This is a genomic window from Streptomyces sp. NPDC037288, assembly GCF_055603265.1.
Genome location: NZ_JBVJVY010000014.1, coordinates 55,963 through 110,384, shown reverse-complemented (window position 1 = coordinate 110,384; position 54,422 = coordinate 55,963). Strand labels below are relative to the sequence as shown.

Annotated in this window: 52 protein-coding genes, 5 pseudogenes and 1 riboswitch (2 of these 58 only partly in view); of the genes and pseudogenes, 24 read left to right on the top strand and 33 right to left on the bottom strand. The window is 72.8% G+C overall.

Translation table 11 applies throughout. The annotated features are described in order from the left end of the window. Both ACZ7GZ_RS18615 and ACZ7GZ_RS18610 read left to right on the top strand, forming a co-directional pair. Window positions 1-805, top strand: the 3' portion of a protein-coding gene (locus tag ACZ7GZ_RS18615; RefSeq protein WP_471025260.1) for an exonuclease SbcCD subunit D. The gene continues 359 nt to the left of window position 1, outside the view; only the last 805 of its 1,164 coding nucleotides appear in the window; its start codon lies beyond the left edge, outside the window; the stop codon is at window positions 803-805. Further along, window positions 802-3,801: an AAA family ATPase gene (locus tag ACZ7GZ_RS18610; protein ID WP_471025258.1), complete on the top strand. Its 3,000-nt coding sequence runs from the start codon at window positions 802-804 to the stop codon at window positions 3,799-3,801. Before ACZ7GZ_RS18615 ends, ACZ7GZ_RS18610 begins: the two co-directional genes overlap by 4 nt. A gap of 21 nt (window positions 3,802-3,822) precedes the next feature. On the opposite strand, the gene ACZ7GZ_RS18605 is transcribed toward ACZ7GZ_RS18610, so the two are convergent. From ACZ7GZ_RS18605 to ACZ7GZ_RS18595, 3 genes are all read right to left on the bottom strand, one after another. Further along, window positions 3,823-5,397 (bottom strand): S53 family peptidase, encoded by a 1,575-nt coding sequence (locus ACZ7GZ_RS18605; protein WP_471025257.1) that lies wholly within the window; start codon window positions 5,395-5,397, stop codon window positions 3,823-3,825. A 45-nt stretch (window positions 5,398-5,442) separates the two neighbouring features. Continuing rightward, window positions 5,443-6,771 (bottom strand): alkaline phosphatase family protein, encoded by a 1,329-nt coding sequence (locus tag ACZ7GZ_RS18600; RefSeq protein ID WP_471025256.1) that lies wholly within the window; start codon window positions 6,769-6,771, stop codon window positions 5,443-5,445. 225 nt (window positions 6,772-6,996) lie between these two features. Then, window positions 6,997-7,443: an Lrp/AsnC family transcriptional regulator gene (locus ACZ7GZ_RS18595; protein WP_471025254.1), complete on the bottom strand. Its 447-nt coding sequence runs from the start codon at window positions 7,441-7,443 to the stop codon at window positions 6,997-6,999. A 93-nt stretch (window positions 7,444-7,536) separates the two neighbouring features. Here ACZ7GZ_RS18595 and ACZ7GZ_RS18590 point away from each other — a divergent pair, with 93 nt between their 5' ends. Further along, a complete protein-coding gene (locus ACZ7GZ_RS18590) occupies window positions 7,537-8,031 on the top strand; it encodes a rhodanese-like domain-containing protein (protein WP_471025252.1) in 495 nt (164 codons plus the stop codon). A gap of 26 nt (window positions 8,032-8,057) precedes the next feature. Continuing rightward, window positions 8,058-8,573 carry an immunity 21 family protein gene (locus ACZ7GZ_RS18585; protein ID WP_471025250.1) on the top strand — a complete coding sequence of 172 codons (516 nt, stop codon included), beginning with the start codon at window positions 8,058-8,060 and terminating at the stop codon, window positions 8,571-8,573. Window positions 8,574-8,590: 17 nt separating this feature from the next. Here ACZ7GZ_RS18585 and ACZ7GZ_RS18580 read toward each other — a convergent pair whose 3' ends face one another. The 6 genes from ACZ7GZ_RS18580 to ACZ7GZ_RS18555 form a co-directional block, all read right to left on the bottom strand. Beyond that, complete coding sequence (locus ACZ7GZ_RS18580; RefSeq protein ID WP_471025248.1) at window positions 8,591-9,829, bottom strand: cytochrome P450; 1,239 nt, start codon at window positions 9,827-9,829, stop codon at window positions 8,591-8,593. Window positions 9,830-9,863: 34 nt separating this feature from the next. Next, window positions 9,864-11,255, bottom strand: a complete 1,392-nt coding sequence (locus ACZ7GZ_RS18575; protein ID WP_471025247.1) for an NAD(P)/FAD-dependent oxidoreductase — start codon at window positions 11,253-11,255, stop codon at window positions 9,864-9,866. Beyond that, window positions 11,245-11,493 carry a ferredoxin gene (locus tag ACZ7GZ_RS18570; protein WP_471025245.1) on the bottom strand — a complete coding sequence of 83 codons (249 nt, stop codon included), beginning with the start codon at window positions 11,491-11,493 and terminating at the stop codon, window positions 11,245-11,247. Before ACZ7GZ_RS18570 ends, ACZ7GZ_RS18575 begins: the two co-directional genes overlap by 11 nt. A gap of 178 nt (window positions 11,494-11,671) precedes the next feature. Continuing rightward, window positions 11,672-12,343, bottom strand: a complete 672-nt coding sequence (locus tag ACZ7GZ_RS18565; protein WP_471025243.1) for a hypothetical protein — start codon at window positions 12,341-12,343, stop codon at window positions 11,672-11,674. A gap of 295 nt (window positions 12,344-12,638) precedes the next feature. Next, on the bottom strand, window positions 12,639-14,330 hold the full coding sequence (locus ACZ7GZ_RS18560; RefSeq protein ID WP_471025241.1) for a DUF885 domain-containing protein: 1,692 nt from the start codon (window positions 14,328-14,330) through the stop codon (window positions 12,639-12,641). A gap of 52 nt (window positions 14,331-14,382) precedes the next feature. Further along, on the bottom strand, window positions 14,383-14,868 hold the full coding sequence (locus ACZ7GZ_RS18555; protein WP_471025239.1) for an Lrp/AsnC family transcriptional regulator: 486 nt from the start codon (window positions 14,866-14,868) through the stop codon (window positions 14,383-14,385). Window positions 14,869-14,928: 60 nt separating this feature from the next. Here ACZ7GZ_RS18555 and ACZ7GZ_RS18550 point away from each other — a divergent pair, with 60 nt between their 5' ends. Then, window positions 14,929-16,128: a trans-sulfuration enzyme family protein gene (locus tag ACZ7GZ_RS18550; protein WP_471025237.1), complete on the top strand. Its 1,200-nt coding sequence runs from the start codon at window positions 14,929-14,931 to the stop codon at window positions 16,126-16,128. A 161-nt stretch (window positions 16,129-16,289) separates the two neighbouring features. Then, a pseudogene (locus ACZ7GZ_RS18545) lies at window positions 16,290-16,604 on the top strand (dehydrogenase); the annotation flags it as partial. A 45-nt stretch (window positions 16,605-16,649) separates the two neighbouring features. Here ACZ7GZ_RS18545 and ACZ7GZ_RS18540 read toward each other — a convergent pair. From ACZ7GZ_RS18540 to ACZ7GZ_RS18525, 4 genes are all read right to left on the bottom strand, one after another. Further along, window positions 16,650-18,098, bottom strand: coding sequence for a GNAT family N-acetyltransferase (locus ACZ7GZ_RS18540; protein ID WP_471025235.1), 1,449 nt, complete (start codon window positions 18,096-18,098; stop codon window positions 16,650-16,652). Window positions 18,099-18,219: 121 nt separating this feature from the next. Further along, the gene (locus ACZ7GZ_RS18535) at window positions 18,220-19,803 is read right to left on the bottom strand and encodes an alkaline phosphatase D family protein (RefSeq protein ID WP_471025233.1); all 1,584 of its coding nucleotides are present in this window, start codon (window positions 19,801-19,803) and stop codon (window positions 18,220-18,222) included. 590 nt (window positions 19,804-20,393) lie between these two features. Then, window positions 20,394-21,224 (bottom strand): alpha/beta fold hydrolase, encoded by an 831-nt coding sequence (locus ACZ7GZ_RS18530; protein ID WP_471025231.1) that lies wholly within the window; start codon window positions 21,222-21,224, stop codon window positions 20,394-20,396. 103 nt (window positions 21,225-21,327) lie between these two features. Beyond that, the gene (locus ACZ7GZ_RS18525; protein ID WP_471025229.1) at window positions 21,328-21,981 is read right to left on the bottom strand and encodes an NADPH-dependent F420 reductase; all 654 of its coding nucleotides are present in this window, start codon (window positions 21,979-21,981) and stop codon (window positions 21,328-21,330) included. A gap of 122 nt (window positions 21,982-22,103) precedes the next feature. On the opposite strand from ACZ7GZ_RS18525, the gene ACZ7GZ_RS18520 reads away from it, so the two are divergent. Both ACZ7GZ_RS18520 and ACZ7GZ_RS18515 read left to right on the top strand, forming a co-directional pair. After that, on the top strand, window positions 22,104-22,991 hold the full coding sequence (locus ACZ7GZ_RS18520) for an RNA polymerase sigma-70 factor (protein ID WP_471025228.1): 888 nt from the start codon (window positions 22,104-22,106) through the stop codon (window positions 22,989-22,991). Window positions 22,992-23,230: 239 nt separating this feature from the next. Continuing rightward, a complete protein-coding gene (locus tag ACZ7GZ_RS18515) occupies window positions 23,231-23,992 on the top strand; it encodes a GntR family transcriptional regulator (RefSeq protein ID WP_471025226.1) in 762 nt (253 codons plus the stop codon). Between the two features lie 114 nt (window positions 23,993-24,106). On the opposite strand, the gene ACZ7GZ_RS18510 is transcribed toward ACZ7GZ_RS18515, so the two are convergent. Both ACZ7GZ_RS18510 and ACZ7GZ_RS18505 read right to left on the bottom strand, forming a co-directional pair. Next, complete coding sequence (locus ACZ7GZ_RS18510) at window positions 24,107-25,264, bottom strand: ROK family transcriptional regulator (protein ID WP_471025224.1); 1,158 nt, start codon at window positions 25,262-25,264, stop codon at window positions 24,107-24,109. A 90-nt stretch (window positions 25,265-25,354) separates the two neighbouring features. Then, a pseudogene (locus tag ACZ7GZ_RS18505) lies at window positions 25,355-25,564 on the bottom strand (response regulator transcription factor); the annotation flags it as partial. Window positions 25,565-25,699: 135 nt separating this feature from the next. Between ACZ7GZ_RS18505 and ACZ7GZ_RS18500 the strand changes: the two are divergent. The 3 genes and pseudogenes from ACZ7GZ_RS18500 to ACZ7GZ_RS18490 all read left to right on the top strand — a co-directional run bounded on the left by ACZ7GZ_RS18500 (window position 25,700) and on the right by ACZ7GZ_RS18490 (window position 27,815). After that, window positions 25,700-26,620, top strand: a pseudogene (locus ACZ7GZ_RS18500) (ATP-binding cassette domain-containing protein). Window positions 26,621-26,622: 2 nt separating this feature from the next. Next, window positions 26,623-27,333 carry an ABC transporter permease gene (locus tag ACZ7GZ_RS18495; RefSeq protein WP_471025222.1) on the top strand — a complete coding sequence of 237 codons (711 nt, stop codon included), beginning with the start codon at window positions 26,623-26,625 and terminating at the stop codon, window positions 27,331-27,333. 41 nt (window positions 27,334-27,374) lie between these two features. Then, the gene (locus ACZ7GZ_RS18490) at window positions 27,375-27,815 is read left to right on the top strand and encodes a hypothetical protein (RefSeq protein ID WP_471025220.1); all 441 of its coding nucleotides are present in this window, start codon (window positions 27,375-27,377) and stop codon (window positions 27,813-27,815) included. A gap of 4 nt (window positions 27,816-27,819) precedes the next feature. On the opposite strand, the gene mug is transcribed toward ACZ7GZ_RS18490, so the two are convergent. From mug to ACZ7GZ_RS18445, 9 genes are all read right to left on the bottom strand, one after another. Next, window positions 27,820-28,317 carry a G/U mismatch-specific DNA glycosylase gene (gene mug / locus ACZ7GZ_RS18485; protein ID WP_471025218.1) on the bottom strand — a complete coding sequence of 166 codons (498 nt, stop codon included), beginning with the start codon at window positions 28,315-28,317 and terminating at the stop codon, window positions 27,820-27,822. A gap of 62 nt (window positions 28,318-28,379) precedes the next feature. Then, window positions 28,380-29,822 carry an adenylosuccinate lyase gene (purB, locus tag ACZ7GZ_RS18480; protein ID WP_471025216.1) on the bottom strand — a complete coding sequence of 481 codons (1,443 nt, stop codon included), beginning with the start codon at window positions 29,820-29,822 and terminating at the stop codon, window positions 28,380-28,382. Between the two features lie 117 nt (window positions 29,823-29,939). Continuing rightward, window positions 29,940-30,728: an SGNH/GDSL hydrolase family protein gene (locus ACZ7GZ_RS18475; protein ID WP_471025214.1), complete on the bottom strand. Its 789-nt coding sequence runs from the start codon at window positions 30,726-30,728 to the stop codon at window positions 29,940-29,942. A gap of 73 nt (window positions 30,729-30,801) precedes the next feature. Then, a complete protein-coding gene (locus tag ACZ7GZ_RS18470; protein ID WP_471025213.1) occupies window positions 30,802-31,821 on the bottom strand; it encodes a hemolysin family protein in 1,020 nt (339 codons plus the stop codon). Beyond that, window positions 31,818-33,161, bottom strand: a complete 1,344-nt coding sequence (locus tag ACZ7GZ_RS18465) for a hemolysin family protein (protein WP_471025211.1) — start codon at window positions 33,159-33,161, stop codon at window positions 31,818-31,820. Before ACZ7GZ_RS18465 ends, ACZ7GZ_RS18470 begins: the two co-directional genes overlap by 4 nt. Window positions 33,162-33,312: 151 nt before the next feature. Further along, the gene (locus tag ACZ7GZ_RS18460; protein WP_471025209.1) at window positions 33,313-33,738 is read right to left on the bottom strand and encodes a GNAT family N-acetyltransferase; all 426 of its coding nucleotides are present in this window, start codon (window positions 33,736-33,738) and stop codon (window positions 33,313-33,315) included. A 45-nt stretch (window positions 33,739-33,783) separates the two neighbouring features. Continuing rightward, window positions 33,784-34,671, bottom strand: a complete 888-nt coding sequence (locus ACZ7GZ_RS18455) for an LLM class F420-dependent oxidoreductase (RefSeq protein ID WP_471025208.1) — start codon at window positions 34,669-34,671, stop codon at window positions 33,784-33,786. A 78-nt stretch (window positions 34,672-34,749) separates the two neighbouring features. Continuing rightward, the gene (locus ACZ7GZ_RS18450) at window positions 34,750-37,317 is read right to left on the bottom strand and encodes an ABC transporter permease (RefSeq protein ID WP_471025206.1); all 2,568 of its coding nucleotides are present in this window, start codon (window positions 37,315-37,317) and stop codon (window positions 34,750-34,752) included. A 3-nt stretch (window positions 37,318-37,320) separates the two neighbouring features. Continuing rightward, window positions 37,321-38,130 (bottom strand): ABC transporter ATP-binding protein, encoded by an 810-nt coding sequence (locus ACZ7GZ_RS18445; RefSeq protein WP_471025204.1) that lies wholly within the window; start codon window positions 38,128-38,130, stop codon window positions 37,321-37,323. Window positions 38,131-38,247: 117 nt separating this feature from the next. On the opposite strand from ACZ7GZ_RS18445, the gene ACZ7GZ_RS18440 reads away from it, so the two are divergent. Both ACZ7GZ_RS18440 and ACZ7GZ_RS18435 read left to right on the top strand, forming a co-directional pair. Next, entirely contained in the window at window positions 38,248-38,490 is a 243-nt protein-coding gene (locus ACZ7GZ_RS18440) for a toxin-antitoxin system HicB family antitoxin (RefSeq protein WP_363218373.1), read from the top strand. Between the two features lie 4 nt (window positions 38,491-38,494). Beyond that, window positions 38,495-38,869 (top strand): fic family toxin-antitoxin system, toxin component, encoded by a 375-nt coding sequence (locus ACZ7GZ_RS18435; protein ID WP_450796416.1) that lies wholly within the window; start codon window positions 38,495-38,497, stop codon window positions 38,867-38,869. Here the strand turns inward: ACZ7GZ_RS18435 and ACZ7GZ_RS18430 are convergent, their stop codons facing one another. The 4 genes from ACZ7GZ_RS18430 to bioB all read right to left on the bottom strand — a co-directional run bounded on the left by ACZ7GZ_RS18430 (window position 38,870) and on the right by bioB (window position 43,003). Further along, the gene (locus tag ACZ7GZ_RS18430) at window positions 38,870-39,559 is read right to left on the bottom strand and encodes a class I SAM-dependent methyltransferase (RefSeq protein ID WP_471025203.1); all 690 of its coding nucleotides are present in this window, start codon (window positions 39,557-39,559) and stop codon (window positions 38,870-38,872) included. Window positions 39,560-39,773: 214 nt separating this feature from the next. Next, on the bottom strand, window positions 39,774-40,490 hold the full coding sequence (gene bioD / locus ACZ7GZ_RS18425) for a dethiobiotin synthase (protein ID WP_471025201.1): 717 nt from the start codon (window positions 40,488-40,490) through the stop codon (window positions 39,774-39,776). 1 nt (window position 40,491) lies between these two features. Further along, entirely contained in the window at window positions 40,492-41,781 is a 1,290-nt protein-coding gene (locus ACZ7GZ_RS18420; protein WP_471025199.1) for an adenosylmethionine--8-amino-7-oxononanoate transaminase, read from the bottom strand. After that, entirely contained in the window at window positions 41,774-43,003 is a 1,230-nt protein-coding gene (bioB, locus tag ACZ7GZ_RS18415) for a biotin synthase BioB (protein WP_471025197.1), read from the bottom strand. Before bioB ends, ACZ7GZ_RS18420 begins: the two co-directional genes overlap by 8 nt. A gap of 147 nt (window positions 43,004-43,150) precedes the next feature. Between bioB and ACZ7GZ_RS18410 the strand changes: the two genes are divergently transcribed. After that, a complete protein-coding gene (locus ACZ7GZ_RS18410) occupies window positions 43,151-44,278 on the top strand; it encodes an 8-amino-7-oxononanoate synthase (protein ID WP_471025195.1) in 1,128 nt (375 codons plus the stop codon). A gap of 60 nt (window positions 44,279-44,338) precedes the next feature. On the opposite strand, the gene ACZ7GZ_RS18405 is transcribed toward ACZ7GZ_RS18410, so the two are convergent. Together ACZ7GZ_RS18405 and ACZ7GZ_RS18400 are read right to left on the bottom strand one after the other, a co-directional pair. Next, window positions 44,339-44,560 carry a DUF397 domain-containing protein gene (locus tag ACZ7GZ_RS18405; RefSeq protein WP_471025194.1) on the bottom strand — a complete coding sequence of 74 codons (222 nt, stop codon included), beginning with the start codon at window positions 44,558-44,560 and terminating at the stop codon, window positions 44,339-44,341. Window positions 44,561-44,569: 9 nt separating this feature from the next. After that, window positions 44,570-45,430 (bottom strand): helix-turn-helix domain-containing protein, encoded by an 861-nt coding sequence (locus ACZ7GZ_RS18400; RefSeq protein WP_471025192.1) that lies wholly within the window; start codon window positions 45,428-45,430, stop codon window positions 44,570-44,572. Window positions 45,431-45,643: 213 nt separating this feature from the next. Here ACZ7GZ_RS18400 and ACZ7GZ_RS18395 point away from each other — a divergent pair, with 213 nt between their 5' ends. Both ACZ7GZ_RS18395 and ACZ7GZ_RS18390 read left to right on the top strand, forming a co-directional pair. Continuing rightward, the gene (locus ACZ7GZ_RS18395; protein WP_471025190.1) at window positions 45,644-46,102 is read left to right on the top strand and encodes an ATP-binding protein; all 459 of its coding nucleotides are present in this window, start codon (window positions 45,644-45,646) and stop codon (window positions 46,100-46,102) included. 774 nt (window positions 46,103-46,876) lie between these two features. Then, window positions 46,877-46,990: pseudogene (locus tag ACZ7GZ_RS18390) on the top strand (LysE family translocator); the annotation flags it as partial. A gap of 7 nt (window positions 46,991-46,997) precedes the next feature. Here the strand turns inward: ACZ7GZ_RS18390 and ACZ7GZ_RS18385 are convergent. The 3 genes and pseudogenes from ACZ7GZ_RS18385 to ACZ7GZ_RS18375 form a co-directional block, all read right to left on the bottom strand. Next, the gene (locus ACZ7GZ_RS18385; protein ID WP_471025188.1) at window positions 46,998-47,471 is read right to left on the bottom strand and encodes a C40 family peptidase; all 474 of its coding nucleotides are present in this window, start codon (window positions 47,469-47,471) and stop codon (window positions 46,998-47,000) included. Between the two features lie 3 nt (window positions 47,472-47,474). Further along, window positions 47,475-47,624: riboswitch (cyclic di-AMP (ydaO/yuaA leader) on the bottom strand. A gap of 418 nt (window positions 47,625-48,042) precedes the next feature. Beyond that, window positions 48,043-48,348, bottom strand: a complete 306-nt coding sequence (locus tag ACZ7GZ_RS18380; RefSeq protein ID WP_471025186.1) for a hypothetical protein — start codon at window positions 48,346-48,348, stop codon at window positions 48,043-48,045. 7 nt (window positions 48,349-48,355) lie between these two features. After that, window positions 48,356-48,792, bottom strand: a pseudogene (locus tag ACZ7GZ_RS18375) (ATP-dependent Clp protease proteolytic subunit); the annotation flags it as partial. Window positions 48,793-48,843: 51 nt separating this feature from the next. Here ACZ7GZ_RS18375 and ACZ7GZ_RS18370 point away from each other — a divergent pair. The 8 genes from ACZ7GZ_RS18370 to ACZ7GZ_RS18335 all read left to right on the top strand — a co-directional run. Next, window positions 48,844-49,146, top strand: coding sequence for a type II toxin-antitoxin system Phd/YefM family antitoxin (locus tag ACZ7GZ_RS18370; protein WP_471025185.1), 303 nt, complete (start codon window positions 48,844-48,846; stop codon window positions 49,144-49,146). A gap of 225 nt (window positions 49,147-49,371) precedes the next feature. Further along, window positions 49,372-49,674 (top strand): urease subunit gamma, encoded by a 303-nt coding sequence (locus ACZ7GZ_RS18365; RefSeq protein WP_031160134.1) that lies wholly within the window; start codon window positions 49,372-49,374, stop codon window positions 49,672-49,674. A gap of 11 nt (window positions 49,675-49,685) precedes the next feature. Then, window positions 49,686-49,997 (top strand): urease subunit beta, encoded by a 312-nt coding sequence (locus tag ACZ7GZ_RS18360; RefSeq protein ID WP_471025182.1) that lies wholly within the window; start codon window positions 49,686-49,688, stop codon window positions 49,995-49,997. Then, window positions 49,990-51,711, top strand: coding sequence for an urease subunit alpha (locus ACZ7GZ_RS18355; RefSeq protein ID WP_471025180.1), 1,722 nt, complete (start codon window positions 49,990-49,992; stop codon window positions 51,709-51,711). The genes ACZ7GZ_RS18360 and ACZ7GZ_RS18355 overlap by 8 nt, the downstream gene beginning before the upstream one ends. Before the next feature lie 10 nt (window positions 51,712-51,721). After that, window positions 51,722-52,396, top strand: a complete 675-nt coding sequence (locus tag ACZ7GZ_RS18350; RefSeq protein WP_471025178.1) for an urease accessory protein UreF — start codon at window positions 51,722-51,724, stop codon at window positions 52,394-52,396. 180 nt (window positions 52,397-52,576) lie between these two features. Beyond that, on the top strand, window positions 52,577-53,254 hold the full coding sequence (gene ureG, locus ACZ7GZ_RS18345; protein WP_471025177.1) for an urease accessory protein UreG: 678 nt from the start codon (window positions 52,577-52,579) through the stop codon (window positions 53,252-53,254). Next, window positions 53,251-54,009 (top strand): urease accessory protein UreD, encoded by a 759-nt coding sequence (locus ACZ7GZ_RS18340; RefSeq protein ID WP_471025175.1) that lies wholly within the window; start codon window positions 53,251-53,253, stop codon window positions 54,007-54,009. The genes ureG and ACZ7GZ_RS18340 overlap by 4 nt, the downstream gene beginning before the upstream one ends. Before the next feature lie 149 nt (window positions 54,010-54,158). Beyond that, on the top strand, window positions 54,159-54,422 hold the beginning of the coding sequence (locus ACZ7GZ_RS18335; RefSeq protein ID WP_471025173.1) for an alpha/beta hydrolase. Its footprint extends 1,332 nt past the window's final position; 264 of the gene's 1,596 nt are visible here — the first part of the coding sequence; its start codon is at window positions 54,159-54,161; its stop codon lies beyond the right edge, outside the window.

Genomic DNA, 54,422 nt, shown 5'->3' with positions numbered 1-54,422 from the left:
CCATGGCGACGTCGCCTTCTACGGCCTGCCGTACCTCGAACCGGCCCTGGTGAAGGACGAGTTCGGGGTGGAGAAGGCCGGCCATGAGGCCGTACTGACCGCCGCCATGGACCGTGTCCGCGCCGACCTCGCCACCCGTGCCCCGGGCACCCGCTCGGTCGTCCTCGCACACGCCTTCGTCACCGGCGGCCAGGCCAGCGACAGCGAGCGGGACATCACCGTCGGCGGCATCGCCGCCGTACCGGCCGGGGTCTTCGACGGTGTCGGCTATGTGGCACTCGGGCATCTGCACGGCTGCCAGACCATCACCGAGCGCGTGCGCTACTCCGGCTCGCCGCTCGCCTACTCCTTCTCCGAGGCCGGCCACCGCAAGAGCATGTGGCTCGTCGACCTGGCAGCCGACGGCGCCGTGACCGCAGAGCGCCTCGACTGCCCGGTGCCCCGCCCGCTGGCCCGCCTCCGCGGCACCCTGGAGGACCTGCTCGCCGACCCGGAGCTGGCCCGCCACGAGGACGCCTGGGTCGAGGCCACCCTCACCGACGCGGTCCGGCCCGCCGACCCCATGGCCCGGCTCACCGAGCGTTTCCCGCACACCCTCAGCCTGGTCTTCGCCCCAGAGCGCGCCCCGGACGATCCCCAGGCGTCGTACGCCCGGCGCCTCGCCGGCCGCAGCGACCAGCAGATCGCCCAGGACTTCGTCGCCCATGTACGCGGCGCCGGGCCCGACGAGCGGGAGGCCGCCGTCCTCCGGGAGGCGTTCGACGCCGTGCGCGCCGACGCCGCCGTACGGGAGGTGGCCCGGTGAGGCTGCACCGGCTCGACATCACCGCCTTCGGGCCCTTCGGCGGCTCCCAGAGTGTCGACTTCGACTCCCTGTCCGCCGCCGGACTGTTCCTGCTGCACGGCCCCACCGGCGCCGGCAAGACCTCCGTCCTGGACGCCGTCTGCTACGCCCTGTACGGCTCCGTCCCCGGCGCCCGGCAGAGCGGCCAGGGCATGCACCTGCGCAGCGACCACGCCGAGCCGCGCACCCGCACCGAGGTCCGCCTCGACCTCACCGTCGCCGGCCGCCGCCTGGAGATCACCCGGCAGCCGCCGTGGGAGCGGCGCAAGCTGCGCGGCAAGGGCACCACCGTCGACAAGGCCCAGACCTGGCTGCGCGAGTACGACGCCACGGCCGGTGCCTGGAAGGACCGCAGCCGCTCCCACCAGGAGATCGGCGAGGAGATCACCCAGCTGCTCGGGATGAGCCGCGAGCAGTTCTGCCAGGTGGTGCTGCTGCCCCAGGGCGACTTCGCCCGGTTCCTGCGCGCCGACGCCGAGGCCCGCGGCCGGCTGCTGGGCCGCCTCTTCGACACCCAGCGGTTCGCCGACGTGGAGAAGCGCCTCGCCGAACGCCGCCGCGCCACCGAGGCACGCGTGCGTGAGGGCGACGCGGCACTCCTCGCCGACGCCCACCGCATGCAGCAGGAGGCCGGCGACGCCATGGAGCTGCCGGAGCTGGCCCCCGGCGATCCGGGCCTGGCCGAGGCCGTGCTCGGCGCCGCCGCCGTCGCCCGCGCCACCGCCCAAGAACGCCTGACCGTCGCCCACTGCCGCCTCGCCGCCGCCGAGTCCGCCCACGCCGAGACCCGGCACGCCCTGGAGGAGGTGCGCGAACTCGCCCGGCTGCAACGCCGGTTCGCCGAGGCCCGGCAGCGCGCCGAGCGGCTCCAGGAGCGGTCCGGCGCCCACCGCGAGGACCGGCAGCGCATGGAACGGGCCCGCAAGGCGGAGGCGGTCGCGCCCGCGCTGGAACTGCGCGAGGCAGCCGAGGAGGAGCACCGCAGGGCGGACCGGACCGAGGCACGCGCGCGTGGCCTGCTCCCCGACTCCTACACCGACGCGGACCCGGGCGGACTCGCCTCCGCCGCCCGCCGGGCCGCCGAGGAGCTGGGCGGTCTGGACGCGGCCCGGCGCGCCGAGCGGCGGCTCACCGAGGTGGCCGAGGAGCGGTCCGGGCTCGACCGGCAGGAGCGCGCCGACGAGGACGTGCTCCGCGAGGCCGAGGCCTGGCTCGCCGAGTGGGACACCACCCGCACGGTGCTGCAGTCGCGCGTCGACTCCGCCCAGGAGGCCGCCACCCGCGCCGAACAGCTCGCCGTCCAGCGGGAACCGATGCGCAGGCGCCTGGACGCGGCCCGCACCCGGGACCGGCTGGCCGCGGACCTGGAGCAGGCCCGGCAGCGCGCGCGAGCCTCCGGACAGCGCACCCTCGACACCCGCGCCCACTGGCTCGACCTCAAGGAACAGCGCCTGAACGGCATCGCCGCCGAGCTGGCCGCCCACCTCACCGACGGCGAGCCCTGCGCCGTCTGCGGAGCCACCGCACACCCCGCACCGGCCCGCAAGGTCGAAGGCCACGTCGACCGCGAGACCGAGGACCGGGCCCACCAGGCCTGGCAGCAGGCCGACGCCCGGCACACCGAGGACGAACGGCGCCTCGGCGTCGTCCGTGAGGCCCTGGCCGCCGCCACCGCCGAGGCCGGCGACCAGCCCACCGCGCAACTCGAGGCGTCGGCCGCCGCGTTGGAGCAGGAGTACGCCCGCGCCCGGCGCGACGCCTCCGCGCTGCACGCCGCCCACGAGGAGCTGCGGCGCGCCGAGCGCGAGCGCGAGCAGCGCCTCGCCGACCGCCAGCAGGCCGCCGTACGGGCCGCCTCCCGGCTCACCAGGCGCGAGACCCTGGAGCGTGAACAGGCCCAACTGGAGGCTGAGCTGGCCACGGCGCGTGGCGGCTCGGGCAGCGTGGCCGCGCGTGCCGCACAGCTGGAGCGGCAGGTGGCGCTGCTGACCGAGGCCGCCGACGCCGCGCGCACCGCCGAGAACACCGCCCAGCGTCTGAAGGACGCCGATGCCCGCCTCGCCGACGCCGCCTACCGCGCCGGTTTCGACACCCCGCAGGCCGCGGCCGACGCCCTCCTGGACCCCGCCGCCCACCGCGAGCTGCAGCACCGCCTGGACGCCTGGCAGACGGAGGAGGCCGCCGTACGCGCGGCGCTGGCGGAGGCCGACACCGTGGCCGCCGCCCAGCGTCCGCCCGCCGACCCGGCCACGGCCGAGCGTACGGCGGCCACGGCCGAACACCGGCTGCGCGAGGCGGCCTCCGCGCGCGACGCGGCGGCCCGCTGCAGCGCCGAGCTCGACCGCCTCTCCGCGCGCGCCACCGAGGCCGTACGGGGGCTCGCCCCGCTTCGCGAGGAGTACGACCGGGTGGCCCGGCTCGCCTCCCTCACCGCGGGCACCTCCGCCGACAACGAACGCAAGATGCGCCTGGAGTCGTATGTGCTGGCGGCCCGCCTGGAGCAGGTCGCCGCCGCCGCGACCGCACGCCTGCAGCGCATGTCGTCGGGCCGCTACACCCTCGTCCACTCCGACGACCGCACCGGCCGCGGCCGCAGCGGACTCGGGCTGCACGTGGTCGACGCCTGGACCGGACGCGAACGCGACACCGCCACCCTGTCCGGCGGCGAGACCTTCTTCGCCTCGCTCGCCCTGGCCCTCGGCCTCGCGGACGTCGTCACCGACGAGGCCGGCGGCGTCTGCCTGGACACGTTGTTCATCGACGAGGGCTTCGGCAGCCTCGACGACCAGACCCTGGACGAGGTCCTCGACGTCCTCGACTCACTCCGGGAGCGGGACCGCAGCGTCGGCATCGTCAGCCATGTCGCCGACCTGCGCCGCCGGATCCACGCCCGGCTGGAGGTCGTGAAGGCGAGAGCGGGCTCCACGCTGCTCCAGCGGGACATGGGCGGGTCGTGAACCTGGAATCCGTCGTGCCGGTCAAGGGTGCGACGTTCCCACAACGGACCTCAGCCGCCGCAGGAGCTCTTCTCCGTCGGGTGTGCCCAGGCCGGTGCAGGCGTCCCAGCCGACCTCGGCCTGGTAGGAGCCGTTGTTCCCCTTGGTGACGTCGTGGAAGCCGGGGGCAGGCGTATGGGTTGCCACACCCTGGTAGAGGAGGGGTTGCAGCAGCCCGAGAGGCCGGCCGAGGGCCTGGGCGAGGCGGCACACCAGCGCGGCCCACAGGGGTGCCACGGCGCTTGTGCCACCGATGACCTCAGGGTGGCCGTCGACACGGACCAGGTATCCGCTGGCGGGATCGGCGTTGCCGGAGACGTCGGGTATTCCGCGTCCCTGGCCGCTGCCGCCCGTGATGGCGTTGATCTGCCATGCGGGCTGTTGGAAAACGTCGCTGAAGCCGCCCCCGGTGCCCGCGCCGTTGGTGTGCCAGACCACTTCGGACGTGATCTCGCCGGTGTGGGGGTCGGCGTCCAGACGGGTGCCACCGCAGGCGAGCGTGAACGGGCTGGAGGCGGGGAAGTCGGCGTGCGGCCGACCGTCGTGTACGCCGTCGCCGCTGCCCTCGTCGCCGCTGGCGGCGCATACGGTGACACCGAGAGCGGCCGCGTCGGCGAGAGCCTGCTCGAACACATCGCGGCTCTGCGCGGTCCAGGCGTCCTCGCTCTTGCCCCAGCTGATGCTCACGGCCGTGGGAGTGGGGGTGGCATGGACGGCGGTGATCAGGGCGTCGGCGAAGGCCCGGTCGTTGTTGGGCGCGAAGTAGACGGTCTGCTGGGCGCGGGGCGCCAGGGCGCCGGCGACGTCGATGTCCAGCAGGACCTCTCCGTCGGGGCCGTTCGGGTCTCCCTCCGGTGCGTTGTGGGCACCGTGGATGCCACGGGCGGCGATCGTCGGTGTGGGGATGACGCCCAGGCCGGTGAAGTACGCGTCGAGGTCGTCCTGGGTGTACCCGCCGCCCAGCTCGAGGGTCGCCAGTCTCTGGCCGGTACCGTCGGTGTTCTGCGGGAAGTGGTACGCATCGGCGAGTTGGGGCGGGGTGTACGAGTGGCCCGCGTGGGCCCGGTCGTGCAGGCGGAGGTGGGGGCGGGCCTGTGGGCGGTCGTCGAACCCGAGGACGCCGGTGACGATGCCCTCCCACTCGGAGGGGATGTGCAGGACGCCGGCCCGGTGCCGGTGACGCACGGGCCGCCCGGTGCGGGGGTCGGCGCTGCTGGCGTACTCCAGCATGCCCGGATCGATCACCTCGCGCAGCTGGCCCAGGGTCCCCGACAGGAAGATCCGGCGGCCGGCCAGGTCGGTCTCCGTCCGCAGGCCGTGCCGTTCGGCGATGCGCTGCACCTGGGCTACATCATCCGGGTCCGCTCCGTACTGGTCGCACAGGCCTTCCGCCGTGAGGGTGCGCAGCGTGTCGACGTACTCCGCCGGCAGCCCGCTGCGCCGGCGCACGTACAGGGTGAGGTCGATGCGCTGGGTGTCGGGTACGTCTTCGATCCGTTCGGCACCAGGGGAGGGAGCGCGTTCGCTGCCGTGCAGGGGTACTTTCCGTAGCGTCATGACGATCTTGTCCTTCTACGGTCACGGTACGGGGGGTGACGTGGCTCAGGTCGGCGGGATGAGCCGGCGCGCGACGAGGTCCTCGTGAACCTGCTCGAGGTGGGAGGTCTCGCCCCGGGCCGGGTTGACTCCGATGGAGGTGGGGACGATGACGCCGTCGAGCGGGTCGTCGTCGCGCGGCCGGCCGAGCGTGAGAACGGCGCCGATGCCGGGGGCGTTCCGGTCCCGAGCGGTCAACGGGTCCAGCCCCCAGCGTTCCTCCACGGTCCTGAGCAGCGACGTGTGATCCAGGGGCGTTGATCCGTTGGCGATCCGGAAGACGGTGCCGGACTCGATCAGCGGGGACACCAGCACGGTGGGCACGCGCACGCCGAAGCGCGTGAAGTCGAAGCCGAACTCGCCCACCGCCCGGTCGGGCGGCTGGGCGCCGGAGGGCGGCGGCACGTGGTCGTAACAGCCGCCGTGCTCGTCATAGGTGACGACGAGCAGCGTTCCGGCCCACCCGGGACCGTTGCGCAACGCGTAGTACACGTCGTGGATCAGCTGCTCGCCGAGAGCCACGTCGTAGTTGGGGTGCTGGCTGTTGCCCGTGGGCGACCAGGCGGGCTCGAGGAACACGAAGGCGGGCAGGGTGCCTTGGGCGGCGGCCTGCTTGAAGTCGATGAACTGGCCGAAGTGCGTGGCGGCGGCACCGGCGATGTCGGGGAAGTCACCGCGGGTGAGCGGCTGGGCGTGGTAGCCGTAGACGGTCCACTCGACGTGGTTGCGGGAGAGCTCGCCGAAGATGCTGGGTGTGGTGAAGGTGTGCGTGTGGTCGTCCATGTGGCCCTGACTCGTTCCGGCCAGCGTGAACGCCCGGTTGGGCAGCGTCTCGGTGGGCACCGAGCTGTACCAGTGGTCGCACACCGCGTAACCGCGGGCCAGACCGGACAGCACCGGCAGCCCTTGCGGGGTGAAACACCCCATGATGTCAGCGGTGGTTGTGCCGGGATACACCGAATCGTGCCGCTCCTGGTGGCGTTTGAGGGCGAAGGCGAAGTCGGTGACGAAGCCGTTGTTGGTCGGTTTCTGCCCCGCGGCGGGTGTGGCGGTGCCGAACACCTGGTGGTTGGTGGCCCGATAGCCCTCTCCGGGGTTGGCGCCCGGCATGAAGTACGCACCCGGAACGGTCTGGTCGATCCGGAAGACGGTGACGTCTGTGCCGTTGTCATCGGGATTGGACTCGCCGCCGGTCAATCCCTCGTACGGGGCGCCGGACTGTGACCGGTTTCCGTCGTCGGTGTACAGGAATCCCAGCATGTGGTCGAACGAGCGGTTCTCCAACATCAGGACCACAAGGTGGTCGATCTGGTCCAGGTGTGTGGATTCAGGCATGGGAAGCCTCCGGACAGAACCGATGGCAGGGAGGGGGCGTCGCTGCCGCAGGCCGCGGCGGGCCTCAGTGGGCAGCTGTGAAGACGCGGCGGCTGGGGGTGTCGGGCGGGATCCCACTGCCGGTCACCGCGAATCCGCTTCTCACCCACAGCATTTCACCATCTGGTCGCACGCGCATCCCGGTGGAATTGCACATCGCGCGGTGCTGTGCATCGGTGCTGACGGTCACTGTCCGAGCGGTCGCCGGGGCAGCGGGGAGGAGTACACGACACTGGTGGTCACCGAGCCCAGCGCGCCGATCTTCCCGGAGATCTCCTCCAGATGCGCCATGGACCGCGCGGCGACCTTGATGACGAAGCAGTCGTCGCCCGTCACATGGTGCGCCTCCAGGATCTCGGGCGTCGCGGCCACCAGGTCGTGGAACGGCTTGTAGTTGCCGTTCGGGTACCGCAGCCGTACGAACGCCAGGATCGGCAGTCCGAGCCGCTCGGCGTCGACGACCGCCGCGTACCCCTGGATCACGCCTGCCTCCTCCAGCCGCCGGACCCGTTCGGTGACGGCGCTCGGCGACATCGAGACGGCACGCGCCAGCTCGGCGTAGCTGGCCCGTCCGTCCCGCTGGAGGACCTCGAGGATGCGCCAGTCGGTGGCGTCCGGGGAATACACGGTCATCCCGGAGGGATAGCAGGGAAACCCCGGCGTGCACAACGGGATGCCGTGGATCCCCACTTCAGGGGGCCTGGCGCGGGCCGTAGATTTCCCGTCATGATCACCAAGTCCGCTGAGAACGCCGTGACCTCCCAGAACCCCGTCCTGCGCGTCGCCCCCGCCGCGCCCGCCGAGGCCGCCGCCCACTTCCGGGCGAGCCTGGCCTTCCACGCAGACGTCTCCGACGTGGCCGCCGCGCTCGCGGCCGGCGGCGACCCCGGGTTCGTCGTCGTGGACACCCGCTCCTCCGCGTCGTGGGACCAGGGCCACCTCCCCGGCGCGATCCACCTGCCCACCGCGCTCGTCCCCGAGCAGGCCGAGCGGCTCCTCGACCCGTCCGTGCCGGTGGTGACGTACTGCTGGGGCCCCGGCTGCAACGGCGCCACCCGTGCCGCCCTCGCCCTCGCCGAACTCGGTTACCGGGTCAAGGAGATGCTGGGCGGCTTCGAGTACTGGGCGCGCGAGGGCTTCGCCTACGAGACCCGGCAGGGCCCGGAGCGCCGCTCCGCCGATCCGCTGACGGCCCCCGTCGAAGGCGAGTGCGGCTGCTGACCCCCGCCCGTGTAGGTTCTCTGCCCATGGCTCGATACGCGGATCCAGGCGCGCTGGAGTGGGTGGAATCGGGCGGCGGCCCGCTGATAGCCGTTCCGGAGACGGTGCTGCCGTTCTGGGCGGGCGCCGACAGCGAGGAACTCGACACCGACTACGACCGGGCGTGCGAGGTCGACGGATACGTCGGCCTGCTCCCGGTCGGCGACAGCGCGGCCCTGGTGTTCGGCGACGAACCCGCCTCGACCTCCTACCTTCCGCACTACGCCACCTTCGTACGGTGGTCCGCCGCGAACTCCGAGGCCGAACTGCTCGCCACCGTCCCCGCCGCCCTCGATGCGGCGGCGTGGGGGAGCGAGGTGCACTGGCGGGTGCCCGGCCCGGTGCTGCTGTTCGACTCGGCCTGGCCGGGCGGTCACGCGGCGAGCCGGGAGCATGTGCGGATCGAGCTGGAGCCGGGCTCCTACGCGGTGCGCGCCGCGTACGTCCAGCCAGGACCCGAGACCTGGGTCGGCCTGGTGCAGCTCAGACGGCTCGGCCGGTGACCGGACCGCCGGCGCGGTCAACGCAGGCCGTCGAAGGCGATGTTCAGATGCCGGGGGCCGCGCAGCACCGCGTTGCGCCGGTACGGCGGCGGATCCTCGACCAGACGGGGATTCTCCATCCGCCGGGCCAGTTCGGACAGGGCGATCTGGGTCTCCAGCCGGGCCAGCGGGGCGCCGAAGCAGCTGTGGATGCCGCTGCCGAACCCCAGGTGCTGGATGTCCTCACGGTCCGGGTCGAAGCGCTCGGGATCCTTGAACCGATCCGGGTCGCGGTTGCCCGCGGCCAGCATCAGCCAGATGCGTGAGCCCTTCGGGATGACGACCCCGCGCAGCTCGATGTCGGCGATACAGGTGCGCTGCGGCACGATCTGCACGGGCGGCTCGTAGCGCAGCAGCTCCTCCACGATCCGCACCGACAGGTGTGGATCCTCCCGCAGCCGCTGCAGGACCTCGGGGTGCCGCAGCAGGGTCAGCATGCCGTTGGTGATGAGGTTGACCGTCGTCTCGTGACCGGCGATCAGCAGCAGCACCGCGGTGCTGAGCACCTCCATCATCGTCATGGCGCCGTCCGGCCCCCCGCTGCCGACCAGGTCGGACAGCAGATCGTCCTGCGGCTCCCTGGTGCGCTGCTCGACCAGTCCGGCCAGGTACATCCCGAGTTGCATCCGCGCTTCCTGCGCCGTCTTCACGAACTCGGCGTCGGCGTTCAGGCGCGTCTCCGGGTCAAGGCTCGCGACCAGCGGGTCCACCCAGGTGCGAAAGCGCGGCTCGTCCTCCCGGGGCACGCCGAGCAGCCGGCAGATCACCGTCACCGGGAACGGGTAGGCGAAGTCGTCGACCAGGTCGATCTGCCGCTTGTCCTTCAGGTCGTCGAGCAGCCCGTCCACGATGGCGCCCAGCTCACCCCGCATGTTCTCCACCCGGCGCGGCCGGTGCGGCGGCCCGAAGCCCCGGTTGGCGATGCGCCTGAGCCGGTCGTGCTCCGGCGGGTCGAGCCGGATGAACGACGGCGGCAGCCCTCCCGTCTCCTCCGCCTGGCTCAGTTCGTCGGCCCCGGCGGCGGCCAGATTGGCGGCGTCGGAACTGATCCGCGGATCGTGGAGCAGCGCCTCGATGTCCCAGTAGGAGCTGATGACGTAGGGATCGTCGTCCTCTTCGTGCAGCACCGGTGTCTTGCGGAGTTCCGCGTACAGCGGATACGGGTCGGCGCGGTTGGCGAAGTCGGTGATCTGGCGGAACAGCGAGGCCTGCGTCATGACAAGTCCTTGGAGCGTCGGGGCCGGGCGGCGGTCAGTGGCGGGCGGGGTGGAAGACCAGCTGCTGGTCGGCCGGTGAGTAGCCACTGAGGGTCACGGTCGGGCCGTGGGTCGGCAGAGACGGGTCGGGGAAGTCGGCCGGCACCGGCTGCCGGCCCTCGGGACGCCGGTCCATCGTCGGGAACTCCACCGGGAAGGGCGCGCCCCGCTCGATCTGCCGCGCGTAGAACTCCAGCCACCGGGTGTTGTCGAAGGTCACGGCGGCGATCATGCGGCCCTCGTAGCCGTACACGCCGACGAACCGGCGCTCGGCGAGCGAACCCTGAGTGATCATGATCTGGTCGCCCATGGGCGGCACGCCGACCGACTTGATGTTCACGCCGAACATCGACGACCAGAAGGCGGGCATCCACAGGTGCGGGCGCCGGTCGGCGCCGTGGCAGATCATGTTGTGCGCGGCGGTCTCCGCCTGGGCGACGGCGTTGCCCCAGTGCTCGAGCGAGAGGAACTGGTAGCCGAACAGCGCGTGCGGCGAGCGCGCGACGTCACCGGCCACGAAGACGTCGTCCGTGACGATGCCCCGGAAGTCGAAGGCCCGGCAGCCCGCGTCACAGGCGATGCCCCGGGGCCCGGCGCCCAGCCCCGATCCGGTCAGCCAGTCGGTGTTGCGCACCGAGCCCAGCGAGACCACGACCACGTCCGCCTGGACGACGCTCTCGTCGGACAGGTGGACGGCCCGCACCCTGCCCGTCGAGTCGCCCTCCAGCGAGGTCACCGTGACATGGGTGCGCAGATCCACGCCGTTCTCCAGCTGCAGGTCGGCGGCGACCGCGCCGATCACTCCGCCGAGCGCGCCCACCAGCGGCGCGCCCGCGCGCTCCGCCACGGTGACCGGCAGACCCATCTCCCGGCAGGCCGACGCGACCTCCGAACCGGCGAAGCCCGCGCCGATGATGAACACCCGGCGCGGCCCGGCCTTGAGCCGCTGGTACAGATCGGCGGCGTCGTCCCGTGTGCGCAGCAGGCAGACACCGTCCAGCCGGGCCTCCTCCTCCTTCGGCCAGGGCCGGGCGCGGACGCCGGTCGCGATGAGCAGCCGGTCGTACTCCACCTCGTCCCCGTCGGCCAGCCGGACCCGCTTGGCCGTCAGGTCCAGACCGGTCGCGGGGACACCGAGCCGCCACTTGGCGTCGATCTCCCGGCGGTGCGGCAGCTCGGTGTGGCGCGGGGACGCCATGCCCAGCAGGACGGACTTGGACAGCGGCGGCCGGTCGTACGGCTCGTACGGCTCGTCACCGATCAGGGTCAGCTCACCGGTGAAGCCCTCGGCGCGCAACGTCTCGGCGGCCCGCAGACCCGCCAGCGAGGCGCCCACGATGACGATACGGCCCTCGCGCCTGAGCCGGTCCACAGGGTCAGCGGCCATCGGAGGCCCCCTGGGCGGCCCCGGCCCCCGGCTCGGTCCCGGCGTCGTCCAGACCGTCCGCCGTGATCGCCTGTACCGGGCAGGCGGCGACGGCGCGGGCCAGCCGCTCCCGCTGCTCCTCGGGTGCGTGCGGGTTGTAGACCAGTGACTCGTCGCCGTGCATGGCGAAGACATCGGGAGCGAGGAACGCGCACTGGGCGTACCCCTGGCATTTGTTGAGATCGACGACGAGCCTCATCGACGCTCCGCCCTTCCGGTGGCCAGGTCCGGTGGCGCCGGCCGTGTCGCGCGGCAGTCCCGGACGGCGGTCATGTCCCGCCTGCCAGCATGAGCGGGACGCGGCGGCACCGCCCGTCGGCAAACCCATTCGGGCCGTCGGCCGTGCCGTCCTCAGGGGTGCCGCCGGCGGCGGTCCGTCACGGGTCGGCCGCGGTGCGGCCCCTGTCGCGACCGCCCGCCAGGATGATGTGCACGCTGAGCACCAGCGACCACGCGGGGAAGACCAGCTCCGCCCAGTGCACGGTGGACGCGACGAAGAGCAGCGTGAGGGCGGTCAGGAAGCCCAGCACCGACAGCCAGCGGGGCAGGGCGCCCAGGCGGTGGCCGATCACCGACATGGAGGTGACGAAGACGGCCGCCATGCGCGTGGCGTACTGGTTCATCAGTGTGTACGCGAGGTGACGGCCGAAGTCCCAGGTGGACAGGTCGGGCGTCGTGCCGGCGGGGTGTGCGACCGCGAGGACGGCGCTCGCGGCGGCGGCGGCGCCGTAGATCGAGGCGGTGAAGACGAGTCCGCTGCCGAGGAGGACGGTGGCGAGGAACTTGTCCTCGGCCGCGCCGACGTGCGCCCGTACCGCGCCGATGAACCACAGGAAGAAGATGCCGGCGAAGGGCACGAGCGCGAGGGCCACACGCAGGGCGCCACGGCGCCCGGAGTCCGTGAACGCGCGAGCCGTGACCGTGGTCCCGTCGGGGATGCTCAGCCGCACCAGGACGATCGCCGCCGCGAGCAGCAGCGCGAACACCACTCCCGCCAGGCCCGCGGCCCGCGGTGTCTCCAGCACCCTCTGCCGCTGCCCCTGCTGCATCCCGGCCGCCTCCTCCGCGTCGCCTCTGGCACCAGCTAGCCGCCGCCCGGTCGCCTGCGCCACCGGGAGACGGCTGTACGGCCGAGGGTGCCGTCCGGCGGGACAGCCCGGCACCGAGAGGGGCATCTCCAAGGCCGGGGCCGGCCGACCGGAGATCGGGGACCCGGTGCGCTCGCCTCCGGAGTGGGCGCGGCGGGGTGGTCTGCGGTCGGGCCGGAGCGGGTTCCAACTCGGCCGTGCCCGCTCCGGAGCTCCGAGCCGTCAGGTTCCGGCAGCCATGCCCGGCGCCGGGCCGTCAGAGCCGGGCCAGCTCGTCCACCAGGTCGTCCAGCCCCAGCGAACCCTGCGACAGCGCGGCCATGTGCCAGGCCTTCAGGTCGAACGCGTCACCGTGCCGCTCGCGTGCCCTCTCCCGGCCCAGCAGCCATGCCCGCTCACCGAGCTTGTAGCCGATCGCCTGGCCCGGAATCGTCAGGTAGCGGGTCAGCTCGCTCTCCACGAAGTCGGCCGGCCGGCTGCTGTGCGCGGCGAAGAACTCCTGCGCCAGCTCCGGCGTCCACCGCTCCCCGGGGTGGAACGGCGAGTCGGCGGGGATCTCCAGCTGCAGATGCATGCCGATGTCCACGATCACCCGGGCCGCCCGCATCATCTGCGCGTCCAGGTAGCCGAGCCGCTCCTCGGGGTCGGTGAGGTAGCCCAGCTCGTCCATCAGCCGTTCCGCGTACAGCGCCCAGCCCTCGGCGTTGGCGCTCACCCCGCCGACCGTCGCCTGGTAGCGGGAGAGGTTCTGCGCGACGTGCGCCCACTGCGCGAGCTGCAGGTGGTGGCCGGGCACGCCCTCGTGATACCAGGTCGAGACGAGGTCGTAGACCGGGAAGCGGGTCTCGCCCATCGTGGGCAGCCAGGTGCGGCCGGGCCGTGAGAAGTCCTCCGTCGGTGCCGTGTAGTAGGGGGCCGCCGCGCCGCCGGGCGGGGCGATGCAGGACTCCACCTTCCGCACCCGCTCGGCGAGTTCGAAGTGCGAGCCGTCCAGGTCCTCGATGGCCTTGTCCATCAGGCCCTGCAGCCACTCACGGACCTCGTCCACGCCCTCGATGTGCCGGCCGTGCTCGTCCAGGTGCGCGAGCGCCACCCAGGGCGTCCCGGCGCCGGGCAGGATCTTCTCCGCCTCCTGCTTCATCTCGCCGAGGATCCGGTGGAACTCCGACCAGCCGTACGCGTACGCCTCGTCCAGGTCCAGATCGGTGCCGTTGAAGTAGCGGGACCAGCGCGCGTACCGCTCGCGGCCCACCGTGTTCGGCGCGTCCCCGATCACCGGCGCGTACACGTCCCGCAGCCAGTCCCGCAGCTGGACCAGGGCGCCGGTCGCCGCGCGGGCCGCCTCGTCCAGCTCGGTGCGCAGCGCCTCGGGCCCGGCGGCGGCGAAGTCCTCGTACCAGCCGCGGCCCTTGCCGTCGGTGTCCGTCCACTCGGTGAGCTGCTCGATGTACGTCGCGGTCGGCCGCGGAGCGGCGAACAGCCCGCGGTCCAGGCCCAGTTGCAGCGACTCGCGGTAACCCGCGAGCGCGCCGGGCACCGCGCGCAGCCGCTCGGCGATCGCCGCCCAGTCCTCCTCCGTCTGCGCCGGGGTGATCGTGAAGACGTCCCGCACCGCGTGGCCCGGCGTGCTCATGTTGCCGATCGCGCGCAGGTACTCGTCCGCCTCGTGCACGGCGAGTTCGGCGGTCAGCCGCTCCCGCAGCAGCCGCCCGCAGCGCCGCTCCACGTCGCTGTCCGCACCGGGCTGCCGCTCCGCCTCGTCCAGCTCGGCCAGGGTGGCCCGGGCCAGCTCCGCGAGAGCCTCCTGGCCCGCGGGCGAGTAGTCGGGCAGCAGGCGCGAACTCTCCTTCACACCGAGGTAGGTACCGGTCACCGGGTCGAGGGCGATGAGGCCGTCCACGTACGCGTCGGCCACCTCACGGGGCAGCGGGCTCTTGGTCTCAGACATGCGGCCATCCTCGTACGCGGGGGATCACCGCGTCACCCGCGTTCGCGGGGATTCAGCTCTGGGCGTGGCCGGGAGGCAGCAGTGGTCCGCACTCCCACTGCTGGAAGATCAACCGGGTCTCCACCCGGGCCACCTCGCGCCGTGCCGTGAACTCGTCGAGCACCAGCCGCTGCAGATCCGCCATGTCCGCGACGGCCACATGCACCAGATAGTCGTCCGGCCCGGTCAGATGGAACACCGTCCGTGCCTCCGGCAGCGCCCGGATCCGCTCCACGAACGGTCCCACCAGCTCCCGCCGGTGCGGCCGCACCTGGACCGACAGCAGCGCCTGGAGCCCGCGCCCGAGTTTGGCCGGATCGAGCCGCAGCTGATGGCCGAGGATCACGCCCGAGCGGCGCAGCCGGGTGATCCGGTCCAGGCAGGTCGACGGTGCCACGCCCACCTGCGCGGCGAGATCGCGGTAGGTGGTCCGGGCGTCGTTCTGCAGCAGCCGCAGCAGATGGAGGTCCACCGGATCCAGTACGACAGATTCGGCCATTGGCCGAACGTAGCACGGTGTTCGAATTCCGTGAACCGTTCGATGTTCACCCTTCCGCCCATGGACACAGCGAGCACCGGTGCCTACGACGACGTACGCACCGCATCCAGAGCCCTGGCCACAGAAGCCGTACACGCCGGCCGCGACGATCTCGCCCGCCAGGGCCTGCACGCCCCACCGATCGACCTGTCCACCACCTATCCCTCCCATGACAGCCGTGGTGAGGCCGCCCGCATCGACTCCTTCGCCGCCGACGGCGCCGACCCGGCCGGTCCTCCCATCTACGGCCGCCTCGGCAACCCGACCGTCGCCCGCTTCGAGACCGCACTGGCCCGCCTGGAGGGCACCGAATCCGCGGTCGCCTTCGCCAGCGGCATGGCGGCGCTCAGCGCGGTCCTGCTCGCCCGGTCCGCCCTCGGCCTGCGCCATGTGGTCGCGGTACGGCCCCTGTACGGCTGCAGCGACCACCTGCTCACCGCCGGGCTGCTCGGCACCGAGGTCACCTGGACCGACCCGGCCGGCATCACCGACGCGCTGCGCCCGGACACGGGGCTCGTGATGGTCGAGTCCCCGGCCAACCCGACCCTCGCCGAAATAGACCTGCGGGCCGTCGCGCACGCCTGCGGTTCGGTCCCGCTGCTCGCCGACAACACCTTCGCCACACCCGTGCTGCAACGCCCGGCCGAGCACGGCGCCCGCATGGTGCTGCACAGTGCCACCAAGTACCTCGGCGGGCACGGCGACGTGCTCGCCGGAGTCGTCGCCTGCGACGAGGAGTTCGCGGGCCGGCTGCGGCAGATACGGTTCGCCACCGGCGGTGTGCTCCATCCGCTGGCCGGCTACCTGCTGCTGAGGGGGCTGTCCACGCTCCCGGTCCGGGTGCGGGCCGCCTCCGCGAACGCCGCCGAACTGGTCCGCAGGCTCGCCGCCGACCCGCGTGTGGCCCGCGTCCACTATCCGCGCATCGGCGGCGCGATGATCGCCTTCGAGGTGCACGGCGACCCGCACGAGGTCATCTCCCGGGTCGGGCTCGTCACCCCGGCGGTGAGCCTCGGCAGCGTCGACACGCTCATCCAGCACCCCGCCTCCATCAGCCACCGCATCGTCGACGCCGACGACCGGCGCGGGGCGGGGGTGAGCGACCGGCTGCTGCGGCTGTCGGTGGGTCTGGAGGACGTGGACGACCTGTGGGCGGACCTCGACCAGGCGTTGGGGGAGCCTGCCCGGATGCCGGTGCCGCTGCGGGAAGCGGTGCGCTGAGGTCGGCGGCCGGTGGAGGGCGCCGGTGAGCTGGGCCCCCCACTGCCTCGAGGGCGTGGGGCCCTCGACGCCGCCGCCGTGGCTGAGCACCGTCGCGGGGGATTCCCGGTGCGGCCGTCTCCGTAGGGCTCCCGGGGGCCACCGGCCCGCCCCGGACGGCCGAACCCGGCCCGGCCGCGCTGGCCGGGCGTACGGTCTTCTGCCGGTATCCGCATCAGAGCCGCTACGTCGTGCCGGTGAACGCCGTGACCGTCGTGCCCGAACGGGTGCCCGCCGCGCGGGCCGTGCTCGCCGGGACCGTGGAGACCGCCGTGAACGCCCTGGGGGACGCGGCACCGCTGATCGGCGACCGGATCGCGGTGGTCGGCGCCGGCATGGTCGGCTGCTCGGTGACCGCGCTGCTCGCCCGCTTCCCCGGCGTACGGCTCCGACTCGTCGACGCCGACCCGGGCCGCGGCCCCGCCCGACCGGCGGTGCCGGGCCAGGGCGCCTGGACGAAGGCGGGCCGCGGCCGGCCTGTGTCAGTCGCGCTTGGCCGGGTCGCCGACGTGGCGCAGGCCGGTGTCATACGGCGAGCGCTGCCCGACCGCTGTGGTGACCAGGCGGGCCGTGATGACCAGCGTGCCCTCCTCGATCTGGTAGTCCAGGGGCAGCCCGAGGCGGCGCATCGCGGCGACCATGCCGGTGTTGGACGCCTGGGTCACGGCGTACACGCTCTCGCAGCCGGCCTCCACGGCCATCGCCACCAGCCGGTCGAGCAGCTCACCGCCGATGCCGCGCTGCTGCCAGTCGTCCTCGATCAGCAGCGCGACCTCGGTCTCGTCGCCGTCCCAGAGCAGATGCCCGAGGCCGACGATCCGTCCGGAGGTGGTCTGCGCGGCCAGCGTCCGGCCGAAACGGGGGCTGAGCAGGTGGTTCAGATAGCGGTCCGCGTCGCCGACCGGGCCGTGGTAGCGCAGCCCGAGGGTGCGCGGCGAGCACCGCTCGTGCATCGCCTTGGCGGCGGCCAGGTCTCCGGTGTCGACCCGGCGGACGGTGATGTCGTTGCCCTCCGGCAGCGTCAGCACGTCCTTGCCGCGCGGGATCCGCGGACCGAGCCGGTTGTCCAGCTCCACCAGCGCCCGGGCCCGCGCGAACTCGGTCGGCGTGAACGGCAGATACGGCCGCTCCACGGTGAGCACCCCGCCCTCCGGCGCCGGCAGCCGCAGCACGGTGTCCTCCAGCACGCCCTCGACCGGCACCGGCTCCGGCCCGCGGCCACCGCCGACCGGTGTCCCGGGCAGCGAGCGGATCGTGCACCGGCCCAGCAACTGCCGCAGCGCCAGCGGCAGTTCGGCGGCGTCCAGTGCGGTGCGCGCGGCCAGCCCGAGCACCCGGGTGGGGGCGTCGACCAGGTCGTGGGCGTCGGCCCGTTCGATCCAGGTGGACGCGCCGCCGGCCAGTGCGACCGCCCGGGAGATCTCGGCCGCCGCCAGCGCGCCGGGCGCCCGCAGCAGGAACTCGTCCACGGTGCCGTCGGCCAGCGGGTGCGTCTGGAGACTCAGGATGTCGACGCGCCGCTCGGCCAGCACCGCGCACAGCGCGGCCAGCGAGCCCGGCTCGTCCTTCACCGTCGTCCGCATCCGCCACAGCGCCCCGGCGCCGGCCACGTCGTCCGCGGCGTCGTCCGGCTGCGCCGAGGGCCCGGACGACCGCGTCTCGGCGGCCGGCCGGGCACCGGTATCACCGGTCGGCGGTGCGTGTCCGTGGCGCCGTGCCCACCAGGTGTGGAAGCCGGCCGTCGCGGCCAGCGCGAGTGCCGAGATCACCAGCATCGCGGGACCGTCGGGGCCGTGCCCGACCAGGTTCGCCACCACGTCGGCCACCGCGACGGCCGTGAACAGGGCGGCGAGCTCCACGAGGTCCCGCCGCCAGTGGTGCACGGGGCGGCCGTGCTTCACCCGGGTCACATTCGACATGTCTGCAGTCATGCAGCCACTGTGAAGGAAGGGTGTTGCGTGATCACGAACGGTTTGTGACCGATGAGTAAAGCATGCTCCGTCCCTTTTGTTGGATTTTCCATGGTCGGGTCGCCCCGCACCGCCCGGCTCCCTACTGGCCGACCCGCCCCGGCTGGAGCGTCTGGGTGAACAGCACGGTGCCGTCGTACTCGCGCAGCCGCACCGTCAACTCGCCGCTGTCGCCGTCGACGTCGACCTCGCCGAAGAACTGGTAGCCAACGGCAGGAGACACGTTGGAGGCGGTGGGTGCCTTGACGAACACCCGGTCCGGGCCGAACGTGCCGTCCAGCGCGCTGACCGGGAAGGCACCCGCGTTGAGCGGTCCGGAGACGAACTCCCAGAACGGCTCGAAGTCCTTGAACGCGGCCCGCGCGGGGTCGTAGTGCTGGGCGGAGGTGTGGTGCACGTCGGCCGTCAGCCACACCGTGCCGGTGATCCGCCGGTGCTTGATGAAGCGCAGCAGCTCGGCGATCTGCAGCTCACGGCCGAGCGGCACGCCCGGGTCGCCCTGCGCCACGGCCTCGAAGTCGGGCTTGCCCTCCACCGGGTCGGGCACGACCAGGCCGAGCGGCATGTCGTTGGCGATCACCTTCCACACCGCGCGGGACTTCGCGAGCTCCCGCTTGAGCCACTCCAGTTGCTCACGCCCGAGGATGCCCACCGGGTCCGTGGTCTGGTCGTCGGGCGAGTTCGCGTTGCGGTAGGTGCGCATGTCGAGCACGAACACGTCGAGCAGCGGACCGTGGTGGACGACCCGGTAGATCCGGCCGTCCGGGCGCTCGCTGGTGGTCGAGACCGGGAAGTACTCGGAGAACGCCTGCCGCGAGCGCAGCGCCAGGTCGTCGAGCCTGGTGCCGGCCGGGTACGGCGTGCCGGTGCCGATGACCTCGCCCGGGTACCAGTTGTTGCGGACCTCGTGGTCGTCCCACTGGATGATGTTCGGCACCTGGGCGTTGAACCGGCGCAGCGCCGAGTCCAGCAGGTTGTAGCGGAAGTTGCCCCGGTAGTCGTCCAGGGTGATCGCGACGTGCGACTTCTCCTCGGTGGTGACGTTCCGGTACACGCTGCCGTCGGGCAGGGTCGCGGTGGCCGGGATCGGGCCGTCGGCGTAGATGTTGTCGCCGCTGCACAGGAAGAAGTCCGGGTCGACCTTGGCCATGGCGTCGAAGATGCGGTAACCGCCGATGGAGTCGTTGATGCCCCAGCCCTGTCCGGCGAGGTCGCCGGACCACACGAACCGCACACCCTGACGCCGCCCGGCGGGCGCGGTACGGAAGGTTCCGGTCACCGGCTCGCCGGTACGGCGCGGGTCGTCCGGGTCGGCGAGCAGTACGCGGTAGTGGATCTGCTCGCCCGACGGCAGTCCGTGCAGCCGGGTGGTGCCGGTGAAGTCCGTGCCGGGGCCCAGCAGCGGGCCGTGCCATCTGCGCGGGCTGCGGAACGACTCGGTGGCCGAGGTCTCCACGATCATCCGGGCCGGCCGGTCCGAACGCACCCACACCAGGCCGGAGTCGGTGGTCACATCACCCGCCTGCACGCCCCACCCCGCCTGGGGACGCCCGGAGCGGGCGAACGCCGGGGCCGCGCCGAGGCCGACGGGCAGGGTGAGCGCCGCCGACGCGGCGAGGGAGCCGCGCAGAACACTGCGGCGGCCGGGGAGCGGACGTTCTGACATGGCTGCGCCTCCAGGGACGGGGTCCGGCCAGTGTGCAGAGCCACACCTACTGGGACGCTGCGGCGCGCACGGAAACCCCAAGTGAACAACGGGCCTTGGGGCCGAGTCGCCGGGCGGGGCGCCATGGTCGCGCACCGCTCGCGGGAGGACGGGCCGGGGGCCATGGTCGCGCACGGCTCGCGGGAGGACGGGCGGACCGCGCCGGTGCGCGCCGGGTGGGGCACGTCCTGTCCGGCTCGACGGTAAGGATCCGCCGCATCCGCGCACACACAGCGCGCCGACGGCCGGGCCCAGCCCCTCGCGGAGGCGACACCGGTGACCGGGCCGGCCACTTCGGCGAGGTGACGCCGGTGGCTGCCCGGGCCTCGTCGGTGAATCACGCTGGTGGTCGGCTTGGCCGCGTCGGTGAGGTAGCGCTGGCGGCTGGCCTGGCCGCGTCGGTGAGGTGGCGTGCTGGTGGCCGGGCCGGTGTCGTCAGCGAGGGGCTCGTTCTGCCGACGGACCGGGCGCGGTGCGCCTGGTCCGTCACACCGGCGGCGCCGCACCCGCCGCCCTCTCCGGGCCCCGGAGCCCGGCCGGGGCAGGCCGGTTCAGCGGCTGCCGTCCAGGATGACCCGCGCGACCAGCGCCGGGTCGTCGTTCATCGGGCAGTGTCCGCAGCCGGGCAGCCGTACCAGTCGCGCGTGCGGGATCAGCTGCTTGGCCCGTACGCCCTGACGACGGACGAGGAGCCGGTCCCGGCTGCCCCAGGCCACCGTGACCGGCAGGCCCGGCAGGGCGTCGGTGAACTGCACCGCGGAGCCCGCCCGCAGCGTCGCATCGAACCCGGCGGCGCCCACCAGCGCGAGTGTCTCGGCGACCACGGCCTGAGGGGCGCGGCGCGCGGGGCGTGCGTAGATGGTGCTCGTCAGCGCGGTACGGCCGGCCGCGGTACGCGAGAGCCGCTCCACCAGCGGCAACGGCAGCCGCTGGGCGATGCCCCGCATCGCGAGCAGCACCGCGAAGGCGTACCGGCGCTCGGCCTCCGTCCAGAATCCGGCAGGGGAGAGCGCCGTGACGGAGCGCACGAGCTTCTCCCGGCCCAGTTCCAGAGCGAGCAGGCCGCCCAGCGAGTTGCCCGCGATGTGCGGATGGTCCAGCTCCAGCTCGTCGAACAGGGCGCCGAGAACGGAGTTGGTGGTCGCCAGGTCGTAGGCGAGGCCGTCCGGCAGCCCCGGGGACGCGCCGAAGCCCGGCAGGTCGACGGCGATCACGTCGCGCTCGGTGGCGAGGATGTCCACGACCGGGTCCCAGGCCTGCCGGTGATGGCCGATGCCGTGCAGCAGGACCAGCGGTTCACCGTGTCCCACGCGCGCGTAGGACACGGCCACGTCCTTCGGGCCATGGGGAGTGGGGACCTTGAAGGAGACGGTGGCGGACATGGGGTGCTCCTCGTCTGGGTGCTGACGGACGCCATAGACAGCTTGTCAGCAATTGCTACCGGCTGGTAGCCCCTGGTCGGAGTACGTCTCGCTGCCGGAGCCGTCAAACCGCCCGGCGCACCTCGATGTTGAAGTCCGCGGTCCCGAACTGCCGCATCATGGTGAGCCACAGCGGCAGATACATCTCCATCGCCCGCGCCGCGCGGATCCCGCCCAGGTCCAGCACCCGCCGCGCAGGCCATCCGAACTCCCCGAGCAGGCCCGTCACCTGCTGCTTGGCCCCGGCGTCCTCGCCGCACACGAAAAGGTGGTGCTCTCCCGGCACCCGCCCCGGATCCACCATCACCTGACAGTTGACCGTGTTCAGCGCCTTCACCACGCGCGCGTGCGGGAAAGCCCGCTGGATCTGCTCGCCGACGCTGTCCGAGTCCACCGGGTCCAGACGCGCCTGGCCGTCCTCGAAGGCCAGGGGATTGGAGACGTCCACCACGACCTTGCCGTCGAGGTGCTCGGCACCGGCCGCCCGCAGGGCGTCGAGCGCCACCCGGCCGCCGACCGCGTTGATGACCACCTCGGCCGCGGCGGCCGCCTCCGCGAACGTGCCCGCGCGGGCGCGCTCCGCCGCTGCCGTGGCCCACTCCAGCGCCACCGGATTGTCCTTGACGCGGGAACCGAGGGTCACCTCGTGCCCCAGCTCCACCAGCCTGCCGCCCAGTGTGCGGCCCACCTCCCCCGTGCCCAGCACCGCGTACCGCATCGGCCACCTCCACGTCACCGGCCGCCGACCCCCGGCGGTCCGCGGTCATTGTGATCCGGACCGGCGCCGGACGGGCCGATTCCGGTTGGACACACCCGGCGCGTGTCGGATGGGATGGGGCGGTGACCACCGAGACCGCGACCGACCTCTTCGAAGCGCATCGCCCCCTGCTCATGGGGGTCGCCTACCGCATGCTCGGCCGGGTGGCCGACGCCGAGGACGTGGTCCAGGACGCCTGGCTGCGCTGGTCCCGCACCGACCGCGCGGAGGTCCGTGAACCACGTGCCTACCTGGTCCGCATCACCACCCGCCTGGCCATCGACCGGCTGCGCCAGGTGCAGGCACGCGGTGAGGCGTACGTCGGGCCGTGGCTCCCGGAGCCGTACCTCACCGGGTTCGGCGACGCCGCCCCGGACGCGGCGGACCAGGCCCTGCTCGCCGACAGCGTCTCCCTCGCCGTCCTGGTCGTCATGGAGTCGCTGTCGCCGCTGGAGCGGGCCGTCTTCGTGCTCAGGGAGGCGTTCGGCTACCCGTACGCCGAGATCGCCGTCCTGCTCGACCGCGCCGAGACGGCGGTACGGCAACTCGCCGGGAGGGCGCGCCGCCACGTCGACGAACGCCGGCCGCGCTACCAGGTCGACCCCGTCCAGCGGCGCGAGCTGACCGAACGTTTCCTCGCCGCGGCGGGCGGCGGTGACCTGGACGGGCTCATGTCCCTGCTCGCCCCGGACGTCCGCCTGGTCGGCGACAGCGGCGGCAAGGCCAAGGCGCCGGTGCGCATCCTGCACACCGCCGACAAGGTCGGCCGCTTCCTCATCGGCGTCGCACAGCAGCAGCTGCAGGCGGCCCTGTCGTACCGGTTCCTGGAGTCCAACGGCGGCCCGGCGCTGCTGCTGCTGTCCGACGGCAAGCCCGACAGTCTGCTCCAGGTGGACGTCGCCGACGGCCGCGTCACGACCGTGTACGTCGTCCGCAACCCGGACAAGCTGCGGCACCTCGCCGACAGCTGAATCCCGTGCGCCCCGCGAGCCCCCGTCCTGCGACGGGGGCTTTGCCGCGATGTCACACACGCCGGCGCGTGCGAACGCCTCATGAACGCTCCGCGGCAGGCCGGCTGAACGGCGCCCGAGGATCCAGGATTGGTCTTGACCAAGGGTGAAGGCCGCCCTATGGTCGCAGAGAAGTGCAACAACCTTTAATAAACAAGGGCGCTAAAAACCGCCGGACCACGGCTCTTGCGGAGGACAGGGTGGGGACCACGCAGCTGGAATCGGTGCCGGAACCGAAGTACTGGCATCTCAAGACCGTGCTCACCGAGGCACTGGACTCCGAGTTCTCGGTCGGCGAGATCCTGCCCAACGAGCGCGACCTCGCCGCACGCTTCGGCGTGGCCCGCGCCACGCTCCGCCAGGCCCTCGAACAGCTGGAGCTGGAAGGCCGGCTGCAGCGCCGCCGCGGCGTCGGTACGACCGTCGCACCCCCGCGCGTGGGCGTGGCCGTCGGCACCGAGCAGCACGCCTGGCCGGGCGCCGCCTCGGACGCCTGGCAGCCCCTCGACTGCGACCAGGCGGTGCCGCCCACGGCCGTCGCCACGGCCCTGGAGACCGGCGCGGACGAGCCCGTCCACACGGTGCGCCGCTCCCGGATGTCCCACGGCCAGCCGGTCGCCACCGAACTGCTCTACATCCCGGCGGCCGCGGTGCCCGACCTCAGCGCGATCGACGCCCCGTCCGGCCCGGCACGCGCGCGTGCGGTGCTGCGCGAACTCCAGCACCTGACGCTCGAGGGCCAGGACCGCGCCGTCGAGCTGGGCTCCGCCCGCGCGGAGGACGCCAAGGAACTCGACCGGCTCCCCGGCTCCCCCGTCCTGGTCGTCACCACCCGCTTCTTCGCCGAGGGCCGCACGGCAGCCCTCTCCCTGGCGACCTACCGGGCCGACACCTGCCGCCTGACCTTCGGTGACACGCCGGGAGTGGAAATACACCACGACCCGGAGCGCCGGGCTTCCTGATCACGGGGTACTTGCCGAACGCCGGGCAGGGCCGGCCAACCCAGTGGCGCGGGGAACCGCGCGAGCAACCCCGACGCTCCCGCAGTCGCGCGACGACCGGCACCGGATCGACGGTCAGCGTCTGCCCGTCGCCGTCCCGTCGACAGCGAACAACTGCTCCTCCACATGGTCCAGGGCCAGGCGCAGCGCCCCCGTAGCCACGGCCGCCTCACCCAACAGGGACAACGCCACCCGAGGCGGCCGCAGGCAGTAGCGGGCCAGCTCGCGGCGCAACGGCTCCAGGACGCCGTCGAGACCGGCCGCCCAGCCGCCGATCACGACCAGCTCCGGATCTAGCGCCAGCACGAGCGCGGCCACGTCGTGCACGAGCCGCTGGATGAACCGCTCCACGGCGGCCCGCGCCCGCTGGTCGCCCTGCCGGGCCAGCGCGAACACCTCGGCGACCGCCTGCTCGTCCAGCGGGTGCAGCGGCTCGTCGGTGGTGGACAGCAGCGTCTCCGGAGTCACCTCCCGGCCCAGCAGATGCAGCGCGCCGATCTCCCCGGCCGCCCCGCCGTAGCCGCGGTGCAGCCGACCGCCGATCAGCGCACCCGCGCCCGGACTCAGCCCGGCCAGCACGAACACCACGTCGTCCGACCCGGCCGCCGCGCCCTTCCAGTGCTCGGCGACGGCCGCCGCGTTGGCGTCGTTCTCCACCAGCACCGGGCACTTGAAGGAACGGCTGAGCCGCTCACCCAGCTTCAGCCCCGTCCACTGCGGCAGCGCCGTGCCCAGCCGTACCGTGCCGTCGGCCTCCACGATCCCCGGCGTACCCACGCCCACGGCCCGCAGCGACCCGCGTGCGACCCCGGCCCGCCGCAGCAGCTCGGCGACGGCGCCGCGCAGCCTGTCGAGCCGCTCGTCCGCCGTGGCCGTCTCGTCGACCTCCTTGGCCTGCGCGCCCAGTACCCGCCCGTCCAGGTCGGACAGCAGCGCGGCGACCCGGTGCGGCCCGATCTCCAGGCCCAGCAGATGCCCCGCCTCGGCCCGGAACCGGAACCGGCGCGCGGGCCGCCCCTGACGGCGCGCGGTGCTCTCGTCGGCGGCCGTCTCCACGACGAGCCCGCCCTCGATGAGCCCGTCGACGACCCCCTCCACCGTCGGCCGGGACAGTCCGGTGACCCGGGTGATCTCGGTGAGCGTCGCGCAGTCCGTGGCACGCAGCGCGTGCAGCACCACCGCGGAATTGATCCTTCGCAGCAGCGAGGGATCGCCGCCGGTCAGCTGCCCCACCGTCCGTCCTCCCAGCTCGCGCGCGTGTTGGGCGGATCGTACTCGGCCCGGCGCACCCCGGCGAGTGCCGGGTTCCGCATCAGGAGCGGCTCACCCCGGCTCGACGAACCCCGACTCGTACGCCGTGATCACCGCCTGGGTACGGTCGCGCGCGCCGAGCTTGGTGAGCACGGCGCTCACATGCGACTTCACCGTCTCCGTGCCCACGACCAGCCGTGCCGCGATCTCCGCGTTCGACAGCCCCCGCGCCATCAGCCGCAGCACCTCCGCCTCCCGCTCGGTCAGCCGGGCCCGCTCCAGCGGGTCGTCCCGCGCAGGAGCGGGCGCAGGAAGCGGATCGTTCGGGCCATGACGCCATCGTCGCAGGCGGCACCGACAACGGGCCTCCCCCGCGCGGGGGAGGCCCCGACACCCGCTGACGGCAAGGCTGTTGCCATGACCAGCATCGACGTACGCGACCTCAGCAAGGAGTACGGCGGACGGCGGGCCGTGGAACAGCTCACCTTCAGCGTGTGCCCCGGCCGCGTCACCGGCTTCCTCGGCCCCAACGGCGCCGGCAAGTCCACCACCATGCGCCTCGTCCTCGGCCTCGACCGGCCCACCTCGGGCACCGCCACGATCGGCGGCCACGCCTACGCGGCCCTGCGTGAACCGCTGCGCCGGGTGGGCGCGTTGCTCGACGCCCGGGCCGCGCACGGTTCCCGCAGCGCGCGTGACCATCTGCGCGCCCTCGCCGCGACCAACCGCATCCCGGAACGCCGGGTCGACGCCGTCCTGGAGGAGACCGGACTCGCCCAGGTGGCCCGGCGCCGGGTACGCACCTACTCCCTCGGCATGCGCCAGCGGCTCGGCATCGCCGCCGCCCTCCTCGGAGACCCCGAGGTCGTCCTGCTCGACGAACCCGCCAACGGCCTCGACCCCGAAGGCATCGTCTGGATCCGCACCCTGCTGCGCCGGCTCGCCGGGGAGGGCCGCACGGTGCTGGCGCTCCAGCCACCTGATGAGCGAGACCGCCGCCTTCGCCGACCACCTCGTGATCCTCGGACGAGGGCGGCTGCTGGCCGACACACCGGTCCGGGAGTTCATCCACGCGCGCGTACGGCCGCACGTCCGGATCCGCACCAGCGAGCCCGCCGCACTGGACGACCTGCTCGCCCGCCACGGCCTCGTCGCCTCCCGGGCCCGGACGGATCCCGCACCGTGCGGCACGCACGCGTGGACGACATCGGCCGGCTCATGTCCGAGGCGGGCCTGCCCGTCCTGGAACTCGCCGCGCGCGAGGCCACCTTGGAGGTGGCCTATCTCGATCTGACCGCCGCCGAAGCCGAGTTCACCGCACTGCCCAAGGAGGCCTGAGCATGGAGTTCGCACCCGTTCTGCACGCCGAGTGGATCAAGATCCGTACCCTGCGCCCGCTCGTCGGCAGCCTGGCCGCCGTGCTCCTCGTCACCACCGCGTTCTCGGCGCTCGCGGCTGCCGACGCCGACGGCTCGGACCCGCTGTACTCGGTGTTCTTCGGCGCGAGCTTCGGCCAGATCGCCGCGATCGCCTTCGGCACGACGGCCGTCTCGGCCGAGTTCCGGGGCGGCGCACTACGGCTGACCCTGTCGGCGGTGCCCGACCGGCTGCGGTGGTTCGCCGCCAAGGCCGCCGCGGTCGCCCTGCCCGTGCTGGCCGTCGGTCTCCTCACCGGGCTGGTCACCCTGCTGGCCGGGAAGTCGATCCTCGGCACCTCCGGCCCCTCCTGGGGCGAGGGCCTGCGCGGCGCGGTCGGCTGCGCCCTGCACCTGACGCTGATGGCGCTGTTCGCGGCCGGGCTCGCGGCCGTCCTGCGCAGCGGTGTGGCGACCCTGTCCGTGCTGATCCCGTTCCTGCTGATCGTGTCCTTCGTCATCGGCGACCTGTCCGGAAGCGTCGCCGACTTCCTCCCCGACCGGGCCGGCCAAGTCGCCCTGCACAGCACCTGGGACGGCGCCCTCGGCCCGTGGAGCGGGCTCGCGGTGACCGCGCTGTGGTCGGCGGCCGCCCTGCTGGCCGGGGCGTGGTCCCTGGACCGCAGGGACGCCTGACGGCACGCCAATTGTCAGTGGTGCCCGCTTTACTGGATCGCATGGACATCGCGAAGTGCCTGGCCCTCATCGACCTGCTGTGCGACCGGGAGTTTCCGGCGGAGCACGGCAGGACGGACGTCGGCACGGGCGGGCCCGGGTACCTGATAGCCGAGTTACAGACCAGCGGCGACTTCCACGAGGACGGCGACACCGAACGGGAGGAGACGGAGGAGCAGTACGACGCGGACCGGGACGCCCTCGCGGAGCGGCTCGCCGAGCGGTGGGGACCGGCCGACGCGTTCAGTCTGTCCAGCACCTTCGCGCGGGTCATGGAGGGCGAGGACGTCGACGAGCCATGGGCCGAGCTCGCCGCCCGCATACCCGATGTGGCCCTGTGGAAGGCACCGACGGGCCGCTGGGTCGCCCTGGGCGTGTCCCAGTGGGACGACGAGCTGCCGTTCCAGCTGCTGGCGGTGGTCACGTCCATCGACCCGCCCTGACCCGCTAGGCCGGCGCGGCGTCCCGCAGCCGGGCGAACTCCTCGGCCATCGTCGCCGTCGTCCAGTGCGCGTTCAGCCCGCTGGGGTTGGGCAGTACCCAGATCCGGCTGTCTCCGACGGCCCGCTCCTGCGGTCCGACCTGCGCGGTGCGGTCGCCGAAGGCGGCCCGGTAGGCGGTCACCCCGACCACGGCCAGCCACCGCGGCCGCAGCCGGGTCACCTTCTCGGTCAGCAGCCGCCCGCCCTCGACGTACTCCTCGGCGGTCAGCTCGTCGGCCCGCGCGGTCGCCCGTGCCACGACATTCGTGATGCCCAGCCCGTACGACAGCAGTTCCCGCTGCTCGGCGGGCTTCAGCAGCCTCGGCGTGAAGCCCGACAGGTGCAGCACCGGCCAGAAGCGGTTGCCGGGACGGGCGAAGTGGTGACCGGTCGCGGCCGTCATCAGCCCCGGGTTGATGCCGCAGAACAGCACACGCAGGCCGTCCGCGACGACGTCCGGCACGAGACGGTCGCGGGCGGCCTCCAGGTCCGCCCTGGTGAAGCGGGGTGCGCGGGGTGTGCGGGTCAGAGGATCGCTCCCGGGGCGTAACCGGCGGCCTCCGGGTGCCGCTTGACGATCTCCTCGATCCGGCCGACGACCACACCGACCTGGTCGGCGGCGGCGCCGGTGAAGGACAGCTTGTCGGCCATCAGCGCCGCGAGCTGCTCGCGGTCGAGGGGCAGGCGCTCGTCGCCGGAGAGCTTGTCGAGCAGGTCGTTGCGCTCGGCTCCCTGCTCGCGCATCGCGAGCGCGGTGGCCACGGCGTTCTCCTTGATCGCCTCGTGCGCGACCTCGCGGCCCACACCGGCCCGCACCGCACCCATGAGCACCTTGGTGGTGGCGAGGAACGGCAGATAACGGTCCAGCTCGCGGGCGACGACCGCCGGGAAGGCACCGAACTCGTCGAGCACGGTCAGGAAGGTCTCCAGCAGACCGTCCAGCGCGAAGAAGGCGTCCGGCAGCGCGACGCGGCGCACCACCGAGCAGGACACGTCGCCCTCGTTCCACTGGTCGCCCGCCAGCTCGCCGGTCATGGAGGCGTAGCCGCGCAGGATGACCATGAGGCCGTTGACGCGCTCGCAGGAGCGGGTGTTCATCTTGTGCGGCATCGCGGAGGAGCCGACCTGGCCCGGCTTGAAGCCCTCGGTGACCAGTTCGTGCCCGGCCATCAGCCGGATCGTCTTGGCCAGCGAGGACGGCGCCGCCGCCAGCTGCACCAGGGCGGTGACGACCTCGTAGTCCAGCGAGCGCGGGTAGACCTGGCCGACCGAGGTGAACGCCTGCGAGAAGCCCAGGTGCCGGGCGATCCGCTGCTCCAGCTCGGCCAGCTTCGCCGCGTCGCCGCCGAGCAGGTTCAGCATGTCCTGCGCGGTGCCGACCGGGCCCTTGATGCCGCGCAGCGGGTAGCGGCCGAGCAGCTCCTCGACGCGGCCGTAGGCGACCAGCAGCTCGTCGGCGGCGGTCGCGAAACGCTTGCCGAGGGTGGTGGCCTGCGCGGCCACGTTGTGCGAGCGGCCCGCCATGACCAGCTCCGCGTACTCGCCCGCGAGCTTGCCCAGGCGGGAGAGGACGGCCACCGTACGGTCGCGCATCAGCTCCAGCGACAGCCGGATCTGCAGCTGCTCCACGTTCTCGGTGAGGTCGCGGGAGGTCATGCCCTTGTGCACGTGCTCGTGCCCGGCGAGGTCGTTGAACTCCTCGATCCGCGCCTTCACATCGTGCCGGGTGACCTTCTCGCGCTCGGCGATCGAGGCCAGGTCGACGGTGTCGAGGACACGCTCGTAGTCGGCGATGGCCTCGTCCGGCACCTCGATGCCCAGGTCCTTCTGGGCGCGCAGCACGGCGAGCCAGAGCTGCCGCTCCAGTCTCACCTTCTGCTCGGGGGACCAGAGCGTGGCGAGCTCGGCGGAGGCGTAGCGTCCGGCGAGGACGTTCGGGATGCGGGGCTTGGCGGGCGCAGAAGTCACGTGTCCAGATTCTACTGGCGGTTTGTGCAGGCCAGCGCCACGCCCCCGTTCGGCGGAAGCTACGAGACGCCCGTCACGTGCACACGCCCGCCGCCAACCGCCGAGCAGTGCCCCGAGCTACGCCGGTCCCTCGTACGGCAGCAGCTCCGGCCGCTTGGCCGGGCGGCCGTCCCCCGAGGAGCGGCCGGTCAGGCGCCGGCCTATCCACGGCAGCAGGTGCTGCCGGGCGAAGCGCGCGTCCGCCACCCGGCGCGTCACCCAGCCCGGCGGGAGGGTGGCCGGCATCGGCACCTGCCACTCGGTGTCCTCCGGCTCGTACCCGAGCGTCTGCCACACCGCCTCGGCGACCCGGCGGTGCCCTTCCGCCGTCAGATGCAGCCGGTCCACGTCCCACAGCCGGGGGTCGCCGAGCGAGGGCGCCCCGTACAGGTCGACGACGACCGCGCCGTGCCGTGCGGCCAGCTCGTCCACGCAGGCGAACAGCTCCTCCATGCGCGGCCGGAACCGCTCCAGCACCGGGCCCTGGCGGCCGGGGCTGCGCATCAGCACCAGCTGCTTGCAGGACGGCGCCAGCCGCTCCACGGCCTCGGTCAGCAGTCCCTTGACGCGGCCCATGTCGCACTTGGGCCGCAGGGTGTCGTTGAGCCCGCCGACCAGCGTGACCACATCGGCGTTCATGGCCGCCGCCGTGGCCACCTGCTCGTCGACGATCTGCCCGATCAGCTTCCCGCGCACGGCCAGGTTGGCGTACCGGAACCCGGGTGTGCGGGCGGCCATCCGCGTGGCGAGCAGGTCGGCCCAGCCCCGGTAGGAGCCGTCGGGCAGCAGGTCCGACATGCCCTCGGTGAAGGAGTCGCCGACCGCGACCAGGCTGGTGTGCGGGGGAGTTGTGGGATTCGTCTGCATGGCGTGAGCGATGGTATCCCGGCTCCATACCCACCGGTCGGTCGCCCCGGATACGCCCGGCGGGATCCCCGCGTCATCCCGGTGCCGGCTGCCCGAACAGCTCCCGCAGCACGTCCTCCATGGTCACCAGGCCGGCCAGCCGGCCGTCGTCGCCGAGCACCGCCGCCACATGCGTACGGCTGCCGCGCATCGCGGTGAGCACGTCGTCCAGCGGGGTGCCCTCCCGCACGCGCGCGATGGACCGCATGTCCCGCAGCCGGAACGGCACGTCCCGCGGCGAGGCGTCCAGCGCGTCCTTGACGTGCAGATAGCCCAGGATCCGCCGTCCCACGTCGACCACGGGGAACCGGGAGAAGCCCGACTCGGCCGACAGCCGCTCCAGCTGCTCCGGGCTGACGCCCACGCGCGCGTACACCACCCGCTCCAGCGGCACCACGACGTCCCGTACGGGCCGGCTGCCCAGCTCCAGCGCGTCGTGCAGCCGCTCCTGCGCCCGGTCGTCGATCAGGCCCGCCTCGCTGGCGTCCTTCACGATCTCGGCGAGTTCGGTGTCCGTGAAGGTCGCCGCGACCTCGTTCCTGGCCTCCACCCGGAGCACCTTCAGCAGCCCGTTCGCGAAGGCGTTGATCGCGAAGATCACCGGGCGCAGGGCCCGGGACAGCGCGACGAGCGGCGGGCCGAGCAGCAGCGCGCTGCGCACCGGCTCGGCGAGCGCGATGTTCTTGGGCACCATCTCGCCGAGCAGCATGTGCAGGTAGGTCGCGAGGGTCAGCGCGATCACGAAGGACACGGCGTGACCCGCGCTCACGGGCACACCGGCCGCGCGGAACACCGGCTCCAGCAGGTGCGCGATCGCCGGTTCCGCGACCACACCCAGGACCAGCGTGCACAGCGTGATGCCCAGCTGGGCGGCGGCCAGCAGCGCCGAGACGTGCTCCAGGCCCCACAGCACGGCCTTCGCACGCCGGTCGCCCTCCTGGGCCAGCGGCTCGACCTGTGAGCGGCGCACGGAGATCAGTGCGAACTCGGCGCCGACGAAGAAGGCGTTGACGACCAGGGTCGCCAGCCCGACCAGCAGCTGTACGGCGGTCATCGTGCCCCCTCCGCGGTCTCGTGGGCCTGCTCGTCGTCCAGCGGCGCGTGCAGCAGCACCCGTGCCGCGCGGCGGCCGGTGGCGTCCACCACGTCCAGCCGCCAGCCCGCGACCTCGACCGTGTCACCGATCCGGGGTATCCGGCCCAGCAGGGTCGCGAGCAGCCCGGCCAGGGTCTCGTACGGCCCCTCCGGCACCCGCAGGCCCACCCGCGCGAGCTGATCGGTGCGGGCGGCGCCGTCGGCCGAGTACAGGGCCCGCCCGTGCTCGTCCGCCCCGGCGGGGGCGAGGTCCGGCGTCTCGTGCGGGTCGTGCTCGTCCCGTACCTCGCCGACGACCTCCTCGACGATGTCCTCCAGGGTCGCCACGCCGGCTGTGCCGCCGTACTCGTCGATGACGACGGCCATGGTGCGCCTGCCGCCCAGCCGGTCCAGCAGCCGGTCGACGGTCAGGGACTCGGGTACGAGCAGCGGCTCGCGCATCACCTGGGCGACCGTGCGGTGGCGCCGCTGGTCGGCGGGGACGGCCAGCACGTCCTTGATGTGGGCGGTCCCGACGACCGAGTCCAGGGTGCCCCGGTAGACCGGGAACCGGCTCAGCCCGGTGGCCCGGGTCGCGTTCGCCACGTCCTCGCAGGTGGCCTGGGTGTCGAGGGCGACGACCTGGACGCGCGGGGTCATCACGTTCTCCGCCGTCAGGTCGGCCAGGTTCAGCGTGCGCACGAACAGCTCGGCGGTGTCCGGCTCCAGCGCGCCCTCCTTGGCGGAGTGCCGGGCGAGCGCCGCCAGCTCCTGCGGTCCACGCGCGGAGGCCAGCTCTTCGGCGGGCTCCATGCCGAGCCGGCGCACGAAACGGTTGGCCGTGTTGTTCAGGTGCGTGATGAAGGGCCGGAACGCGGCGCTGAACAAGCGCTGCGGATTGCCCACCCGCTTGGCCACGGCCAGGGGTGAGGAGATCGCCCAGTTCTTCGGCACCAGCTCGCCGACGACCATCAGGAACACCGTCGACAGGGCCGTACCGAGCACGAGGGCGACCGAACTCGCCGTGCCCTCCGACAGGCCCATCGCCCGGAACGGGCCGGCGAGCAGCTTGGCGATGGACGGCTCGGCGAGCATGCCGACCACCAGGTTGGTCACGGTGATGCCGAGCTGGGCCCCGGAGAGCTGGAACGTCAGGTTCCGCGCGGCCTTCAGGGCGCCTGAGGCGCCGCGTTCGCCGCGCTCGGCGGCCCGCTCCAGCTCGCCGCGCTCCACCGTGGTCAGCGAGAACTCCGCCGCCACGAAGGCACCACAGGCGAGCGACAGCAGGATCGCCACCAGAAGCAGGAGCACTTCGGTCATCGGGTCACCCCCGTCCCATGATCGGACAGGGCAGGGCGGGTCGCGCGGCGGCGCGTACCGGGAGGGTCGCCCATCGGCGGACGCTCACAACCTTTCATAGAGGGCCGAGTGCTCCCTCAATGGTAAAGGATGAGCAAAGGAAGGCGGCGGCTCAGCCGGGGAGCGGCTTCACCCAGCGCCGCCAGCGCTCCTCCGGGCCGTAACCGGCGGCGCTCCAGGCGTGGTGCGCCCGCTCGTTGCGCACCAGCACCATCGCGTCCGCACGTCGTCCGCCGAGCCGTACGAACCGCTCCTCGGCGGCAACCAGCAGCGCCGAGCCGATGCCCTGCCGGCGCCGCTCCGGATGTACCGCGAGCCGGTACAGATGGCAGCGCCACCCGTCGAAGCCCGCGATCACCGTGCCCACCAGCTCACCGTCCTGCTCGGCGAGGATCAGGGCCTGCGGGTCGCGGGCCACCAGCCGTTCCACGCCGTCCCGGTCGTCGCTGATGCTGGCGCCCTCGGCGGCCGTCTTCCAGAAGGCGAGGACAGCGTCCAGGTCGGCGTGCGCCGCCGGGCGTATACGGAGGTCGGTCATGTGATCATCGGAGCAGGCGGTGGGGGCTCCGCGTGCGGGTTTCCATCATGCGGACGCCTCGCGCAGCCGCTTCATCACCGGCGCGAAGGCCTCCATGTACGGCTCAAGGACCGTCAGGTACGAGAACCCGAACCGCTCGCGCTGCACCCGCACCCGGGCGACGACGTCCTCCAGTGGGCCGGCCAGCACGATGGGCAGCGCCAGCGCGTCGGCGACGCTCAGCTGCGACTGCCGCTCCAGCAGCGGTTTCAGCACCGGTTCCGGGTCGTCCGTGACCGCCACGAGCTGGACGAGGAGATTCAGTTCCGCCTCCTCCGCCCGGCCCGCCGCGAGGCTCCGGTAGCGCGCCACCCGCTCGTCCAGCTCCTCGGCGGTGAGCGGCTCCAGACCGCCCGGTGTCTTCCCCGGCCGGGCTCCGGTGAAGGCCGCGATGTCCGCGTGCTCGGCGGTCAGCCGCAGCATCCGGTCGCCGTTGGCACCGATCAGCAGCGGCACCCGGGACTGGGCGGGACGCGGCTGGTGTCCGGGGGAGCCGAGCAGCCGGTCCAGCTCCGCCACCGTACGGCGGAGGTGGTCCACCCGCTCGCCCGGCGAACCGTACGGCAGCCCGGCCGTCTCGTGCTCGGCCGGTACGTACCCGGTGCCCAGGCCGAGTTCGAGGCGCCCGCCGGTGAGCGCGTCCGTGGTCGCCACCTCGCGGGCCAGCAGTGCGGGATTCCAGAATCCCGCGTTGAGTACGAACGTGCCCAGCCGGGGGCGTTCGGTCGCCTCGGCCGCCGCGACCAGTGCCGGGAACGGAGCGGCCATGCCGAGGTGATCCGGGACCAGGATCACGTCGTACCCGAGTTCCTCGGCGCGGCGGCACTTCGCGCGCCACTCGGCGGCGGGCGCGGGCGTGAGCAGATTGACCCCGAAGCGGAACGGACGCGGCATGAACTCTCCTCGGGGGCAGGTGACTTGAACCGGGACCCGCGATTCCATCACGCCCGCCGCACGCCCAGAAGGGCGGCCTCACTCGTGGGCGATCGCCGCCAGCACGTTCATTCGCGACGCCCGCAGCGCCGGCAGCAGGGCCGCCACCACGCCCACCACCGCCGCACCGATCACTACGGCGACGATCGTCGTCCAGGGGAACGCCAGCGCCGTCAGCCCGCGCAGGGCCAGCACCTGCTGCATGCACACGCCCCACACGAGCCCCAGCCCCAGCCCGAGCACCGCGCCGAACACCGCGATCACCACCGACTCCAGCCGGATCATCCGGCGCAGCTGCCGCCGCCCCAGCCCGATCGCGCGCAGCAGCCCGATTTCACGGGTGCGCTCCACCACCGACAGGGCCAGGGTGTTGACCACACCGAGCACGGCGATCACGATCGCCAGTCCGAGCAGCGCGTACACCAGGTAGAGCAGCACGGCGATCTGCTTGTGGACCAGCTGCTTGTAGTCGGTCTGGTTGCGCACCTGGACCTGCGGGAACGGCTCCAGCGCCCGTTCCAGACGGGGCCGCAGGTCCTGCGGTTTCGTGCCGGATGCCGCGTTGACGTAGAGCGCGGAGTCCTGGGCGCCGGGCGCGTACTTCGCCAGGGTCCCCAGGCCGAAGTAGATGCCGCCCTGGCTCCCGAAACCCTCCGTCGTGGCCTGGTCGGTGAGTGCCGCGACGGTCAGCCCGGTGTGCCGCCCGCCCGGGAACCCGACCGGTACGACGCTGCCGACACGCACGCCGTGGTCCCTGGCGAAGCCGGCGTCCATGGCGAGGTGACCGTCCGCCAGCGCGGCCCGCGAACCGCCCTGCGCGTAGGTGATGTGCAGGACGTCGTCGAGCCGGGACCCGTACGCGACGGCGGTCGTGCGGACCTGGTCTCCCGTCGGCAGGTCCACGGCGACCGGGGTGAGCCGCTGCGGAACGACGAGCCCGACGCCCCGCGTGCGCGCCACGCCGTCCCGCACCTCCTTGGTGAACGGGGCGAAGTTGGTGTTCTGGACGATGAAGTCGGCACCGAGGTTCTTCTCGATCTGCCGGTCGAACGACGCGGACATCGAGGCGCTCGCCACCGACATCCCGCCGACCAGGGCCAAACCCACCATGAGCGCGGCGGCCGTGGCGCCCGTACGGCGCGGGTTGCGCAGGGCGTTGCGCTGACTCATCCGGCCGACCGGGCCGAACAGCGCGGGAAACGCCCCGCCCAGGATCCGGATCACCGGCCGCACCAGCAGGGGGCCGGCGACCACGGTCGCGATCAGCGTCAGGACCACGCCGAGCCCCAGCAGCGAGGCCGCCTGCGCGGTCCTCGTGGCCGCCGCGCACCCGGCCAGCGCCGCCGCGCCCGCCGCCCCGACCACCGCCCCGACGACGGCCCGCACCGTCAACGGCTTGCCCACACCGGCGACCTCGGCGTCGGCGAGCGCCGCCATCGGCGACACGGCCGCCGCGCGCCGCGCGGGCAGATAGGCGGCCACGAAGGTGACGCCGACACCGACGACGTACGCCGCCACGGGGGTGGCCCAGCCGATCACCATCTCCGTGGCCTTCAGGTTCATCCCGAAGGCGCTCATCAGCCGGATCAGCCCCAGCGCCAGCCCGATACCGGCCAGCAGGCCGAGTGTCGAACCGACCAGCCCGAGCAGCAGTGCCTCCGTGAGCACCGAGCGCCGCACCTGCCTGCGGTCCGCGCCGAGTGCCCGTAGCAGGCCCAGCTCGCGCGTGCGCTGGGCGATCAGCATGGAGAAGGTGTTGACGATGAGGAACACGCCCACGAGCAGCGCGACACCGGCGAAGCCCAGCATCACGTACTTGATCACGTCGAGGAAGGTGCCGAGGCTGGCCGCCGCCGACTTGGCCTGCTCGCCGGCGGTCTTCAGGTCGTAGGTGCCGGTGCCGATCGCCCGGCCGACACGCTGCTTGAGCTGTGCGTCGGTCACTCCGGGCGCCGCGTCCACCGAGATGCTGGTCGCCTTCGCGGCCGACCCGAGCAGCTCGCGGCCCGCGACCGCCGGGTCCAGGAAGACCAGGGCCGCGCCGGGGTTGGTGGTGGTGAACGTGGCGATGCCGACCACCCGCACCCGGAACGTGCCCGGCTGGGCCTGGACGGTCAGCGTGTCGCCGATCCGTACGTGCCTCTTGCCGGCCGTGTCGGCGTCCAGCAGCGCCTCACCCGCACCCCGCGGCGCATGGCCGGAGGTGAGCCGCACCGGGCTGCGATGCGTGACGTACCAGGCCGTCGCGAGGGTCGGGGCGCCCGTGGTCGGGCCGACGGACTTGTGGTGGGCGTCGACCACGACGGCGTTCTCCACCGACACCTCGGCGCGGGCCGCCGCGACTCCGTCGACCTTGGCCACGCGGTCCCGCAGCGCGGCGGGCAGGGTCTGCACCTCGCCGCTCAGCCGGGCCGACCGCAGATCCTGCTTCGGCTGGACCGTCACATCGGCGGCGGTGGAGGCGAACAGCCGGTCGAAGGTACGGGTGACGGTGTCGGAGAAGATCAGACTGCCCGCGACGAACGCCACGGACAGGACCACGGCCAGCGCGGACAGCGCGAGCCGCCCCTTGTGCGCGAGGAAACTCCTCAGGGTCGCTTTCAGCACCGGTCAGCCCTCCTGGGCGGTGCCGTCGCCGAGCCGGCCCCGGGCCACGTCGAACTGCTTCATCCGTTCCAGTACGGCGTCCGCCGTCGGTTGTGCCGTCTCGTCCACGATCCGCCCGTCGGCGAGGAACAGCACGAGGTCGGAGTGGGCGGCGGCGCCCGGGTCGTGCGTGACCATGACGACCGTCTGCCCGAGATCGTCCACCGCGTCCCGCAGGAAGCCCAGCACCTCCAGGCCGGCCCGCGAGTCGAGGTTCCCGGTCGGCTCGTCGGCGAAGATCAGCTCCGGTCGGGAGGCCAGCGCCCGCGCGCAGGCGACCCGCTGCTGCTGGCCCCCGGAGAGCTGGGCGGGCCGGTGCGTCAGCCGCCCGCGCAGCCCCAGCGTGTCGATGACCTGGTCCAGCCACCGCTGGTCGGGCTTCCGGCCCGCGATGTCCATCGGCAGGGTGATGTTCTCGGCGGCCGTCAGGGTCGGGATCAGGTTGAACGACTGGAACATGAACCCGACCCGGTCCCGCCGGAGACGGGTCAGCTCCCGTTCCCTCAAACCGGTGATCTCGGTGTCGCCCAGCCACACCTGACCGGCCGAGACCGTGTCGAGGCCCGCCAGACAGTGCATGAGCGTGGACTTCCCCGATCCCGAGGGGCCCATCACGGCGGTGAAACGGCCGCGCGCGATGTCCACGTCCACCGAGTCCAGGGCGATCACGGCCGTCTCGCCCGAGCCGTAGGCCTTGGTCAGCCCGCGGGCGCGGGCCGCGATGCCATCGCTGGGCGTGCGGCCCGGGGCGTGCTGCGCAGCTGGTGTGGACAAGACAGCCTCCCGGTCGTTCGAACCGCCCGTTCCGGGCGAGCGTAAGGGACAGACCGACCCGGCGCAGCGCTTACGCGCGCCCTTGCCTTGCTAGCACCTCGGCGCTAGCGTCGAGGCATGGCGAAGACCCAGCTGAACGTGCGCGTGGACGAGGGCACCGCCCGCGCGGCCCGCGAACGCGCCCTGGCCCGTGGCATCAGCGTCAACCGCTACATCGAAGAGCTGGTCAGACAGGACACCGGGGAAGCCGGCCGTACGTTCGTCGAGGCCGCCGCCGACTTCATGAAGCAGTACGAGTCCGTGTTCGCCGAGGAGTTCACCGAGACCCCCCGCGGTGCCGGCACCGGGGACGGCCGCTGATCCCTTGAACGAGCTCAGCATCGACCTCGCCTGGCTCCTCATGCTCGCCGAACAGAAGACGCCCGGGGACCCGCAGGTCACCGACTGGGGCGCGCTGGTCGCCGCCGTCGCCCGGCACCGCGCCGAGATATTCGGCGTGCCGGTCTACGACAACCCGCACGCCCGCGCCGCCTCCCTGCTCCAGCTGCTGATCCACCTGCCGGCGCTGGAGCGTTCCAACGCGCTGTTCGCCTCGGCGGTCGCCTATGCCTACCTGGTCGCCAGCGGCGCGAAGGTGGTCACCACGCCCGAGCAGGTGCGCGACCTCGCCCGGCTGGTGAAGGAGGGTGCGGCCGACGTGGACGACATCGCGCGGGAGCTGCGGCGCTGGAGCCTGTGATCAGCGCGCGGTCGGCTCGTCCGGGCGCCAGGCGACGCCGAGCGTGCAGTACGACGCCGGCAGCGCCGGGCCCTTCTCCGGCATCATCACGCGCCGGTGGGGGCCGAGTGCGAACCCGGCCTCGCGCAGCGCGGCCACCGGCCGGCGGGCCACATGACATCCGCCGGTGAGCAGAGGCCACAGGGTCCGGTCCAGCGTGCGCTGGGTGAGGGTCATCAGAGGGCCACCGCCCCGGCCGTGCTCGAAGAACCGCACCTGGCCGCCCGGCCTGAGCACCCGCCGTACCTCGCTCAGCGCCCGCGGTACGTCGCGCACGCTGCACAGCACCAGGGACAGCACGACCGCGTCGAAGGCCTCGCTCTTGACCGGCAGCGCCTCGGCGGCGCCCGGCACCACGTCGACCGGCACCTGGGCGCGCAGGGCCGACTCGAGCGCCAACTTCCTGAGCAGCGGCTCCGGTTCGATCGCGACGACCTCGGCGACGGTGCCCGGATAGTGCGAGAAGTTCAGCCCGTTGCCGGCGCCGATCTCGATCACCCGCCCGGACAGTCCCGCGAGCAGCCGCTCGCGCACTCCGGCCATGCCCAGCCGGGTCTCGGCGCTCACGCTGTACCGGGCGTAGCAGCGGGCGGACAGCGGATGGTGCACGGGACTCCGCGCGACCTTGTCGGAACCGGACAGCAGCCGCATGGCGAACCTCCCCGACGGACGGCCTAGAGGGAGTGTCCCCCGTACGACGCCTTCGCACCCCCGGCGTCGGCGCCCGGCCGGCACGGGGCTCCGCCCCCGGACCCCACCCGGCCCACCCTCCACCCGACCCGGTCGGCTGGAGGGTGGGCCCCCTACGCGGCTCGGCCGGCGGGAAGGTCACCCCCGGGCCCGCGCCCGGGGTGTGCCGCTCCCGTCATGCCGCCTCGCGGACCCGGAACGCTTCCGCATCCCAGGTCCCGTCCAGGCGGGGGGCCAGCCACGTCGGTGCTGCCGTGCGGAAGTCGGCCGGTGACAGCGCCCCCGCCCCGGAGGGGATCGCGCCGAGGAGGGGGGAGCCCGCGACCTCCGGCAGGTCGGTGACGTTGCAGCGGGTGGCGAGGTCGGGGGAGTCGGGCCAGCTGCCGATCACGACGCCCGCCAACTTCAGGTCCCGGCGCCGTAGTTCCAGTGCCGTCAGCTCCGTCGTGTTGAGCGTGCCCAGACCCGCCTGGGCGACGACCAGCACCGGTGCGTCCAGCAGCCGCGCCGCGTCCGCCAGGGTGCCGCCGGCCGCGTCGAACCGGACGAGCAGCCCGCCCGCCCCCTCGACCAGCACCAGATCGTGCTCGGCGGCCAGCTTCGCCGCCCGGTCGGCCACCTCGTGCGGGTGTACGGGCGCCATGCCCGCCCGCCGGGCCGCCGTGCCGGGTGCCAACGGCTCGGGGTAGCGGGCCAGTTCCGTGGCCGTGACCCGCCCCGCGAGCCGTGCGACCTCGTCGGCGTCCCCGCGCTCGTCCGGCCGTACCCCCGTCTGCGCGGCCTTCAGCACGGCCACCGAGCGTCCGGCCGCGAGCGCCGCGGCGGCGACGGCGGCGGTGGTGACGGTCTTGCCGACCTCCGTACCCGTCCCTGTGATCATCAGTACCGGCATGTCATCCCTCCCGCGCCGCGGCGCACACCGCGCGCGCGATCCTTGCCACGTCCTCGTCCGAGGTGATGTACGGCGGCATCGTGTAGACCAGGTCGCGGAACGGGCGCAGCCACACGCCCTCCCGCACGGCGGCCGCGGTGGCCGCGGCCATGTCCACCTCGTGGTCGAGCTGGACGACGCCGATCGCCCCGAGGACCCGGACATCCCGGACCGAGGGCAGGCCACGCGCCGGCGACAGGCCCTCCCACAGGCCCGTCTCGATCCGTTTGACCTCCGTCCGCCAGTCCTGCCCCAGCAGCAGCTCGATGGAGGCGCAGGCCACGGCCGCCGCCAGCGGGTTGCCCATGAACGTGGGGCCGTGCGCGAGCACCGGCACCTCGCCCCGCGAGATCCCGTCGGCGATCCGCGCGGTGCACAGCGTGGCCGACAGCGTCAGATAGCCGCCGGTCAGCGCCTTGCCCACGCACATCACATCCGGGGTGACGCCCGCGTGCTCCGCCGCGAACAGCGCACCGGTACGGCCGAAGCCGGTGGCGATCTCGTCGAACACCAGCAGCACGTCGTGCGCGTCGCACGCCTCGCGCAGCACCCGCAGATACGCCGGGGAGTGGAAGCGCATCCCGCCGGCGCCCTGCACGACCGGCTCGACGATCACCGCGGCCAGCTCGTCCGCGTGCCGGGCGATCAGTTCGCGCAGGTGGTCGGCGTACGACTCCTCGTACTCCGCGGGCGGGGCGTCGGCGAACAGCTGGCGCGGCAGCACACCCGTCCACAGCTCGTGCATCCCGCCGTCGGGGTCGCACACCGACATCGGCTGCCAGGTGTCTCCGTGGTAGCCGCCCCGCCAGGTCAGCAGCCGCTGCTTTCCGGGCCGGCCGAGCGAGCGCCAGTACTGCAGGCACATCTTCACCGCGACCTCGACCGACACCGAGCCGGAGTCGGCCAGGAAGACGTGCTCCAGGCCCTCTGGTGACATGTCGACAAGGTGCTTCGTGAGCCGTACGGCGGGCTCGTGCGTGAGCCCGCCGAACATCACATGGCTCATCCGACCGAGCTGCTCGTGCGCCGCCTCGTTGAGGACCGGGTGGTTGTAGCCGTGGATCGCCGACCACCAGGAGGACATGCCGTCCACCAACTCGCCCGAGCCGCCGGCGAGCCGCAGCCGGACCCCGCTCGCCGACTCCACGACCAGCGGTTCGGCACGTCCGGGCATCGGGCCGTACGGATGCCAGACATGCCGTCGGTCCAGCTCCAGCAGCTCCGGCACGCTCAGGCCGGGCAGGTCAGGCATTGGGCGCGAGGTCCGTTCCGGCGCCCCGGCGGCGGACGGCCACGAGGTCCGTGCGCGCCTCCTGCGGAGCCGGCGCGGTCACCGCACCCGCCGTGCCGCACGCATCAGCCGTCGTACCGCACGCGTCCGCGCCCTCGTGCGAGCCGCAGCCCTCGTGCGAGCCGCAGACGGAGCCGCATCCGGCGCTCTCGTGCGATCCGCAGCCGCCCGCGGCCGCCACCCGGTGCTCCGGGAGCGTCACCTCGCCGGCGTTCTCCACCTCGAACCCGGCGTCCGCGATCATCTCCAGGTCGGCCTTGCCGGCCTGGCCCTCGCTGGTCAGGTAGTCGCCGAGGAAGATCGAGTTGGCGAGGTGCAGCGCGAGCGGCTGCATGGTGCGCAGATGGACCTCGCGGCCGCCCGCGATACGGACCTCCACGTCCGGACAGACGAACCGGACCATGGCCAGAATGCGCAGGCAGCGCTGCGGGGTGAGGTTCCACTCCTTGGCCAGCGGGGTGCCCTCGAAGGGGATGAGGAAGTTCACCGGAACGGAGTCCGGGTCCAGTTCGCGCAGCGAGAAGACCACGTCCACCAGGTCCTCGTCGCTCTCGCCCATCCCCGCGATCAGACCGGAGCAGGCGGACAGGCCGGCCGCGTGGGCCTTGTTCACCGTGTCCACCCGGTCGGCGTAGGTGTGGGTGGTGGTGATGTCCCCGTAGGTGGACTCCGAGGTGTTGAGGTTGTGGTTGTAGGCGTCCGCGCCCGCCTCGCGCAGCCGCTCGGCCTGGCCGTCGGAGAGCAGACCGAGGCAGGCGCACACCTCGACGGCCTCGTTCTGTTCCTTGATCGCCTTGATGGTCTCCGAGACCCGCTCCACGTCCCCGTCCGTCGGGCCGCGTCCGCTGGCCACCAGGCAGACCCGCTTGGCGCCTCCCGCGAGCCCCGCGGCGGCCGCCTGGGAGGCCTCGTCGGGCTTGAGCCAGGTGTACTTCAGGATGCCGGTCTTGGAGCCGAGCCGCTGGGAGCAGTAGGAGCAGTCCTCCGGGCACAAGCCGGACTTGAGGTTGACCAGGTAATTCAGTTTCACGCGGCGGCCGAACCAGTGCCGGCGCACCTTGCCGGCCGCGGCCACCACATCGAGCACGTCGTCGTCGGAGGTGGCCAGTACGGCGAGTGCTTCCTCGCGGGTCGGCAGCTCGCGCCGAAGCGCCTTGTCCACCAGCGTGTTCAGAAGGTCCATGACGTCCGATCCTGTCGTACGGGACCGCTCCGGGCCAAGGAGAGTTTGCACAACGGAGACGGATCACCGTGTGGGTATTGCCACACACTGGGCGGCTGGTCCTGCCGCTAGTGTCTGTCCGCTACCTACAAAACCATCGGAGGAGCCATGGCGTTCGGCTGGATCGCGGAGCAGGCGGAGGCGCGTCGCCGCGCCGGACTCGTACGGACCCTGCGCCCGCGCCCGGCCGACTCGCCGCTGCTGGACCTCGCGAGCAACGACTACCTGGCCTTCGCCCACCACCCCGAGGTCACCGAAGGGGCCGCGCGGGCCGCCCGGGTCTGGGGCGGCGGCTCGACCGGCTCCCGGCTGGTCACCGGCACCACCGAGCTGCACACCGAGCTGGAAGGCGAGCTGGCCGCGTTCTGCGGCTTCGAGGCCGCACTGGTCTTCTCCTCCGGCTACGCCGCCAACCTGGCCGCGGTCACCGCGCTCGGCCCGCACGGCTCGCTGATCGTCTCCGACGCCGGCAACCACGCCTCCCTCATCGACGGCTGCCGGCTCGCCCGGGGCGAGCGGCAGGTCGTCGGGCACGCCGACCCCGAGGCGGTGCGCAAGGCCCTGGCCACGCGCCCGGGGCCGGCGATCGCCGTGTCGGACACCGTGTTCTCGGTGGACGGCGACCGGGCGCCGCTGGCCGAGCTCGCCGAGGCGTGCCGGGAGTACGGCGCGGGGCTGGTCGTGGACGACGCGCACGGGCTCGGGGTGCTGGGCGACGGCGGCCGGGGCGCGCCGTACCAGGCCGGGCTGGCCGGTGCCCCGGACGTGGTGGTCACGGCCACCCTGTCCAAGTCGCTCGGCAGCCAGGGCGGAGTGGTGCTCGGCCCGGCGCGGGTGATCGACCATCTGGTCAACGCGGCCCGGACCTTCATCTTCGACACGGGTCTGGCCCCGGCGGCGGCCGGCGCCGCGCTCGCGGCACTGCGGCTGCTCGTCCGCGAACCGCAACGCGCGGCGCGCGCCCGCGAGGTGGCCGCCGACCTGCACGCACGGCTGACCGCCGCGGGTCTGGAAGCGGTGCGTCCGGACGCCGCGGTGGTCTCCGTGCGGGCTCCGTCCCCGGAGCAGGCCGTGCGCTGGGCGGCCGACTGCCGGACGGCAGGGCTGGCCGTGGGCTGCTTCCGTCCCCCTTCCGTGCCTGACGGCATCTCACGGCTGCGGCTGACCGCCCGCGCGGACCTGTCCGGGGCCGAGATCGAACGCGCTGTACGGGTGATCGGCGAAACGCGACCATGAGTCGGCGTGACACGGCCGTGCTTCGCGCGGGGTCGTCTTCGGGTCGGTGGTGGTCGTCGGTCAGAGGGCGGTGAGAAAACCGGCCCAGCTCCCGGCGGAGAAGAGCAGCGCGGGTCCGGCCGGACTCTTGGAGTCGCGCACGGCGAGCAGTCCGGCCCAGGGACCGGAGCCCGGCCGGGTCGTCTCCACGCAGTTGTTGGCTCCTGTGCTGTAGCTGCTGCGCAGCCAGCGCACGTCGTGCAGGTCGGTACTGGCAGGGACGTTCCGAGGCAGTGCTGACATGGTGCCTCCTTACGCGCCGTCACCTATTCCGGCGATGTAATCCAACGTGTCCTCGGGTGAAAGGGCGTGCATGCGAAGGGTGTCGAAGGCCTCCGAGTAGGCCATGAGGTCTTCTTTCCGCTCCAGGTAGAGGCTACTCGTCAATTGGTCGAGAACAACCACATCCAGATCAGAAGTGCTCGGAAATGAGAAGATAACGAAAGGTCCGGTGAGGCCGACATGCGCTCCCGCCTCGAACGGCAGTACCTGCAGCCGTACTTGGGGCAGACGGGCGGCCTCCTCCAGCCGGGCCAGCTGTCGGTACATCACCTCCGGGCCGCCGACCTCGCGCCGCAGCACCGCCTCGTCCAGCACCGCGCACAGCTTCAGCGGCGGGTCGACGCGGAGCACGTCCTGCCTGGCCAGCCGCACCTCCACCAGCGCGTCCAGGCGTTCGTCGTCCAGGTCCTTCACGGCCGCCCGGGTCACCGCGCGGGCGTACTCGGGCGTCTGCAGCAGGCCGGGTACGACCGTGGTCTCCAGGGTGCGCATCGCGCTCGCCTGCGACTCCAGGCTGATGAAATCCCGGTAGGTGGGCGGCAGAACCCCGCGGTAGGCGTGCCACCAGCCGGACCGGTCGCCCGCGCCCTCGGAACCCGCCAGCATCAGCAGCAACTCGCGCAGCTGCCCGTCTTCCACCCCGTAGGCGTCCAGGAGTAACCGGACATCGGCTGGTTTCACGCCGCTGGCACCGGTCTCGATCCGGCTCACCTTCGACTGGTGCCAGCCGACCAGCTGGGCCGCCTCACCACTCGTGAGCCCAGCACCGGTACGCAGCGTGCGCAGTTCGGCGCCCAATTTGCGACGGCGCACTGCCGGCCCGTTCTGCATGGGCTCCTCCTTACTCCTTCCGGGCCGCCCAAATACGGTCTCGCGTCATAGAGTTCACCGCTTTGGGCGACAGATATATGCATATCTTGGTGGATCGCTCCCCGTGACCGGCCCGGTGGTGGCAGTCTGACGAGCAAGCACCAGTCCGGGACCGTACTCGAACCATCCGCTCCGTGTCGGACTGCGGTCCCATGGGAAAGGGACGACGTCGCCATGGCAGACCATCTGGAAGCATCCGTCACTCTGCCGAGCGATCCCGCCTCGGTGTCCGCCGCCCGCTGCTACGTCGTGGGCACCCTCGAGGAGTGGGGCCTGCCGGCGGACACCGACGTGGCCGACACCGTGCGGCTCATCGTCTCCGAGCTCGCCACGAACGCCGTACAGCACACCTTCGGTCAGTCACCCACCTTCACGGTTGACGTCGCCCTGGACCGCGACGAACACCTGCGTATCGGCGTCACGGACAGCCACCCCCGCTTCCCGAAGAGACTGCCTGCGGCGGTCCAGCAGGACAACGGCCGCGGCATGGTGATCATCCGCTGGCTCACGGCCGAGTGCGGCGGCAAACTCCGCGTCCGCCCCACCCGCGAGGGCGGCAAGACGGTCTCCATCGAACTCCCCTGGACGATCCCGGCCGAGCCGGTCCCGGCAGGGGGGCCACAGGAACCGTAGCCCTCCGGGCGGGGCGGCCGTTGCGTTCCCAAGGGCACTGCGGGGCGGAACCGGCAGGCGTCAGGCCTTTGGCGACGAGGCCGAGCGGCGGCGCCCCGGTGGCGATTTTGGTGGACGAGGGACTCAGCCACGGCAGGCCCGCGGACGAGGGGGCGGGGGACTCGGAGCGCGGACGCGGTGGTGTGGGGCGGTGAGGCGGCGGGTTGGGTGGTGCCGGCCGGTGGGAGAGGGGCCGGGTGGCGGCGGGTCCGGGACGGCGGACGCGGTGGTGTGGGGCGGTGAGACGGCGGGCTGGGTGGTGCCGGCCGGTGGGAGAGGGGCTGGGTGGCGGCGGGTCCGGGACGGCGGACGCGGTGGTGTGGGGCGGTGAGACGGCGGGTTGGGTGGTGCCGGCCGGTGGGAGAGGGGCCGGGTGGCGGCGGGTCCGGGACGGCGGACCCTGGGGCGATGGGCCGGTCGGCGGCGGGCTGGTGGGCGTCCTGATCGGCCGGCGGTCCCTGCGGCACGCACCGGGAGGGGCCGGTCACCGTGACGGCCGGGTGGCGACGGCGGGCGCGGTGCTGAGGGACTCGGGGGCGGAGCGCCGTGGTGGAACCGGAGGTGTCGAGAGGGTCTCGTGGTCCTTCGGCGCGGGGGCGGATGCCGTGGCCGGCACGGCGCGCCGGGGCCTGGCCCCGTGGCCCCTCCGCAGAGCCGCCCGCCCGGCTGGCGCGGGGCAGGGCGCCACTCCGTCGCTGGCCTGCCGGGCCTGCCGGGCCTGCTGGGCCGAGTCCGCGGCTGGGCAGGTGGCTGCGCCGGCCCCGGGCCGCCCGTGGGCTCCAGGCGGGCACCGGGGTGGCGCTGACGGTGCTGGGAGCGGCCCTGCTGCTGGAGCCGCTCCTGCCCTGACGCCGGGTCAGCCGACCCGGCCGTACCAGACGCTCTTGGTCCAGATCTTCTGGAGCCTCACCACGTCCCCGGTCCTCGGCGCGTGCCAGATCTTCCCGTGTCCCGCGTAGATACCGACGTGGTACACGCTGGAACCCGAGTGGAAGAAAACCAGGTCACCGGCCTTACGGCTGAGGGCCGAGATGTGGTGCGTCTTGTTGTACTGCTGGGCCGCGGTACGCGGCAGGGTCTTGCCCACCTTCTTGAACGAGTAGAGCGTCAGTCCCGAGCAGTCGAACCTGCGCGGACCCGTGGCCCCCCACTGGTACGGGGAGCCCTTCTTCGATGCTGCGACCTGCAGTGCTTTGGTCGCGAGGGTGGCGGCCGAGGCGTCGGTGGCGAGACCAGGGACCGCGATCGAGCCGCCGACGGCGGCGAGGGTGAGAGCCGAGGCCGTGCCGGCCCGGGCCATGAGCGACGGGACACGATTCAGCGCAGTCATGCGCAACCCTTCGTCAGCCGCCTGTGAAGGATGACCTGTCGGATTCGGGCTGGCGAAGTTGCCCGGCCGCGTCGCGGCTTCACCCCAAGGGCTGCTCGGAACGTCCGGCCGTCTGTGACCACAGACGAACATCCGTTCCGGCGACCCGACTTGCTTGGGTCCTCCACTCCTGCCGATCCACTCCTGTCGACCGGTCATCCGGGCGGCGGCAGGACTCGGCGTCCGCCCGGACCGCCCCGCCGTTGTGGCGGGGGCTTGTCGTCAGACAGGGATCTTCACTCACAGCTGTCTGAAAATCCCAACGGATCCGAGTATTTGTGGCGTTACTCACCACTCACCCGTTCGAGTGGACAGGGGTGCGTTCGAGGCACCGTCACATCCCGGTCGTAGCCGCCGACCTGGGGCGGAGCCTCGTCTTCCGTGCTTTCGACCCGCGCGGTGCGCAAGTCGGAAGGCCCGTGGAACGCTCTGGATATACGTCGGTCGGGGGTACGCCGTTCGGGGAGTTTCGGGTCCGTCCCGAACGGCGCGTGTCGACACCCGGGTCCGTCCGGCTGGTCGGGCGTCCGGATCACCCGACGGCGTCGGTCGGGAGCGTGACGCGAGCGGTGCGGCGTGCACCGTCCGGCACCCGCAAGGCCCGTGCCGGCGTGTCCCCGCGCAGCTCCGGCTCGCCCCGCCGGTGCATCAACGCGAGGGCGTCACGCGGCTCTGCGGCCTTGCACACCGGCGCCCGGGCAGCGCGCGGCCCGCCGTAGGTGCCCCCGTCCCGCCCCGGATTGGTCCTGCCCAGCAGGTCGACCGTCTCCAGGTAACGGACGATCAGATCTCCTCCGGCGCGCGTCAGTGCGGGCAGGGGCGGCGGTTCCGGCGGCATCGGCGGCTCACCTCGCGTCCGGTGCGCCGGGCGTGCTCCGCCGGCCGGGCACGATGCCGTCCACCAGACCGTAGGCCAGTGCCGCGGGGGCGTCCAGGATCACGTCCCGTTCCAGGTCGCGGTGTACCTCCCGTGCCGTGCGCCCGGTGTGCCGTACGAGCATCTCCTCCGTCAGCGCGCGCATCCGTGCCGGTTCCTCGGCCTGGATGAGCAGATCGCTGGGCTGGCCCCGCACCGGCTCGGGCAGCCGGGGCTGTTGGAGCACGATGCGCGCGCCGGGCAGCGCGAACCGTTTGTCCGGTGTGCCGGCCGCGAGCAGCAGCGCGGCGGGGGACCCGGCCTGGCCCAGGCAGTAGGTCACCACGTCGCAACCGACGTAGCGCATCGTGTCGTAGACGGGGCCGTCAGTGCGCTGAACGAGCCGCCCGGGGAGTTGACGTACAGCGCTCGGCTCTGTAAAAAATGTACATTACGTACCTGACGTACGATGGCGGTATGGCCTACGAGATTCCGGTGACCCAAGCCAGGGCTGAGCTCGCCGACCTGATCAACCGGGTGGTGTACGGCGGTGAGCGCGTCGTCGTGACACGGCACGGCAAGCCGCTGGTCGCGCTGGTCTCGGCCGCCGACCTGGAGCGGCTGGACGCGCTCGACGAGCCGGCCGAGGAGCCGGTCGAGGAGCGGGTCGAGGAGCGGGTCATCAGCTCGGTCTCCGGTGTCCGTGAGGCCGGTTCCGTCCCGCGTGAACAGCGGCGGTTCGGGATCGCCGCCGAGCATCGCGGTCCCGGCGTGTCGTGACCGGCGCGGGTATCGGGGGTCCCATCGCGCGGTCATCGGTGGATCAAGGTCTGGTTAACGTCGCTGAAACTCCGGCGTTCTAGCCTGCCGATCCACGCCATCAGGGGTTTTTCTGCCCGGATTGACGACGATCCGGGCGTTTGTCTGTGTGTTACACCTATCCCGTCGTGATGGCTGCGGCAGCCGGACCCCGCACGGTCCGGAGCGAGGACTGTGAGGTGGGACGTGCAACTGACCCCGCACGAGCAAGAGAGGCTGCTCATCCACGTGGCGGCCGACGTGGCCGAGAAGCGCCGGGCCCGTGGGCTCCGGCTCAACCACCCGGAAGCGGTCGCCCTCATCACGTCGCACATCCTCGAGGGCGCGCGTGACGGCCGTACGGTCGCCGAACTCATGTCCTCCGGTCGCAAGCTCCTCAGCAGGGACGACGTCATGGACGGGGTCCCCGAGATGATCCACGACGTCCAGGTCGAGGCCACCTTCCCGGACGGCACCAAGCTCGTCACCGTCCACGAGCCGATCATCTGAAGGGGGCCGCGGTGATTCCCGGAGAGATCCTGTTCGCGGACGACCCCGTCCACGTCAACGAGGGCCGTGAGGTCACCCGCCTCACCGTCCTCAACGCCGCCGACCGGCCCGTCCAGGTCGGCTCCCACTACCACTTCGCCGAGGCCAACCCCGGCCTGGAGTTCGACCGTGCCGCGGCCCGCGGCAAGCGGCTGAACGCCGCCGCCGGCACCGCGGTGCGCTTCGAGCCCGGTATCCCCGTCGACGTGGAACTCGTGCCCCTGGGCGGCGCCCGGATCGTGCCGGGGCTGCGCGGGGAGACCGGAGGTGCCCTCGATGCCTGAGATCTCCCGCGGCGCCTACGCCGACCTGTTCGGCCCCACCACCGGTGACCGCATCCGGCTCGCCGACACCGACCTGCTCATCGAGATCGAGGAGGACCGCTCCGGCGGACCCGGCGCCTCCGGCGACGAGGCCGTCTTCGGCGGCGGCAAGGTCATCCGCGAGTCCATGGGCCAGTCCCGCGCCACCCGCGCCGAGGGCACCCCCGACACCGTCGTCACCGGCGTCGTCATCGTCGACCACTGGGGCGTCGTCAAGGCCGACGTCGGCATCCGCGACGGCCGGATCGCCGCGATCGGCAAGGCCGGCAACCCCGACACCATGGACGGCGTTCACCCCGACCTGGTCATCGGCCCCGAGACCGAGATCATCGCGGGCAACGGGCGGATCCTCACCGCCGGCGCCATCGACGCGCACGTCCACTTCATCTGCCCCCAGGTCGCCGACGAGGCGCTGGCCTCCGGCATCACCACCCTGGTCGGCGGCGGCACCGGCCCCGCCGAGGGCTCCAAGGCCACCACCGTCACGCCCGGCCCCTGGCACCTGGCCCGGATGCTGGAGGCGATGGAGGCCTACCCGGTCAACGTCGGCTTCCTCGGCAAGGGCAACACCGTCTCGCACGAGGCGATGCTCTCCCAGATCCGCGGCGGCGCCGTCGGCCTGAAACTGCACGAGGACTGGGGCTCGACCCCGGCCGTCATCGACGCCGCGCTGACCGTCGCCGACCGCACCGGCATCCAGGTCGCCATCCACACGGACACACTCAACGAGGCGGGCTTCGTCGGCGACACCCTCGCCGCGATCGCGGGCCGGGGCATCCACTCGTACCACACCGAGGGCGCCGGCGGCGGGCACGCGCCGGACATCATGACCGTGGTCTCGCAGCCCAACGTGCTGCCCAGCTCCACCAACCCGACCCGGCCGTACACCGTCAACACCGTCGAGGAACACCTCGACATGCTGATGGTGTGCCACCACCTCAACGCGGCGGTCCCCGAGGACCTGGCCTTCGCCGAGTCCCGGATCCGGCCGTCCACCATCGGCGCGGAGGACGTCCTGCACGACCTCGGCGCGATCTCGATCATCTCCTCCGACTCCCAGGCCATGGGCCGCGTCGGTGAGGTGATCCTGCGCACCTGGCAGACGGCGCACGTGATGAAGCGCCGGCGGGGTGCGCTGCCGGGTGACGGCCGCGCGGACAACCACCGGGTACGGCGCTATGTCGCCAAGTACACGATCAACCCGGCGCTCGCCCAGGGGCTCGCCGCCGAGATCGGCTCCGTCGAGGCCGGCAAGCTCGCCGACCTGGTGCTGTGGGAGCCCGCGTTCTTCGGGGTCAAGCCGCTGCTCGTGATCAAGGGCGGGCAGATCGCCTACGCGCAGATGGGCGACGCCAACGCCTCCATCCCCACCCCGCAGCCGATCCTGCCCCGCCCGATGTACGGCGCGATCGGCCGCGCCCCCGCCGCCAACTCGGTCAACTTCGTGGCCGAGCCGGCGATCGAGGACGGGCTGCCGCAGCGGCTGGGGCTCGGCAAGCGGTTCGTGGCGATCGAGTCCACGCGCGCGGTCACCAAGGCCGACATGCGCGAGAACGACGCCCGGCCCGACGTCCGGATCGACCCCGACAGCTTCGCCGTGCACATCGACGGCGAACTGGTCGAGGCCACCCCGGCCGCCGAACTGCCCATGGCCCAGCGTTACTTCCTGTTCTGACGGGGTCGCGATGTCACGGGCAGCACTTCTCGTCCTGGCCGACGGCCGCTTCCCCGCCGGAGGGCACGCGCACTCCGGCGGGGCGGAGGCCGCCGTCAAAGCGGGCCGGATCACCTCAGCCGCGACCCTGGAGGACTTCTGCCGGGGCCGGCTGCACACCGCCGGGCTGGTCGCGGGAGCACTCGCGGCGGCCGCCGTACTCGGAGCGGACCCAAGGGAGTTGGACGCCGCGGCGGATGCCCGTACGCCGTCGCCCGCGCTGCGTGTTGCTGCGCGTCGCCTTGGCCGACAGTTGCTGAGGGCGGTGCGGAGAAGCTGGCCGTCGCCGGAACTCGACGCGTTGGCCCGGGAGTTCCCCAGGGGCGCTCACCAGCCTGTGGTGCTCGGGCTCGCGGCGCGAGCGGCTGGGCTGGCGCCGCAGGATGCGGCGTACTGCGCGGTGTACGAGAGCGTGAGCGGACCGGCGACGGCCACGGTACGACTGCTGAGCCTGGACCCGTTCGACGCGACGGGCGTACTGGCCCGGCTGGCGCCGGAGCTGGATCGCGTCGCGGATACGGCGGTGGAGGCGGCACGGGGGGTGCTCGACGAGGGTGTCGACGCGCTGCCGGCGGCGTCGGGGCCCCTGCTGGAAATCGGCGCTGAGTGGCATGCGGCCTGGCCGGTGCGGCTGTTCGCGTCCTGAAGAGTCCCGCCCCCGCCGCCCTACCCTTCCCGTCCTCCAGGGGCCCCGCCCCTTCGACCCCGCCAGAGGGCTCTGCCCCCTGGACCCCCGGCCGGCCTGAACGGCCTCGTCCTCGAGCTCCCCCAGCAGGGGGACCCCAGACGGGCTGAGGGGACGCGCCTCGTCACATAGGAGCCGTACATGCACCTCGACCACCCCCACACCGGTCCCGCCGCCGTGAGCGCCGACGCCCACCGCCCCGACGGAACCCGGCGCGCCCTGCGCATCGGGCTCGGCGGGCCCGTCGGGTCCGGGAAGACCGCGACCGTCGCCGCGCTCTGCCGGGCCCTGCGCGACGAGCTGTCGCTCGCCGTCGTCACCAACGACATCTACACCCGTGAGGACGCCGAGTTCCTGCTCCGGGAGGCCGTACTGCCGCCCGAGCGGATCACGGCCGTGGAGACGGGCGCCTGCCCGCACACCGCGATCCGCGACGACATCTCCGCCAACCTCGAAGCCGTGGAGGACCTGGAGGAAGCGGTCGGCCCGCTCGACCTGATCCTCGTCGAGTCCGGCGGTGACAACCTCACCGCGACCTTCTCCAAAGGCCTGGTGGACGCACAGATCTTCGTGATCGACGTGGCCGGCGGCGACGACATCCCGCGCAAGGGAGGGCCCGGCGTCACCACGGCCGACCTGCTCGTCGTCAACAAGACCGACCTCGCCCCGTACGTCGGCTCCGACCTCGCCCGGATGGCCGCCGACGCCAAGGCCCAGCGCGCGCAACTGCCGGTGGTGTTCCAGTCGTTGCGCGGCGAGACCGGTGTGGCCGGCGTGGCCGCGTGGGTGCGGGAGCGGATCACCACGTGGACGGCATGACCAGTACCGGAGTCCGGGCGGACGCGCGGATCGTCGCCCGCGCCGACGGCCGCGGCGGCACCGCGCTGCCCGTGCTGGACGGCGAGGGCCCGCTGGCCCTGCGCCGCACCCGCGCCAACGGCAGCGAGGCCAAGGTCATGGTGGTCGGCGCGATGAGCGGCCCGCTCGGCGGGGACCGCTTCGCACTCACCGCCCGGGTGGAGGAGGGTGCCCGGCTGCACGTCGGCTCGGCCGCCGCCACCCTCGCCCTGCCGGGCCAGACCAAGGGCGAGGCCCGTTACGACGTACGGCTCGATGTGGCCGACGACGCCGAACTGCGCTGGCTGCCCGAGCAGTTGATCTCGGCCCGCGGCAGCGACCTGTACGTCACCACGCGGGCCGAACTGGCCGCCGGCGCCCGGCTGGTCCTGCGCGAGGAGCAGGTGCTCGGCCGGGCGGGAGAGGAACCGGGGCGCCTCACCAGCCGGCTGACCGTCCGGGTCGCGGGCCGGACGGTACTGGACCAGGAACTGTCCTGCGGCCCCGGCGCCCCGGGCGGCTGGGACGGCCCGGCGGTGCTGGCGGGGCACCGCGCGGTCGGTCAACTGGTCGTCGTTCGGCCTCAGTTCGCGGAACATCCGGTGGAGGCGCGGATGTTGGGCGAGTGCGCCGCACTGATACCGCTGGCGGGCCCCGCGGTCCTGGTCAGCGCCGTCGCCCCCGACGCGTTGCGGCTACGACGAGTCCTGGACGAGGCACTGGCCGACCTCGGCTGAGGCGCGCCCCGCACAGCGCGACCGAACATGATCGTCCGGTTATCGGATTGGTAAAGATACAGGGCCACCCCTGGTCTCCGGCGGCTCACAGCCGAAAGGATCCCCGCCTGACCACTCGCAGAGATGCAGATGTAGGGGGAGGGGCCCACTTGAGGGAGAACAGACCGAAGAGCCGCCTGCTGGCGCTCGGTTCGGCCGGAGCGCTCGTCACCGCCACCCTGATCGCCGGCGTCGTCTCGGCGCCCGCGGCCGGCGCCGCCGGACGGCCGGGCCCGGACCGCGAGGCCAAGGGCGCCGAGGTAGCCGCCGCCCGCGCCGCCAAGGCCGGCATCGACTGGCAGGACTGCCCGGCCGACTGGGGGTTCGCCAAGCCCATCCAGTGCGGCTGGGTCACCGTGCCCGTGGACTACGCC

Bases quoted from the DNA above. Each gene is read 5' to 3' on its own strand.
- ACZ7GZ_RS18420 (WP_471025199.1), bottom strand. From the start codon at position 41,781: ATGCCTGACCTGCCCGGCCTGAGCGTGCCGGAGCTGCTGGAGCTGGAC.
- ACZ7GZ_RS18565 (WP_471025243.1), bottom strand. From the start codon at position 12,343: ATGCAGCAGGGGCAGCGGCAGAGGGTGCTGGAGACACCGCGGGCCGCG.
- ACZ7GZ_RS18540 (WP_471025235.1), bottom strand. From the start codon at position 18,098: ATGACTGCAGACATGTCGAATGTGACCCGGGTGAAGCACGGCCGCCCC.
- ACZ7GZ_RS18525 (WP_471025229.1), bottom strand. From the start codon at position 21,981: ATGCGGTACGCGGTGCTGGGCACGGGGGAGGTGGGCCGCACACTGGGC.
- ACZ7GZ_RS18465 (WP_471025211.1), bottom strand. From the start codon at position 33,161: ATGACCGAAGTGCTCCTGCTTCTGGTGGCGATCCTGCTGTCGCTCGCC.
- ACZ7GZ_RS18400 (WP_471025192.1), bottom strand. From the start codon at position 45,430: ATGCAGAACGGGCCGGCAGTGCGCCGTCGCAAATTGGGCGCCGAACTG.
- ACZ7GZ_RS18350 (WP_471025178.1), top strand. From the start codon at position 51,722: ATGTCACGGGCAGCACTTCTCGTCCTGGCCGACGGCCGCTTCCCCGCC.
- ACZ7GZ_RS18430 (WP_471025203.1), bottom strand. From the start codon at position 39,559: ATGCGGCTGCTGTCCGGTTCCGACAAGGTCGCGCGGAGTCCCGTGCAC.
- ACZ7GZ_RS18395 (WP_471025190.1), top strand. From the start codon at position 45,644: ATGGCAGACCATCTGGAAGCATCCGTCACTCTGCCGAGCGATCCCGCC.
- ACZ7GZ_RS18355 (WP_471025180.1), top strand. From the start codon at position 49,990: ATGCCTGAGATCTCCCGCGGCGCCTACGCCGACCTGTTCGGCCCCACC.
- ACZ7GZ_RS18405 (WP_471025194.1), bottom strand. From the start codon at position 44,560: ATGTCAGCACTGCCTCGGAACGTCCCTGCCAGTACCGACCTGCACGAC.
- ACZ7GZ_RS18535 (WP_471025233.1), bottom strand. From the start codon at position 19,803: ATGTCAGAACGTCCGCTCCCCGGCCGCCGCAGTGTTCTGCGCGGCTCC.
- ACZ7GZ_RS18575 (WP_471025247.1), bottom strand. From the start codon at position 11,255: ATGGCCGCTGACCCTGTGGACCGGCTCAGGCGCGAGGGCCGTATCGTC.
- ACZ7GZ_RS18560 (WP_471025241.1), bottom strand. From the start codon at position 14,330: ATGTCTGAGACCAAGAGCCCGCTGCCCCGTGAGGTGGCCGACGCGTAC.
- ACZ7GZ_RS18440 (WP_363218373.1), top strand. From the start codon at position 38,248: ATGGCGAAGACCCAGCTGAACGTGCGCGTGGACGAGGGCACCGCCCGC.
- ureG (WP_471025177.1), top strand. From the start codon at position 52,577: ATGCACCTCGACCACCCCCACACCGGTCCCGCCGCCGTGAGCGCCGAC.
- ACZ7GZ_RS18580 (WP_471025248.1), bottom strand. From the start codon at position 9,829: ATGACGCAGGCCTCGCTGTTCCGCCAGATCACCGACTTCGCCAACCGC.
- ACZ7GZ_RS18555 (WP_471025239.1), bottom strand. From the start codon at position 14,868: ATGGCCGAATCTGTCGTACTGGATCCGGTGGACCTCCATCTGCTGCGG.
- bioD (WP_471025201.1), bottom strand. From the start codon at position 40,490: ATGCCGGTACTGATGATCACAGGGACGGGTACGGAGGTCGGCAAGACC.
- ACZ7GZ_RS18600 (WP_471025256.1), bottom strand. From the start codon at position 6,771: ATGCCTGAATCCACACACCTGGACCAGATCGACCACCTTGTGGTCCTG.
- ACZ7GZ_RS18455 (WP_471025208.1), bottom strand. From the start codon at position 34,671: ATGCCGCGTCCGTTCCGCTTCGGGGTCAATCTGCTCACGCCCGCGCCC.
- ACZ7GZ_RS18530 (WP_471025231.1), bottom strand. From the start codon at position 21,224: ATGTCCGCCACCGTCTCCTTCAAGGTCCCCACTCCCCATGGCCCGAAG.
- ACZ7GZ_RS18340 (WP_471025175.1), top strand. From the start codon at position 53,251: ATGACCAGTACCGGAGTCCGGGCGGACGCGCGGATCGTCGCCCGCGCC.
- ACZ7GZ_RS18570 (WP_471025245.1), bottom strand. From the start codon at position 11,493: ATGAGGCTCGTCGTCGATCTCAACAAATGCCAGGGGTACGCCCAGTGC.
- ACZ7GZ_RS18475 (WP_471025214.1), bottom strand. From the start codon at position 30,728: ATGCAGACGAATCCCACAACTCCCCCGCACACCAGCCTGGTCGCGGTC.
- bioB (WP_471025197.1), bottom strand. From the start codon at position 43,003: ATGGACCTTCTGAACACGCTGGTGGACAAGGCGCTTCGGCGCGAGCTG.
- ACZ7GZ_RS18385 (WP_471025188.1), bottom strand. From the start codon at position 47,471: ATGACTGCGCTGAATCGTGTCCCGTCGCTCATGGCCCGGGCCGGCACG.
- ACZ7GZ_RS18470 (WP_471025213.1), bottom strand. From the start codon at position 31,821: ATGACCGCCGTACAGCTGCTGGTCGGGCTGGCGACCCTGGTCGTCAAC.
- ACZ7GZ_RS18490 (WP_471025220.1), top strand. From the start codon at position 27,375: ATGGACATCGCGAAGTGCCTGGCCCTCATCGACCTGCTGTGCGACCGG.
- ACZ7GZ_RS18410 (WP_471025195.1), top strand. From the start codon at position 43,151: ATGGCGTTCGGCTGGATCGCGGAGCAGGCGGAGGCGCGTCGCCGCGCC.
- ACZ7GZ_RS18590 (WP_471025252.1), top strand. From the start codon at position 7,537: ATGATCACCAAGTCCGCTGAGAACGCCGTGACCTCCCAGAACCCCGTC.
- ACZ7GZ_RS18605 (WP_471025257.1), bottom strand. From the start codon at position 5,397: ATGACGCTACGGAAAGTACCCCTGCACGGCAGCGAACGCGCTCCCTCC.
- ACZ7GZ_RS18370 (WP_471025185.1), top strand. From the start codon at position 48,844: ATGGCCTACGAGATTCCGGTGACCCAAGCCAGGGCTGAGCTCGCCGAC.
- ACZ7GZ_RS18380 (WP_471025186.1), bottom strand. From the start codon at position 48,348: ATGCCGCCGGAACCGCCGCCCCTGCCCGCACTGACGCGCGCCGGAGGA.
- ACZ7GZ_RS18595 (WP_471025254.1), bottom strand. From the start codon at position 7,443: ATGACCGTGTATTCCCCGGACGCCACCGACTGGCGCATCCTCGAGGTC.
- ACZ7GZ_RS18460 (WP_471025209.1), bottom strand. From the start codon at position 33,738: ATGACCGACCTCCGTATACGCCCGGCGGCGCACGCCGACCTGGACGCT.
- ACZ7GZ_RS18495 (WP_471025222.1), top strand. From the start codon at position 26,623: ATGGAGTTCGCACCCGTTCTGCACGCCGAGTGGATCAAGATCCGTACC.
- ACZ7GZ_RS18550 (WP_471025237.1), top strand. From the start codon at position 14,929: ATGGACACAGCGAGCACCGGTGCCTACGACGACGTACGCACCGCATCC.
- ACZ7GZ_RS18585 (WP_471025250.1), top strand. From the start codon at position 8,058: ATGGCTCGATACGCGGATCCAGGCGCGCTGGAGTGGGTGGAATCGGGC.